This is a genomic window from Rhodovulum adriaticum, assembly GCF_004345735.1.
Classification (GTDB): Bacteria; Pseudomonadota; Alphaproteobacteria; order Rhodobacterales; family Rhodobacteraceae; genus Rhodovulum; species Rhodovulum adriaticum.
In genome coordinates, this window is record NZ_SLXL01000003.1 from 282,323 (window position 1) to 330,600 (window position 48,278).

37 protein-coding genes, 2 tRNA genes, 3 pseudogenes, 1 CRISPR repeat array, 4 riboswitches and 1 other annotated feature (1 of these 48 cut by a window edge) are annotated in these 48,278 nt (G+C 67.1%); of the genes and pseudogenes, 17 read left to right on the forward strand and 25 right to left on the reverse strand.

Translation table 11 applies throughout. The annotated features are described in order from the left end of the window. Window positions 1–2,101 carry the 3' portion of an efflux RND transporter permease subunit gene (locus EV656_RS07470; protein WP_132601699.1) on the forward strand. The gene continues 1,484 nt to the left of window position 1, outside the view, so the window shows 2,101 of its 3,585 coding nt (coding positions 1,485–3,585); the start codon falls outside the window, past its left edge; its stop codon occupies window positions 2,099–2,101. A 10-nt stretch (window positions 2,102–2,111) separates the two neighbouring features. On the opposite strand, the gene EV656_RS07475 is transcribed toward EV656_RS07470, so the two are convergent. Both EV656_RS07475 and EV656_RS07480 read right to left on the reverse strand, forming a co-directional pair. After that, complete coding sequence (locus EV656_RS07475; protein WP_132601702.1) at window positions 2,112–3,941, reverse strand: ABCB family ABC transporter ATP-binding protein/permease; 1,830 nt, start codon at window positions 3,939–3,941, stop codon at window positions 2,112–2,114. Between the two features lie 72 nt (window positions 3,942–4,013). Beyond that, entirely contained in the window at window positions 4,014–5,357 is a 1,344-nt protein-coding gene (locus EV656_RS07480) for a LysM peptidoglycan-binding domain-containing protein (RefSeq protein WP_132601705.1), read from the reverse strand. A 231-nt stretch (window positions 5,358–5,588) separates the two neighbouring features. On the opposite strand from EV656_RS07480, the gene EV656_RS07485 reads away from it, so the two are divergent. Beyond that, complete coding sequence (locus EV656_RS07485) at window positions 5,589–6,146, forward strand: LOG family protein (protein WP_132601708.1); 558 nt, start codon at window positions 5,589–5,591, stop codon at window positions 6,144–6,146. Here EV656_RS07485 and rarD read toward each other — a convergent pair. Together rarD and EV656_RS07495 are read right to left on the reverse strand one after the other, a co-directional pair. Then, the gene (rarD, locus tag EV656_RS07490) at window positions 6,089–7,027 is read right to left on the reverse strand and encodes an EamA family transporter RarD (RefSeq protein WP_132601711.1); all 939 of its coding nucleotides are present in this window, start codon (window positions 7,025–7,027) and stop codon (window positions 6,089–6,091) included. The genes EV656_RS07485 and rarD overlap by 58 nt on opposite strands. Then, complete coding sequence (locus EV656_RS07495; RefSeq protein WP_132601714.1) at window positions 7,024–8,169, reverse strand: pyridoxal phosphate-dependent aminotransferase; 1,146 nt, start codon at window positions 8,167–8,169, stop codon at window positions 7,024–7,026. The genes rarD and EV656_RS07495 overlap by 4 nt, the downstream gene beginning before the upstream one ends. A 24-nt stretch (window positions 8,170–8,193) precedes the next feature. On the opposite strand from EV656_RS07495, the gene EV656_RS07500 reads away from it, so the two are divergent. From EV656_RS07500 to EV656_RS07510, 3 genes are all read left to right on the forward strand, one after another. Further along, on the forward strand, window positions 8,194–9,603 hold the full coding sequence (locus EV656_RS07500) for a M48 family metalloprotease (protein WP_132601717.1): 1,410 nt from the start codon (window positions 8,194–8,196) through the stop codon (window positions 9,601–9,603). Then, window positions 9,600–10,340 (forward strand): DsbA family protein, encoded by a 741-nt coding sequence (locus EV656_RS07505; protein WP_132601720.1) that lies wholly within the window; start codon window positions 9,600–9,602, stop codon window positions 10,338–10,340. Before EV656_RS07500 ends, EV656_RS07505 begins: the two co-directional genes overlap by 4 nt. Before the next feature lie 91 nt (window positions 10,341–10,431). Then, complete coding sequence (locus EV656_RS07510; RefSeq protein ID WP_132601723.1) at window positions 10,432–11,178, forward strand: DsbA family protein; 747 nt, start codon at window positions 10,432–10,434, stop codon at window positions 11,176–11,178. Window positions 11,179–11,252: 74 nt separating this feature from the next. Here EV656_RS07510 and ispG read toward each other — a convergent pair whose 3' ends face one another. The 3 genes from ispG to hemA all read right to left on the reverse strand — a co-directional run bounded on the left by ispG (window position 11,253) and on the right by hemA (window position 15,017). Next, the gene (gene ispG / locus EV656_RS07515) at window positions 11,253–12,386 is read right to left on the reverse strand and encodes a flavodoxin-dependent (E)-4-hydroxy-3-methylbut-2-enyl-diphosphate synthase (RefSeq protein WP_132601725.1); all 1,134 of its coding nucleotides are present in this window, start codon (window positions 12,384–12,386) and stop codon (window positions 11,253–11,255) included. An 86-nt stretch (window positions 12,387–12,472) separates the two neighbouring features. Continuing rightward, window positions 12,473–13,678 (reverse strand): helix-turn-helix domain-containing protein, encoded by a 1,206-nt coding sequence (locus EV656_RS07520; RefSeq protein WP_132601727.1) that lies wholly within the window; start codon window positions 13,676–13,678, stop codon window positions 12,473–12,475. Between the two features lie 115 nt (window positions 13,679–13,793). Next, entirely contained in the window at window positions 13,794–15,017 is a 1,224-nt protein-coding gene (gene hemA / locus EV656_RS07525; RefSeq protein ID WP_132601729.1) for a 5-aminolevulinate synthase, read from the reverse strand. A gap of 488 nt (window positions 15,018–15,505) precedes the next feature. Between hemA and EV656_RS07530 the strand changes: the two genes are divergently transcribed. Next, entirely contained in the window at window positions 15,506–16,879 is a 1,374-nt protein-coding gene (locus EV656_RS07530; protein WP_132601731.1) for a M20/M25/M40 family metallo-hydrolase, read from the forward strand. A gap of 33 nt (window positions 16,880–16,912) precedes the next feature. On the opposite strand, the gene EV656_RS07535 is transcribed toward EV656_RS07530, so the two are convergent. The 13 genes and pseudogenes from EV656_RS07535 to cobO form a co-directional block, all read right to left on the reverse strand. After that, window positions 16,913–17,143 (reverse strand): RND transporter, encoded by a 231-nt coding sequence (locus EV656_RS07535; RefSeq protein WP_132601733.1) that lies wholly within the window; start codon window positions 17,141–17,143, stop codon window positions 16,913–16,915. A gap of 25 nt (window positions 17,144–17,168) precedes the next feature. Beyond that, window positions 17,169–17,245 (reverse strand) — tRNA-Asp (locus EV656_RS07540). 29 nt (window positions 17,246–17,274) lie between these two features. Further along, a tRNA-Asp gene (locus EV656_RS07545) sits at window positions 17,275–17,351 on the reverse strand. A 106-nt stretch (window positions 17,352–17,457) separates the two neighbouring features. Next, window positions 17,458–18,393 (reverse strand): pirin family protein, encoded by a 936-nt coding sequence (locus tag EV656_RS07550; protein ID WP_132601735.1) that lies wholly within the window; start codon window positions 18,391–18,393, stop codon window positions 17,458–17,460. 96 nt (window positions 18,394–18,489) lie between these two features. Then, a complete protein-coding gene (gene ade, locus EV656_RS07555; protein ID WP_132601737.1) occupies window positions 18,490–20,190 on the reverse strand; it encodes an adenine deaminase in 1,701 nt (566 codons plus the stop codon). 111 nt (window positions 20,191–20,301) lie between these two features. Beyond that, a CRISPR array of direct repeats spans window positions 20,302–21,138; the repeat unit is 32 nt; unit sequence GTTTCGATCCACGCCCCCGCGAGGGGGGCGAC. 178 nt (window positions 21,139–21,316) lie between these two features. Further along, window positions 21,317–21,607 (reverse strand): CRISPR-associated endonuclease Cas2, encoded by a 291-nt coding sequence (gene cas2 / locus EV656_RS07560; RefSeq protein ID WP_132601739.1) that lies wholly within the window; start codon window positions 21,605–21,607, stop codon window positions 21,317–21,319. A 1-nt stretch (window position 21,608) separates the two neighbouring features. Further along, window positions 21,609–22,643 (reverse strand): type I-C CRISPR-associated endonuclease Cas1c, encoded by a 1,035-nt coding sequence (gene cas1c, locus EV656_RS07565; protein WP_132601741.1) that lies wholly within the window; start codon window positions 22,641–22,643, stop codon window positions 21,609–21,611. After that, complete coding sequence (cas4, locus tag EV656_RS07570) at window positions 22,640–23,290, reverse strand: CRISPR-associated protein Cas4 (protein ID WP_132601743.1); 651 nt, start codon at window positions 23,288–23,290, stop codon at window positions 22,640–22,642. Before cas4 ends, cas1c begins: the two co-directional genes overlap by 4 nt. Then, a complete protein-coding gene (cas7c, locus tag EV656_RS07575; RefSeq protein WP_132601745.1) occupies window positions 23,290–24,240 on the reverse strand; it encodes a type I-C CRISPR-associated protein Cas7/Csd2 in 951 nt (316 codons plus the stop codon). The genes cas4 and cas7c overlap by 1 nt, the downstream gene beginning before the upstream one ends. Next, window positions 24,237–25,969: pseudogene (gene cas8c, locus EV656_RS16955) on the reverse strand (type I-C CRISPR-associated protein Cas8c/Csd1). The gene cas7c and the pseudogene cas8c overlap by 4 nt, the downstream one beginning before the upstream one ends. Further along, window positions 25,966–26,664: a type I-C CRISPR-associated protein Cas5c gene (cas5c, locus tag EV656_RS07585; RefSeq protein WP_132601747.1), complete on the reverse strand. Its 699-nt coding sequence runs from the start codon at window positions 26,662–26,664 to the stop codon at window positions 25,966–25,968. Before cas5c ends, cas8c begins: the two are co-directional and overlap by 4 nt. Before the next feature lie 121 nt (window positions 26,665–26,785). Beyond that, window positions 26,786–29,026, reverse strand: a complete 2,241-nt coding sequence (locus EV656_RS07590; RefSeq protein WP_132601749.1) for a CRISPR-associated endonuclease Cas3'' — start codon at window positions 29,024–29,026, stop codon at window positions 26,786–26,788. A gap of 214 nt (window positions 29,027–29,240) precedes the next feature. Further along, the gene (gene cobO, locus EV656_RS07595; RefSeq protein WP_132601751.1) at window positions 29,241–29,867 is read right to left on the reverse strand and encodes a cob(I)yrinic acid a,c-diamide adenosyltransferase; all 627 of its coding nucleotides are present in this window, start codon (window positions 29,865–29,867) and stop codon (window positions 29,241–29,243) included. 115 nt (window positions 29,868–29,982) lie between these two features. After that, window positions 29,983–30,193, forward strand: a riboswitch (cobalamin riboswitch). A gap of 155 nt (window positions 30,194–30,348) precedes the next feature. On the opposite strand from cobO, the gene EV656_RS07600 reads away from it, so the two are divergent. The 5 genes and pseudogenes from EV656_RS07600 to EV656_RS07620 form a co-directional block, all read left to right on the forward strand. Continuing rightward, a complete protein-coding gene (locus EV656_RS07600) occupies window positions 30,349–31,116 on the forward strand; it encodes a DUF4198 domain-containing protein (RefSeq protein WP_132601753.1) in 768 nt (255 codons plus the stop codon). Between the two features lie 11 nt (window positions 31,117–31,127). Beyond that, window positions 31,128–31,745, forward strand: a complete 618-nt coding sequence (cbiM, locus tag EV656_RS07605; RefSeq protein WP_132601755.1) for a cobalt transporter CbiM — start codon at window positions 31,128–31,130, stop codon at window positions 31,743–31,745. Further along, on the forward strand, window positions 31,742–32,332 hold the full coding sequence (locus EV656_RS07610) for a cobalt ABC transporter permease (RefSeq protein WP_132601757.1): 591 nt from the start codon (window positions 31,742–31,744) through the stop codon (window positions 32,330–32,332). Before cbiM ends, EV656_RS07610 begins: the two co-directional genes overlap by 4 nt. Before the next feature lie 3 nt (window positions 32,333–32,335). Continuing rightward, a complete protein-coding gene (cbiQ, locus tag EV656_RS07615; protein WP_132601759.1) occupies window positions 32,336–33,130 on the forward strand; it encodes a cobalt ECF transporter T component CbiQ in 795 nt (264 codons plus the stop codon). A 58-nt stretch (window positions 33,131–33,188) separates the two neighbouring features. Next, window positions 33,189–33,773 (forward strand): annotated as a pseudogene (locus EV656_RS07620) (energy-coupling factor ABC transporter ATP-binding protein); the annotation flags it as partial. 19 nt (window positions 33,774–33,792) lie between these two features. On the opposite strand, the gene cobN reads toward EV656_RS07620, so the two are convergent. The 4 genes from cobN to EV656_RS07640 all read right to left on the reverse strand — a co-directional run bounded on the left by cobN (window position 33,793) and on the right by EV656_RS07640 (window position 39,931). Further along, entirely contained in the window at window positions 33,793–37,095 is a 3,303-nt protein-coding gene (cobN, locus tag EV656_RS07625) for a cobaltochelatase subunit CobN (RefSeq protein WP_132601763.1), read from the reverse strand. 6 nt (window positions 37,096–37,101) lie between these two features. Then, the gene (cobW, locus tag EV656_RS07630; RefSeq protein ID WP_132601765.1) at window positions 37,102–38,139 is read right to left on the reverse strand and encodes a cobalamin biosynthesis protein CobW; all 1,038 of its coding nucleotides are present in this window, start codon (window positions 38,137–38,139) and stop codon (window positions 37,102–37,104) included. Then, window positions 38,136–38,516, reverse strand: coding sequence for a DUF1636 family protein (locus EV656_RS07635; protein WP_132601767.1), 381 nt, complete (start codon window positions 38,514–38,516; stop codon window positions 38,136–38,138). The genes cobW and EV656_RS07635 overlap by 4 nt, the downstream gene beginning before the upstream one ends. 122 nt (window positions 38,517–38,638) lie before the next feature. Next, window positions 38,639–38,850: riboswitch (cobalamin riboswitch) on the reverse strand. A 175-nt stretch (window positions 38,851–39,025) separates the two neighbouring features. After that, entirely contained in the window at window positions 39,026–39,931 is a 906-nt protein-coding gene (locus EV656_RS07640) for a homocysteine S-methyltransferase family protein (protein WP_200276695.1), read from the reverse strand. 291 nt (window positions 39,932–40,222) lie between these two features. Then, a riboswitch (cobalamin riboswitch) is annotated at window positions 40,223–40,439 on the reverse strand. 178 nt (window positions 40,440–40,617) lie between these two features. Then, window positions 40,618–40,807, forward strand: a riboswitch (cobalamin riboswitch). Window positions 40,808–41,045: 238 nt separating this feature from the next. Between EV656_RS07640 and EV656_RS07645 the strand changes: the two genes are divergently transcribed. From EV656_RS07645 to EV656_RS07655, 3 genes are read left to right on the forward strand one after another with little or no spacing between them, the layout of a single operon-like run. Beyond that, window positions 41,046–43,058, forward strand: a complete 2,013-nt coding sequence (locus tag EV656_RS07645; protein ID WP_132601769.1) for a ribonucleoside triphosphate reductase — start codon at window positions 41,046–41,048, stop codon at window positions 43,056–43,058. A gap of 12 nt (window positions 43,059–43,070) precedes the next feature. Next, window positions 43,071–43,259 carry an anaerobic ribonucleoside-triphosphate reductase gene (gene nrdD / locus EV656_RS07650; protein ID WP_132601771.1) on the forward strand — a complete coding sequence of 63 codons (189 nt, stop codon included), beginning with the start codon at window positions 43,071–43,073 and terminating at the stop codon, window positions 43,257–43,259. After that, complete coding sequence (locus EV656_RS07655) at window positions 43,252–43,878, forward strand: anaerobic ribonucleoside-triphosphate reductase activating protein (RefSeq protein ID WP_132601773.1); 627 nt, start codon at window positions 43,252–43,254, stop codon at window positions 43,876–43,878. Before nrdD ends, EV656_RS07655 begins: the two co-directional genes overlap by 8 nt. On the opposite strand, the gene EV656_RS07660 is transcribed toward EV656_RS07655, so the two are convergent. Next, complete coding sequence (locus EV656_RS07660) at window positions 43,848–45,260, reverse strand: short-chain fatty acyl-CoA regulator family protein (protein ID WP_132601775.1); 1,413 nt, start codon at window positions 45,258–45,260, stop codon at window positions 43,848–43,850. The genes EV656_RS07655 and EV656_RS07660 overlap by 31 nt on opposite strands. A gap of 130 nt (window positions 45,261–45,390) precedes the next feature. Between EV656_RS07660 and EV656_RS07665 the strand changes: the two genes are divergently transcribed. The 3 genes and pseudogenes from EV656_RS07665 to EV656_RS16775 form a co-directional block, all read left to right on the forward strand. Beyond that, entirely contained in the window at window positions 45,391–45,798 is a 408-nt protein-coding gene (locus tag EV656_RS07665) for an acyl-CoA thioesterase (RefSeq protein ID WP_132601777.1), read from the forward strand. A gap of 201 nt (window positions 45,799–45,999) precedes the next feature. Further along, window positions 46,000–47,709 (forward strand): 5-methyltetrahydropteroyltriglutamate--homocysteine S-methyltransferase, encoded by a 1,710-nt coding sequence (gene metE, locus EV656_RS07670; RefSeq protein WP_132601779.1) that lies wholly within the window; start codon window positions 46,000–46,002, stop codon window positions 47,707–47,709. After that, window positions 47,663–48,278 (forward strand): annotated as a pseudogene (locus tag EV656_RS16775) (IS3 family transposase); the annotation flags it as partial. The gene metE and the pseudogene EV656_RS16775, both read left to right, overlap by 47 nt. Beyond that, window positions 47,950–48,066, forward strand: a sequence feature (AL1L pseudoknot). Its footprint overlaps the pseudogene before it by 117 nt.

Genomic DNA, 48,278 nt, shown 5'->3' on the forward strand with positions numbered 1-48,278 from the left:
GATCCTGTGGAGGATCACTGCCGTTGTGCGCCCGCGCCCGCTGATCCTGCGGCTGGCGCTGACGGGGCTGGCCTTCGGCACGGTCTTTCTGGGCGCCATGCTGATGCTGAACCCGGCCTACCTGGGACCGGCCCCGCCCCTGCCCGGTGCCGCGGGCCTGTTGCCGGGCGTTGCGCTGTTCCTGGCGGGGCTGGTGCTGTCTTCGATCGCGGTCAACGCGCTGCAACGCCCGCGCAAGAAACCTGTCCGGGCCGGATACCGCCGCCGGCCCATCGGCCATTTCATCAAGTTGATCGTCGGCAACCCGGTGATGCCGCTGGTGACCATTGCGGTGGTGCTGGGGTTCGTCGTGATGGTGTTCGGCTATTACGGCAAGAACAACAACGGCACGGAATTCTTCGTCGCGACCGAACCGGAACAGGCCATCGTCTACGTGCGCGCACGCGGCAACCTCTCGCTGGCGGAAAAGGACACGCTCGTCCGCCAGGCAGAGGTTATCGCGCTGGCGCACCCGGCGGTGGACAGCGTCTTTGCCTTTGCGGGCGATGGCGGGCTGGACCAGAACACCGGCGGCGCAAGCCCACCGCTGGATACCGTGGGTCAGATCCAGATCGAGTTGCTGGATTGGGAGGCGCGCAAGGACAACCCCGCCTTTGACGGCGACCGCGTGCTGGACGAGATCGAGGCCCAGCTTGCACAGATCCCGGGGGTGCGCACGGAAATCCTGGCGCAAAGCCGCGGCCCCGCCTCGGCCAAGCCGGTGCACCTGCGCCTGACCGGCGAAGAATGGGGCCCGCTGACCGAGGCCGCCGAACTGGCCATCGCCCGGTTCGAGGCGACCGACGGCCTGACCGATGTCGAGGATACCATGCCCCTGCCCGGGATCGACTGGCAGGTGGACGTGGATGTCGAGGCTGCCGGCCGCTTCGGCGCCGATGCCGCGACAGTGGGCGCGATGGTACAGCTTGTCACCCGCGGGCTGAAGCTGGACACGATGCGCGTCCCCTCCTCGGACGAAGAGATCGAGATCCGCGTGCGCCTGCCCGAACAGGACCGTGTGCTGTCCACCCTGGATACGCTGAAGGTGCGCACCGCCCAGGGGCTGGTGCCGCTGGCCAATTTCATCACCCTCACCCCGGTCGAAAAGCTGGGCCGCATCAACCGCGAGGGCGGCAAGCGCTATTTCGACATCAAGGCCGGGGTCGCGGACGGGCTGACCAATGCCGACGGCGCCCCGATCAACGCGAATGAGCGGATCGCGCTGCTGACCGAATGGCTGCAGACCGATCCGCTGCCCGCGGGCGTGGCCTGGGAATGGACCGGCGACCAAGAGGAACAGGCCGAATCCGGCGCCTTCCTGATGAAGGCCTTTGCCGCGGCCCTGGCGCTGATGTTCATCATCCTGCTGGCGCAGTTCAACAGTTTCTACAATGCCGTGCTGGTGCTGCTGGCGGTGGTGATGTCCACCGCGGGCGCCCTGATCGGGATGCTGGTCATGGGCCAGCCGTTTTCCATCATCATGACCGGCGTCGGCATCGTCGCCCTGGCCGGGATCGTGGTGAACAATAACATCGTCCTGATCGACACCTACCAGGGCTTTGCCCGCTACATGCCGCAGGTCGAGGCCATCGTGCGCACGGTGGAAATGCGTCTGCGCCCGGTGCTGCTGACCACGGTCACCACAATGGCGGGGCTCAGCTCGATGGTGCTGGGGATCAGCTTCGATTTCGCCAATGGCGGCTATACCGTGGACAGCCCCACCGCCCTGTGGTGGAAACAGCTGGCGACGGCGGTGGTCTTTGGCCTGGGCACCGCAACGCTGCTGACGCTGATCTTTACGCCCTCGATGCTGGCGCTGCGGGTCTGGTTCCGCAAGGGCGCCTACGGGTCCATGGTGCGGATCCGGGCCCTGGCCGGCGGTGCCGACAGCCTGGCGGCGCGGCAACTGGCAATTCAGCGCGCCGCGCGCGGCGTCGGTTCGCCGGATCTGCTATGGACCGACCTGCCGCCCGATGGCCCCGACCCCGCCGATGCCGACAGCGCACCGCAGGGGCCGACCGGCGGCAAGGCGCCCGCCACACCGCTGCGCGCGGCCGAATAGCGCGGGCCCCTCAGGCGGCGTCGTTCTCTTCGCCGGCCTGTTGTCGCATCCACATTGCCGCGTAGCGCCCGCCCCGGCTGAGCAAGGCATCGTGGGTGCCCTCTTCGATCACGCGGCCCGCCTCCAGCACGACGATGCGGTCGGCATCGACGATGGTGGACAGGCGGTGCGCGATGGCGATCACCGTGCGGCCCTCGCCCATGGCCTTCAGCTGCGCCTGGATACCCGCCTCGGTCTCTGAATCCAGCGCCGAGGTGGCCTCGTCCAGCAACAGGATCGGCGGGTTCTTCAACAGTGTGCGGGCAATGCCGACGCGCTGTTTTTCACCGCCCGACAGTTTCAGCCCACGCTCGCCCACCTGGGTTTCATAGCCCTGCGACAGCGAGGCGATGAAATCGTGGATCTTGGCCGCCTTCGCCGCGGCTTCGATCTCGGCGAAACTGGCCTCGGGGCGGCCATAGGCGATGTTGTATCGGATGCTGTCGTTGAACAGCACCGTGTCCTGGGGCACGACGCCGATCTGCGCATGCAGGCTGTCCTGGGTCACGTCGCGCACATCCTGCCCGTCGATCAGGACGGCCCCGCCCGTCACGTCGTAGAACCGGAACAACAGCCGCCCGATCGTGGACTTGCCCGCGCCAGAGGGACCGACGATCGCGACCTTGCGGCCCGCCGGCACCGTGACGGACACCCCGTGCAAGATTGGCCGCACGGGATCGTACCCGAAGCGGATATCGCGCAACTCGACCTTGCCGCCGGTGACGCGCAGGGGCGGTGCGCCCGGCTTGTCGGTGACCTCGGCGGGCTGTTCCAGCAACTCGAACATTTCGCCCATGTCCACCAAGCTCTGCCGGATTTCCCGGTAAACCGTCCCGAGGAAGTTCAGAGGCATGGTGATCTGGATCATGTAGGCGTTGACCATCACGAAATCGCCGGTGGTCAGGGTGCCCGCCTGCACCCCCATCGCCGCCATCACCATCACGGCGATCAGGCCGCCGGTGATCAGCAGCGACTGGCCGAAGTTGAGAAAGGCCAGCGACTGCGAGGTCTTGACCGCCGCCTCTTCATACCCGGCCATCGCCTGGTCATAGCGCCCGGCCTCGCGCGCCTCGGCACCGAAATACTTGACCGTCTCGAAATTCAGCAGGCTGTCGATGGCCTTCTGGTTGGCGTCGGTGTCCTGCTGGTTCATCCGGCGCCGGATCTGCACCCGCCATTCCGTCACCTTGAACGTGAACTGAACGTATAGCGCGATGGTGATGACCACCGCCGCCAGGTACCACACATCGAAAACGAAGAAGAAGATCAGCGCCACCATGGACAGCTCGATCACCAACGGGCCGACGCTGAACAGCATGAAACGCAACAGGAATTCCACGCCCTTCACGCCGCGTTCGATGATGCGCGACAGCCCGCCGGTCTTGCGCGTGATGTGATAGCGCAGGCTGAGCCGGTGAATGTGGGTAAAGGTTTGCAGCGCCAGCCGCCGCAGCGCCCGCTGCGCCACGCGGGCAAAGATCGCGTCGCGCAATTGCTGGAACCCGGTGTTCATCAGCCGGGCCATGCCATAGGCCACGGTCAGCCCCACCGCGCCCACCGCCAGCAGCATGGCATCCGGGGCCCCCTCGCCCGTCAGGCTATCCACCGCCGCCTTGTAGAAGAAGGGGGTCAGCACGGACACGACCTTGGCCAGGATCAGTGCCACCATCGCCAGCACCACGCGCCGCTTTACCCAGCCCTGCCCCTCGGGCCAGAGATAGGGCAGAACCTTGCGGATCGTGCGCAGGCCCTGTTCGCGGTCAAGCTTGGACAGGTCGGCAGTGGTTGGACGGGGGGGCATGGCTGCTCTTGTCGGTTGGGATGCTATCGGCCGAACCTAAAGCGCTGCGCCGCAGAAGACCAGCGGCGCCCGTCAGCGGGGGGCCTGACCGTCCTCGGGCAGGTCGAAGATCTGGCCGGGATAGATCAGGTCCGGATCGCAGATCCGGTCGCGATTGGCATTGTAGATCTTCACGTAATCCAGCCCGCTGCCATAGGTCCGGTCGGCGATCCCCCACAGGGTATATCCCGGCTGCACCGTCACCAGCCGGACGGGGGCCACCGGGACCGGGGCGACCGTCGGGTCGGCGTCGTCGCCGGCCGCCTGCAGGCGCGCGGGCGCCTCGCGCAGGAAGGGGGTTTCGAACCGGGCGCTCACCCGGCCCTGGGCATCCAGCTGGTCCGCGCGCATCGTGTAAACCCCCGGCGCGATCCCGTCCAACCCCAGCCGCCAATGACCATCGGCATCGGCACGGGCCAGACCGGCGGGGGCGTTGTCCAGATACAGGCGCACCGCGGCCCCCGCAGCGCCACGGCCCGATACGCGCACATTGCCCGCGGCATCATAGGCAATCGCGTCGATCATCACCGTTTCCGGGCCAGGCGCAGGGTCGCCCAACGGCGGCTGCAGAACCCGCACGCCGCCGGCATCGGCCAGGAACACGGCCGGGGCCTGCCGCGGCGCGGCGGGCGGCTGGCCCGCCTGCGGGGCACCGGGGGCAGCCGGGGCCAGTTCCACCGGCACGCTGGGGGCCTGGTCATCGGGTGTCACACCACGGCCCGGCTGATCCGCCGCGACAGGCGCGGCGCGGTCGGGCACACGGGATGGCAGCGGGACATTCTGCGCGGCCTCGTCCAAGATCCCAGTACCGGGCGGCGGGGCGGGCACGGTCCGGACGGGTTCAGGCGGTTCTGCGGGTTCTGCCGGTCGGGACAGTTCGGCGGTCACCGCCGCAGGCGGCGCCGGGTCGGCGGGCGCCTCGGGCGCGGGCGGGGTGGTCAGCGGGGCGGAGCGGGGCGGCGCCCCGGTGACGGGCGCCAGCAACACCGTCGCGTCCGAGGTCACCTGCTGCCCGGTTCCCGTTTCCATCAACAGTTGCACCGGCCGTGGGCGATCCGAGGGCGGCAGCGCGAAGAAGACCACGAACCCACCATCCCGCCCGACCGCGGCACGGGCACGTTCGGTTCCCGATACCAGAACGGCAACCGCGCTGCCCGGGACCGCCTTGCCCGCGACCAGCGCGTTGCCCTCGTCATCGACGCGCACCACGTCAAAGCTGGGGGATGGCAGGGCGGGCGCCACCGGCGCAGCAGCCGGGCGCGCAGGCGGACGCGGCGCGCCCTCTGCCGCGGGGGCGGGTTGTGCAGCGGGCGCCGCCCCCTGCGCCGGGTCGGGTGCTGGAACAATCGGCTTTTGCGGCACGGTGGTCCCGGTCACAGCCGGGCTCGCCGGCGATCGCGCGGGGGGCGCTGTTCCGGGGGCGCCCTGCCACAGCGTCACGCCGACCAGAGCGACCGCGACAATGGCCCCGGCGGCCAAACCGCCCGCGACCCACCGCCCAGATTTTCGCCCTTGCGCCATGGCCTTGCATCCCCCGTGCCCGCGCGCTTGCGGGACCATAGCAACCCGGCTATCACGGGTCCAGATTTCCGCAACCCCGAGGTTTCCATGACTGCGCGCATGCCTTCCGTCTGTGTCTTCTGCGGCTCACGCGACGGCCTGCGCCCCGCCTATGCCAACGCCGCCGAGGCCGTGGGCCGCGCCATTGCCGAGGCCGGTTGGCAACTGGTCTATGGCGCGGGCGATGTCGGGTTGATGGGCCGGGTCGCGCGTAACGCGCAGGCCGCAGGCGGGCGCACCTTTGGCGTGATCCCGGTGCACCTGTTCGACCGCGAGGTGGGCAAGCGCGACCTGACCACCTTTATCGTGACCGAGAACATGCACGAGCGGAAGAAGGTCATGTTCATGAACTCGGACGCAATCGTGGTGTTGCCCGGCGGCGCGGGGTCGCTGGACGAATTCTTCGAGGTGCTGACCTGGCGCCAGCTGGGCCTGCACGAAAAGCCGATCCTGCTGCTGAATACCGAAGGGTTCTGGGATCCGCTGACCGGGCTGATCGACCATTTCATTGCCGAAGGCTTTGCCGATGCCAGCCTGCGCGGGTTCGTTCAGCGCGTGCCGGACGTGCCCGCGCTGATGGCCGCCCTGCGCGCCGCCCTGTCCTGACGCAGCGACTCGGCCGAATACAGCGCCAGCGCGGTCCAGATCAGGCCAAAGGCCACGGCGTGCCAGCCGGTGAATGCCTCTTTGAAAACCAGCGTTGCAACAAGGAATTGCAGCGTGGGATTGATATATTGCACCAGTCCCACGGTGGCATAGCTGACCCGTTTCGACGCATAGGAAAACAGGATCAGCGGCGTTGCCGTCAGCGGCCCCGAAAAGGCCAACAGCAGGCTGTCGCCCAGGTCGTGACCGAAGATGCCCAGGTTGCGTCCGGTCAGCCCCGGCCAGCCCTGGCTGTGCACGCCCCATAGCCAGATCAGCGCCAAGGGCGCCAGCAGCAACACCTCGCAGGTCACAGAGACCACAGGCCCGGCGGGCACACTCCGTTTCACCAGCCCGTAAGTGCCGAAAGTGAACGCCAGAAACAACGAGGCCCAAGGCGCCACGCCCAGCCCCCAGGTCAACCCCGCCACCGCCGCGCAGGCCAGCGCCACGGCGAGCCATTTCAGCGTCGAATGACGCTCCCCCAGAAAGACGAAGCCCAAGGCCACCGCCACCAGCGGGAAGATGTAATAGCCAAGCGAGGCCTGCACCGCGTGCCCGACCTGCACCGAATAGATGAACACGAACCAGTTGCTGGAGATTGCCAGCGCCGCAACGAACACCACCGCCAGGGCGCGGGGGCGGGCCAGCAGGCGGCCCAACTCGATCAGCCGCCCCTGCGCGGCCAGCACCAGCCCGAAAAAGACCAGCGACCACAACGTGCGGTGGCTAAGCACCTCTAGCGGCGGCACATGGGCCACCAGCTTGTAATACATCGCCGACAGGCCCCAGATCACGCAGGCCGCGGCCATGGCCAGGATGCCCTTTTGCGCGTCGCTCATCGCGCGCGCGCCGCCATGAACCGGGTCAGCCGGTCCAGTCCTTCCTCGATATCCTCGGTGGCGCGGGCATAGGAAAACCGCAGCGTGCCCGCCCCGCGCGCGGGGTCGAAATCCAGCCCGGGCGTGACCGCGACCCCGGCCTTTTCCAGGATTTCGGCGGCGAATGCGCGGCTGTCGTCGGTCAACTCGGACACATCCGCGTAGACGTAGAACGCCCCGTCGGGCGGCGCGATCTTGCTGAACCCGGCCTTGGGCAGCCCCTCCATCATCAGGGCGCGGTTGCGGCGGTAGACGGCCATGTTGGCCTCCAGCTCGTCGGTGGCATCCAGCGCGGCCAGCGCCACGACCTGGCTGGCATGGGGGGCGCAGATAAACAGGTTCTGCACCAGCCGTTCCACCCGGCGGATATGATCCTCTGGCACGACCATCCAGCCCACGCGCCAGCCAGTCATCGAGAAATACTTGGAGAACGAGTTGATGACATAGGTGTCGTCGGTGATCTCCAGCGCGGTGACGGCTTTGCGCTCATACTCCACGCCGTGGTAGATCTCGTCCGAGATGAAGGCCGCCCCCTGCCCCTGCGCCGCCCCGATCAACGCGGCCAGCGCGTCACGGTCCAGCATCGTGCCCGAGGGGTTGGCGGGCGAGGCGACCAACAGCCCGTCTAGGTCGGGGGGCAGATCCGCCGGAACAGGCTGCAACCGGTTCTCTACCGTGGTTTCGATCTTGACCGGCTCTAGGTCCAAAGCGGTTAGAATGGCCTTGTAGGAGGGATAGCCGGGCATGCCGATCCCCACCCGCGCGCCCGCATCGAACAGCGAGGTAAAGGCCAGGGTGAAACCGCCAGACGAACCCGGCGTAATCACGATCCGGTCGGGGTTCAGATCCACCCCGTACCAGTCGGCGTAAAGCTGCGCGATCCGCGCGCGCAGTTCCGGCAGGCCCAGCCCCACGGTATACCCCAGCGGCCCCGTTTCCATGGCACGGGCCAGCGCGGCGCGGGCGGCTGCGGGGGCGGGCGTGCCGGGCTGGCCCACCTCCATGTGGATTATGCGGCGGCCCTCGGCCTCGGCCCGTGCGGCAGCGGCCATCACGTCCATCACAATGAAGGGATCGACCTCACCCCGGCTTGAAACCTTCATGCCCGCCTCCTTACGCTGCGCGTTATGAACGCTTTGTTTCAGCGCTGCGGTGCAAGGTCAATCATCCCCGCCTGCAACCCTGCCCCGCACCGCGGACAGGCAGCGGCCCTGCGGCTGGCGGCGCTGGCGGTGCTGCTGGTTGTCCTGTGGGCGATCCCGGGCCGGGCGCTGACGCTGTCCCTGATCCGCGACGCAGAGATCGAGCATGCCCTGCGCGAATTGACCCGCCCCATCGCCAACGCAGCGGGGGTCAGTTCCGGCGCACTGGATGTCTACATCATCAACGACAGTTCGATGAACGCCTTTGTCCTGGATGGGCAGACGGTGATGATCCATTCCGGGCTGATCCTGCGGCTGGACCGGGCAGAGCACCTGCAGGCGGTCATCGCCCATGAACTGGCCCATATCACGGGCGGGCACCTGACCCGGCGCATGGCCAATCTGCGCGGCGCGCGCGGTGTGGCGGCGATGGGCCTGTTGCTGTCGACGGCGGTGGCCGCAGGGGGCAACGGCCAGGCCGCGGCGGGGTTGGCGATCGGTACGCAATCCTCGGCCCAGCGGGTGTTCTTCGGCCATACCCGCGCCGAGGAAGCCTCGGCCGATCAGGCGGGCATCCGCTACATGGCGCGGGCCGGCATCGACCCGCACGCCATGGTCGAGGTTCTGGACCTGTTTCGCGGGCAAGAGGCGCTGAATGTCGGGCGGCAGGATCCTTACGTGCGCACCCACCCCCTGACCAGCGAACGGCTGCGCGCCATGCGCGGCTATGCTGCCGCCTATGCCGATCGGGCCCGGGACGATCCGCAGGCCGATTACTGGTTCGCCCGTGCGCGCGGCAAGCTGGGCGCCTTCCTGCAGAACCCGCGCTATACCCTGCGCCGGGTTGACGCGCGCGACGATTCCTCCGTCGCGCTGATGCAGCGCGCTGTCGCCTATCACCGGATGCCCGACACAGAACAGGCCCTGGCCCATATGCGCGCGCTGGAGGCCAAGCGCCCCAACGATCCCTATGTGCAAGAGCTGAAGGGGCAGATCCTGCTGGAATCACGCCGCTTCGGGGCGGCGGTGCAGGCCTATGCGCGGGCCGTGTCGCTGGCCCCGAAGGAACCGCTGATCCTGGCCGGGCATGGCCGCGCGCTGCTGGCGGTGAATACCGCATCCTCCAACCGCCAGGCGCTGGCCGCGCTGGAACGGGCGCGCAGCCGCGATCCCTATGACCCGCGTATGCTGCGCGACCTGGCGGTTGCCTATGCACGCGCCGACAACAAGGGCATGGCCTCGGTTGCCACGGCGGAACGCTATGCGATCACCGGCCAGATGGACACGGCCGCCATCCATGCCCAACGGGCGATGGGGCTGGTCCCGCGCGGCGCGCCGGGCTGGTTGCGGGCGCAGGACGTGCTGTCCGCCGCCGAGAAGGCCAAGCGCCGATGAACGCCGCCGCGCGTCCCGCCCTGGCGCTGATCCTGGCTGCCTCCCCTGCCCCCGCACTGGACCTGAGCGAGGCCGAGCGCACGGCCCTTGGGGCCGAGTTGCGGGCCTATCTGCTGGAGCATCCAGAGATCATCACCCAAGCATTGCAGGGGGCCGAGGCCAAACGCCAGGCCGCGCATGCCGCCGACGACATCGCCCTGTTGCAGGCGCATGCCACGGCCCTGTTCCATGCAGGCGGCGACTGGACCGGCGGCGCGGAAAACGGGGATCTGACGCTGGTCAGTTTCGTGGACTACCGCGATCCGGCCAGCGCGCGCGCCTGGGCCGCCGCGCGGGACCTGGTGGCACAGGACCCCGCCCTGCGATGGGTCGTGAAAGAGGCCCCCACCCCCGATGCCCCGGACGCGACGCGCGCCGCCCGCTTTGCCCAGGCGGTGTTGCGGATGGCCGGCCCCCGGGCCCATGCGCAGGCCCAAGCGGCCCTGTTCGCCGCCCCCGACGCGGCGCCGGAAACCCTGGCGGGGATTGCCGCGGAGTTGGGGCTGGACGCCGCCCCCCTTGCCCGCCGCATGTCGGACCCGGCCATTACCGCCAAGCTGGACCAAACGCGCCGCCTGATGCAGGCGCTGGACCTGCAGGCCGCCCCCGCGCAGGTGCTGGACCGCGCCATGGTGCGCGGGGAGGTGCCCGCCGTGGCCCTGGCCCGCATCGTCGCGGCCCTGCGCCGCAAGAAGTGACCGCCCCCGGCGCCGATTGCCCATTGGCCCCGGCGCGCGGATATGCTGGAAAGACCCCGAAAGATCGCGCCACCCAAGACGGAGAGACCCGATGATCCGCCCCCTTGCCGCCGCGCTGACGGCGCTGGCCCTTGCCGCGCCCGCCCAGGCCCTTGACCTGACCGACATGACCGAGGACGAGCGCAGCGCGTTCCGCGCCGAGGTCCGCGCCTATCTGCTGGACAATCCCGAAGTGCTGATGGAGGCCATCGGCGTCCTGGAAGAGCGCCAGGCCGAGGCCCAGGCACAGAACGACGTGGCGCTGGTTCAGGTGAATTCCGACGCCCTGTTCCGGGATCCCGCCTCGTGGGTGGGGGGCAACCCCGAGGGCGACGTGACCCTGGTCGAATTCGTCGATTACCGCTGTTCCTATTGCCGCAAGGCGCATGAGGATGTCGCGCAACTGGTCGAGTCCGACGGCAACATCCGCTTTATCGTCAAGGAGTTTCCCATCCTGGGCGAACAGTCGGTCATCTCTTCGCAATTCGCGGTGGCCACGCTGCAGGTCGCCGGGCCAGAGGCCTACAAGCAGGTGCATGACGCGCTGATCACCTTCCGTGGCACGGTCACGCCCGAGAACCTGCAACGCCTGGCCGAAAGCTTCGATCTGGATGCGGATGCCATCCTGGCGCAGATGGATGCGCCCGAGGTCAAGCAGGTCATCACTGAAAACCGCGCCTTGGCCCAACGGATGCAGATCAGCGGCACCCCGACCTTCGTGCTGGAGGACCAGATGCTGCGCGGCTACGTCCCACTGGAGGGGATGCGCCAGATCGTGGCCCAGGTGCGCGCCGACTGATCCGCGCGCACGCCTGAATTTTCGGTAAAGTCAGTAAAAACCGCGCCCCGCCAGTCCCGGCCGGGGCGCGTTTCTTATTCGGCGGCCTGCGCTTCGGCGGCGCGGGCCGCTTCCAGTTCGGCGGCTCTCTTTTCAACCTGTTCGACGATATGGTCGATCATCTCTTCGTTCGAGATGCGGTGATCCTGCTTGCCCGCCAGGTAGACCATGCCGTTGCCATTGCCCCCGCCGGTAAAGCCGACATCGGTCATCAGCGCCTCGCCGGGGCCGTTGACCACGCAGCCGATGATCGACAGGCTCATCGGGGTGGTGATATGGGCCAGCCGGTTTTCCAGTGCGGCCACCGTCTTGATCACGTCAAAGCCCTGACGCGCGCAGGACGGGCAGGAAATGATGTTCACACCCCGGTGGCGCAGGCCCAGCGATTTCAGGATCTCGAAGCCGACCTTGACCTCCTCGACCGGGTCGGCCGACAGCGACACGCGGATCGTGTCGCCGATCCCCGACCACAGCAGGTTGCCCAGACCGACCGCCGACTTGATCGTGCCGGACACGAAGCCGCCCGCCTCGGTGATGCCCAGATGCAGGGGGGCGTCGGTGATCTCGGCGATGCCGCGATAGGCCGCGTCGGCCAGGAACACGTCGGACGCCTTTACGCTGATCTTGAATTCGTGGAAATCGTTATCTTCCAGGATGCGGATATGTTCCTGGGCGCTTTCCACCATCGCCTCGGGGCAGGGCTCGCCGTATTTGTCCAGCAGATGCTTTTCCAGGCTGCCGGCATTCACCCCGATCCGCATGGAACAGCCATGGTCGCGCGCGGCCTTGATGACCTCGCGCACCCGCTTTTCGTCGCCGATATTGCCCGGGTTGATCCGCAGGCAGGCCGCACCCGCCTCGGCGGCCTCGATCCCGCGTTTGTAGTGGAAATGGATATCGGCGATGATCGGCACCGGGCTTTCGGCGACGATCTCTTTCAGCGCGCGCGAGCTGTCCTCGTCGGGGACAGAGATGCGCACGATATCGGCGCCGGCCTCTGCGGCGCGCTGGACCTGGCCGATCGTGCCCTTGATGTCGGTGGTGACCGTGTTGGTCATGGTCTGCACCGAGATGGGCGCATCGCCCCCCACGGCCACGGGACCGACATGGATCTGGCGGGATTTGCGGCGTTCGATATTGCGCCACGGGCGCACGTGGTTCAGCGACATGGGGGCACCTGTTCGGCGTGGTGAATTCTGCCTACTGGATAAAGGATTGGCAGCCCTTTCGCAATGTGCGCCCTGTCGCGTTCACATCATTGCGCGGGCGTGCCCTCGGCCTGGGCAAGGGCGACGGCCAGATCGGGGTCCGACTGGATGTCTGCCACCTGATAGCGCTGCGCCACCGCATCGGGGGACAGTTCCACGTTCTTTGCCACGCGGCCGCTGGCATCGGCGGGCCCATAGGTCTGCCCGCCGACCGAGAAATAGACCGAGGCCGAGTTGCCCGCGCGCAGCAGCGGCGGTTCCTCGGTTTCGGGCAGGACGTAGCGTTCGCCCGCATCCAGGATCTTTTCGAACAGGACAGAACCGTTCGGCGCGCTGACCCGCACCCAGGCGGGGCGCACCGCAAGGATGGCGATCTCGGGCGTGGTGTCGGCGGCCACGACCTGAACCGGCTGGTCGCTGCTGCCTGCGGGGGCCGAGGCGACGGTTTCGGATCGTTGCAGCGGCGTGGAAACCGGCGCCGGGGCCGCGGCCGTGCGCTGCGGCGGCAGCAAAACGCCGATCTCGCCGGGGTCGAGCGTCGCAATCGGGGCATCGCGCGCAACCAGCACGGGGCGGTCCAGAACCTGCGGACGGTATAGCCGGTCCATCGCATCGGCCGATGGCGACGGCGCCACGGGGTCGGCGCTGTCCTCGCCAGCAAGGGGGCCGATATCGGCCATCAGACCGGGCTGCTGATCCAGCGGCGCAACCTTGACCTGCTGGATTTCCCGCAGCACCGACCAGCCGCCATAGCCCAGGCCCGCCATCAGCGCGATCAGCACCAGACTGGACCCGATGGCCCCCGGCTCGATCCGGGAGATCAACGCCTCGCCCCGCGGCACGAAAATCGCGTTGGGATCGGCCAGCGGATCGCGCCGTTCGGCCGGCACGGCCTTGGGCGCGGGGCGCGGGGCCGCGGCGGCGGCATCCATGCCGTGGACGGTGTCGAAATTCGCCTCTTCGCGGAACCGGCGGTAGGCCCATTCCGGGTCAAGACCCAGATACCGCGCATAGGACCGGACATAGCCCGCGATGAACCCGGGCGTTTCGAACGCGGTGGGGTCGGCGTTTTCGATGGCGGCAATATAGGTGGCGCGGATTTTCAGTTCACGCTGCACATCCAGCAGCGACTTGCCCAAGGTCGCCCGTTCGCCCCGCATCACGTCACCGAGGCGAAGTTCGAACGCGTCGAACCCTTTGGGGTTGTCCTGGGATGCTTCGGCCGCTGTACGCGACCGTCTAAGCCTGATCATCAAACCGCCCCGAGCTTGTGCTATTGCCCCCTGCGGACGGCGACCCGAAGGAATCGCCGCCCCAATTGACGAGACGCTAGCACATGCGGGGGCAGCCGTGCACCCGCTCAGCGCGTCAGGCGGTCAGTTCGGCGCGATTCAGCGCACAGTGCGACCACAGCTCGTCCATGGCGCGGATCAGGTGATCCATCTGCTCGGGCGTGTGCACCGGCGAGGGGGTAAAGCGCAGACGCTCGGTCCCGCGGGGCACGGTGGGGAAGTTGATGGGCTGGACGTAGATGCCGTAGCCCTCCAGCAGCATGTCCGAGATACGCTTGGTGTGCACTGGGTCGCCCACGATCAGCGGCACGATATGGCTGCCATGGTCGATGCAGGGCATGCCCAGCCCCTTGAAGCGCGCCTTCATCACCCGGGCGCGGTCCTGGTGGGTCTCGCGCAGCGCGGTGTCGGTTTTCAGGTGCCGGACCGATGCCGCGGCACCTGCGGCCACCGCCGGCGGCAGCGAGGTCGAGAAGATGAAGCCCGGCGCGTAAGAGCGTACGGCGTCACACATTTTCGCCGAGGAGGCGATGTAGCCACCGAACACGCCATAGGCCTTGGCCAGGGTGCCGTTGATAATGTCGATGCGGTGCATCAGGTTGTCCCGCTCGCACACGCCCGCGCCGCGGGGGCCGTACATGCCGACCGCGTGCACCTCGTCGATATAGGTCAGCGCGCCGAATTCGTCGGCCAGGTCGCAGATTTCCTCGATCGGGCCGAAATCGCCATCCATCGAGTAGACGGATTCAAAGGCGATGACGATCGGGCGGCCCTTCTCGATTTTCTCAAGGATTTCGCGCAGATGCGCGACATCGTTGTGACGGAAGATGTGCTTTTCGCAGCGGCCGCGGCGGATGCCCTGGATCATCGAGGCGTGGTTCAGTTCGTCCGAGACGATCACCAGATTCGGGAACAGAATCGGCAGGGTGGACAGCGTCGCGTCATTGGCGTTGTAGGCCGAGGTAAAGATCAGGCCGGCCTCTTTCTGGTGCAGGTCGGCGATCTCGGCTTCCAGCGCCTTGTGATAGACCGTGGTGCCCGAGATGTTGCGCGTGCCGCCCGAACCGGCGCCGGCGGCCAGCATCGCGTCCTGCATGGCCTCCAGCACGACCGGGTGCTGCCCCATGCCAAGGTAGTCGTTGCCGCACCATACGGTGATGTCCTGCTGCTCGCCGTCCGGACGGCTCCACACGGCCTCGGGGAAGCTGCCCTTGCGGCGCTCGATATCGATGAAGGTGCGGTAGCGGCCTTCCTCGTGAAGCTTGCCGATGGCGGCGTCCAGTGCTGCAGTATAATCCACCAGGTCTCTCCTTCGTTTCGGGCCTGCCGGCCGCTCTTCTCCCGGTCTACGCCCTGATGGTGGGCGGGACACGGCCGGGTCTTCCCTCTGCGCGCCGGGGCTTTATGCCCGGCTTTCGGTCCTTGGCCGCGCCTCAGTTTGGCGGATCGGCCGCATGACTCTCCTCATCTCCCGCCATCTTTCATATTCGAAAAACGCGGTATGTCGAAGCAACTTGTCGCGGCGAATGCCCGTTTTCTTCGCAAATCCGTCATCTGCTTTGGCCCCTGCGTTCCGATCGGAAACACGGGTTCCGATCCGGGCGCGGGGGCATGGCTGGGCCGCAGATTGGCCGAAAACGGGCAGAGTCGCGCACTCCACATTCCGCAGACTAAGCGCCGGACGGCAGGACAGCGCCTTGATTTCGGTCAAGTTCTGCGCCGCCGCCCCTGCTGGACAGGACGGCCATGGCTGATAGGGTCGCCCCCGATCCAAGACCGGAGCCTGCCATGACACTCGATGCCGTCCTGACCCGAATCGACGACGACCTGCCGCTTGCGCTGGACCGTTTGATGACGTTCCTGCGAATCCCCTCGATTTCCACCGATCCGGCCTACGCAGCCGAGTGCGCCCGCGCCGCCGACTGGCTGGCCGAGGATCTGCGCGGCATCGGGTTCGACGCCGCACCGCGCACAACCCCGGGCCACCCGATGGTGATGGGCAAGGGCGGCGAAAGCGGCCCGCGCCTACTGTTTTACGGTCACTATGATGTGCAGCCTGTCGATCCGCTGGACCTGTGGGATCGCGACCCGTTCGATCCGGCGATCGAGGATACCCCAAAGGGCAAGGTCATCCGCGCCCGCGGCGCCTGTGACGACAAGGGCCAGCTAATGACCTTTGTCGAGGCGTGCCGCGCATGGAAGGCAGTGCATGGCACCCTGCCCGCCCGGATCACCATGTTCTTCGAAGGCGAAGAGGAATCCGGCTCGCCCTCGCTTGTCCCCTTCCTGCAAGAGAACCGGACCGAACTGGACGCCGACATCGCGCTGATCTGCGACACGGGCCTTTTCGGCGAGGATCGCCCGGCCATTGTCACCATGCTGCGCGGATTGCTGGGCGAAGAGGTCACCGTCACCGGCCCCTCTAAAGACCTGCATTCGGGCATGTTCGGCGGTCCCGCGATGAACCCGATCCGGGCGCTGGCCCGCGCGATCGCGGCGCTGCACGACGATTCCGGCCAGGTGACTGTGCCCGGTTTCTATGACGGCGTGCCCGAACTGCCCGAAGCCGTTGCGCAGCAATGGCGCGATCTGGGCTTCGATGCCGGACAATTCCTGGGCGAGGTCGGGCTGTCCACCCCGGCCGGAGAGGCCGACCGCTCGCCCCTGGAAATGATCTGGTCGCGCCCCACCTGCGAGGTCAACGGGATCGTCGGCGGCTATACCGGCGCGGGCTTCAAGACCGTGCTGCCCTCGCGGGCCAGCGCCAAGATCAGCTTCCGCCTGGTGGGCGATCAGGATCCGCTGGCAATCCGGGAGTCGTTCCGCGCCATGGTCCGGGGCATGATGCCCCCCGATTGCAGCGTGGAATTTTCCGACCACGGCGCATCCCGCGCCTCGCAAATGTCGATCGACGACCCGGCATTTGAAAAGGCGCGCCTGGCGCTGTCCGACGAATGGCCGAAACAGGCCGCCTTCGTGGGCTGCGGCGGATCGATCCCCGTCGCGGGACATTTCAAGGAAATCCTGGGGCTGGAATCCATGCTGATCGGTTTCGGCAAGGATGACGACGCGATCCATTCCCCGAACGAGAAATACGACCTGGACAGTTTCCACCGCGGGATTCGCAGCTGGGCGCGGATCCTGGCGGCGCTGGCCGACTGACCAAAGCAGGCGGTTGGGGGGCGGCGCCGCCCCTCAGCCCCGGCGCGCCCTCATGCCCATGCGCCCCAGCTTGGCCAACAGCAGCAGCCACGGCGCGCCGTGCAGGCACAGATCGAAAATGTCGATCCCGCGGCGCAAATCACCTGCGGCCAGCATCTTCAGCTTTTCCCAGATATGCGGTTCGGGCGTGAACGGGGCCAGGCCCAGCGTCAGCGCCATGATCAGGGCCAGCGACAAGGGCAATTCGTCCAGGAAACGGGCCATCACATGTCCAGCGGCTTGAGGAAAGTGGCGCGGTTGACGGGGCTCGAACCCGCGACCCCCGGCGTGACAGGCCGGTACTCTAACCAACTGAGCTACAACCGCGCATTTCGCGGGGCGTTTTCGGAAGGCGGTGGCGCGGTTGACGGGGCTCGAACCCGCGACCCCCGGCGTGACAGGCCGGTACTCTAACCAACTGAGCTACAACCGCAGCGCCTTCCGGGCATCGCCCGGCGTGAGGTGCCTTTTAGGCGCGGGCTCCGGCGGCGTCAAGCGCCCTCGGACCGGAAATATCACGCCAAGCGGCCCGAGATTCATCACCCCGGCAACGGAATGAACTCTGCGTCGTCGCCGGGCGGCAGCTGAAAGCGGCCATGCGCCCAGTCACCGGCGCGCCATGCCTCTTTCGCCGCGTCGATCCGCTCTTTTGAGGAGGCCACGAAATTCCACCAGATATACCGCGGCCCCTCCAGCGTCGCGCCGCCCAGCAGCATCACGCGCGCGCCCTGGTCGCCCGCATGCAGGCTGACCCGGTCGCCGGGGCGAAAGACCATCATCTGCCCCGCCTCGAAATCCTGGCCAGCGATGCGCACACTGCCCGAAACGACATAGACGCCGCGGTCCTCGTGGTTGTCGGGCAAGGGCAGGCCCGCCCCCGGCGCCAGCTCGGCATCGGCATAGAACATCTCTGACGGGGTATCGACGGGCGCACGCGCGCCCCAGGCCTCGCCCAGGATCAGCCGCACGCGCTTTCCCTCCGCCTCCAGCAACGGCAACGCGTCTTGTCCGACATGGACAAAGCCTGCCGGGTCGTCCTCTGCCCCGGCGGGCAGCGCCACCCAGGTCTGGATGCCGAACAGGGCGTGTGGTTGCGCGCGAACCGCCCCGTCGGTCCGTTCCGAATGGGTAATGCCGTGGCCCGCCACCATCCAGTTCACCGCGCCGGGCTCGATCCAGCGGTCGGTACCCAGCGAGTCGCGGTGATGCAGCGCCCCGCGGAACAGGTAGGTGACGGTCGCCAGACCGCTATGGGGGTGGGGGCGCACATCTAGCCCCTGCCCGGTCACGAATTCCGCCGGCCCCATCTGGTCGAAAAAGATGAACGGGCCGACCATCTGCCGCCGGGGCGCGGGCAAGGCGCGGCGCACCTCAAAGCCGCCGATATCGCGGGCACGGGGCACGATCAGCGTGTCGATCGCGTCGATCCCATCGCCCGTCGGGCAATGCGGGTCGAGGGCGGGATTCCAGCTCATGGCAACTCCTCCGGCAATTATAGTCTCAGAGGTAGCGTTTGCGGCGGATCACGACAGGCCGGTCACGGCACATCGCATGTGCAATCGCACACCGCGTTAGCCGATGATCTCGAACCTCTCGACATCGACCATGCCCCGATCGGTGATCTTCAGCGCCGGGATCACCGGCAGCGCCAGAAAGGCCAGTTGCAGGAAAGGTTCCTCCAGCGTCACGCCAAGGCTGCGCGCGGCCGCGCGCAGGTGGTCCAGCCGCGCCTCCACCATCTCGAAGGGGTCCAGGCTCATCAGCCCAGCAACCGGCAGGGCCAGTTCGGCCAGCACGGTGCCCTGCCCCACCACGACGAAGCCGCCCTCGATTTCCGTCAGGCGCGTGGCGGCCAGTGCCATATCCGCATCCGCCGCCCCCACCACGACGATATTGTGGTGATCGTGGCAAACGGTAGATGCAATCGCGCCATCGGCCATCCCAAAGCCCCGCACGAACCCCACCGCGATATTGCCATTGATCCCGTGGCGTTCGACCACGGCGATCTTGGCCAGGTCGCGGGCGGGATCGGCCCGTTTCGCCCCATCGACCGGAACGATCTCCTCAATCAGGTGTTCGGTGATGATCTTGCCGGGCAGGATGCCGATCACATGGGTTTCCGCATCGTTGGAGGCAGCGCGGAAACTGTCGGCCGTGATTTCAGGGGCGGTGACGGAGTCGCGCCCCACCGGCGCGATTTCGTCCCGCGCATCAAAGGCGGCCTCGTCCACCACCACGCCGCCCGCGATCACCAGTTCCGCCTCGCACCCGGCCAGGTCGTGCAAGGCCACGATATCGGCCCGCTTGCCCGGCGCGATCAGGCCGCGATCCTTCAACCCGAACGCCTCTGCCGCCGACAGCGACGCCGCGCGATAGGCGGCCAGCGGTTCCGTCCCCTGCCCGATCATCCAGCGGATCATGTAATCCAGATGCCCGTATTCAGCGATATCCAGCGGGTTCCGGTCATCGGTGCACAGGCACATATAGGGCGCGGTGCGTTCGCTCAGCAGCGGGCGCAGCGCGGCCATATCCTTGGAAACCGACCCTTCGCGGATCAGAACGCGCATGCCCTTTTGCAGCTTTTCCCTGGCTTCTTCGGCGCTGGTCGCCTCATGTTCGGTGCGGATACCGGCGGTGATATAGGCGTTCAGGTCGCGGCCCGACAGCAGCGGCGCATGCCCGTCGATATGGCGGCCGCGAAACGCCTCCAGCTTGGCCAGCGCGCCCGGGTCCTGAAAGATCACGCCGGGATAATTCATGAATTCCGCCAGCCCGATCACGCGCGGGTGGTCCATCAGCGCGGCCAGCGCCTCGGCGTCGATCCTGGCACCCGAGGTTTCCATCTCGGTCGAGGGCACGCAGGACGACAGGTTCACCCGGATGTCCATCACCGTGCGGGCCGATGCGTCCAGAAAATACGCGATCCCCGGCACACCGATGACATTGGCGATCTCGTGCGGGTCGCAAATCGCGGTGGTGATCCCGCGCGGGCAGACGCAGCGGTCGAACTCGAACGGGGTGACCAGCGAGCTTTCGATATGCAGATGCGTGTCTATGAAACCGGGCACCAGCGTACAGCCGGTCACGTCGATCACCCGCCGCCCCTCGTAATCGGCACCGATCCCGACGATGGTGTCGCCGCAGATCGCCACATCGCCCGGCACCATCTCGCCGGTGACAAGGTCAAAGACCTGCCCACCCCGCAGCACCAGATCGGCGGGCGCCTCGCCCCGCCCCTGCGAAATCAGATCGGAAAGCGACGGCTGGGACATGGGGCGACTCCCTCTGCGGTTAAAGGCAGCCTCGCAAGCCGGTGCGTCAGGATCAAGACGGGGCGTGGTGAGGGACGGCAGAAACCGGCCTCACCGCGCCGCCCCCCCAAAGTTCCGATCCACGCCCCCGCGAGGGGGGCGACGTCCGCGAGTGGTGCCCGGCTTATCCCCGCCGGGGAGGGTTTCGATCCACGCCCCCGCGAGGGGGGCGACCCAACAGCAAGACCCCCTTCGACATAGCCAACCTGTTTCGATCCACGCCCCCGCGAGGGGGGCGACCCCCGACATGGAGGCCGCGCTGCTGGCTGCGGATGTTTCGATCCACGCCCCCGCGAGGGGGGCGACTCGGCGGGCGTCGCATTCCATTTCAAGCAATGGGGCGTTTCGATCCACGCCCCCGCGAGGGGGGCGACGGGGCGGCCAGGACTTCTTTGCACATTATGCAAAGTTTCGATCCACGCCCCCGCGAGGGGGGCGACGATATGCGCGCCTGCGTCCGGGGCCTTCCACGGCCTGTTTCGATCCACGCCCCCGCGAGGGGGGCGACACCAGGTCCGGGGCGAGATTGGCTTGCGCCCAGGAGTTTCGATCCACGCCCCCGCGAGGGGGGCGACCCATGGATATGCGGGCCGGGCCGCTCGGTCGGCAGTTTCGATCCACGCCCCCGCGAGGGGGGCGACAGCGTGCCCTCATCGCCCGAGCCGCCGGCAAGCTGTTTCGATCCACGCCCCCGCGAGGGGGGCGACGCGTGGGCCCGGCGGGCGCGTCCGGCCCGCCGATGATGTTTCGATCCACGCCCCCGCGAGGGGGGCGACCCTCGCTCTTTTCCGGCGGCACCACGGTCATGGGGTTTCGATCCACGCCCCCGCGAGGGGGGCGACTTGCGCCAGTCCGCGCTGTCGCGTCCAACCCACGGGTTTCGATCCACGCCCCCGCGAGGGGGGCGACTGTCTGACAGGTAAGCATCTAGGGCGGCGGAGTAAATCCAACCCGGTTTGCGAACGTGCCGTATCGGCCCGAACAAGCCGCCCCCGGATGGGGCGTTTTCCGGTTTTCTTCAGGATGTCAAAGAGCTGCGGACCTGCGAACCCGGCCTGTATCGGCTGCACGCTTGGGGTTCGCGGGGTCAGATGATCAGTGGGCCATTCAGGTCCAGCGCCGGTTTGGCGCCGACATGTTCGACCTTTCGTTTCCAGTTCGAGCCGAGGTAGTAATATCGCAGGCTGTCATGCTGGGGGTGGATAATACCTTCGAGCCGCGCCTTCAGCCTGGCCCATTGTGCCGGATCCACCTCTATCTCGAAAACCGAGAACTGGACGCGCTGGCCGAAATCCTCGCAGGCCTTTGCCACCCGGCGCAGGCGTTTCTTGCCGCCCTCCTCAAGCGTGTTCACGTCGTAGGTAACCAGAACCAGCATCTCAACTCCAGAACCATGGGGGATAGGCGTCGATATCGCCCCGCAGGTGCCGCGCCAGAAGCTGCGCCTGCAGATAGGGAACCAGGCCGAACGGCGCCTTTTCCTGAAGGAAGGGATGGCGGCGTTCCTCGCGCTTGCGGTCCTGCCAGGCCGCCAGGACCGTGCGGCGCGCCTCGTCGCTCAAAAGGACCGCGCCGCTTTCCATCTGGCGGAAATCGGCGGCACGCAGTTGACGCCGGTTGACCAGTGACAGCGCCAGCCTGTCGGCCAGCGGCGCGCGGAGCTCCTCCATCATATCCAGGGCAAGGCTGGGGCGGCCTGGGCGGTCCCGGTGCAGAAACCCCACCGCGGGGTCCAGCCCGACCGCCTCGCAGGCGGACCGGCAATCGTGGGTCAGCAACGTATAAAGGAAAGAGAGCAGCGCGTTCATCGCGTCGCGCGGCGGGCGACGAGAGCGGGACGTCCAGCGCAGTTCGGCATCGGGCGCGCGGATCAGGTGGTCGAAGATGGCGAAATACAGCGTCGCGGCCTCGCCCTCTGATCCGCGCATTTCATCGACCGTCGTGTCGGCAAGCTGCACCCGGCGCAGAATCCGTGCCATGCGGTCGCAAGCGGCCCGAAGCGTTTCACCCGCCTCCGGGTCCATTTCCGACCCGTAATCGCGCAACGCCCGCCGGATCAACGCGCGCTGGTTCGACACCTTGCCCAGAACGATCGAGCGGACGATATCCTCGGGCGTGTTGGCACGGCGGTACTGTTCCCGGCGCAGCAGCACATTGCCCGAGACCGGCCCCTCGACGCGCGCCTGAAAACGGCCGTTGCGCCCCATCAGCGCGATGGTGATCCCCCGTTCGGCACACGCGGCGATCAGGGCGGGGGTCAACAGCACCGGGCCGAACGCCACGACAGAGGCCAGCATGTGCAGGGGAACGCGGGTCTTTTCCACCCCTTCGACCTCTGCGACCAGGGTTTCGCCCTGCAGGCGCAGGGTGGCGCCCTCGGTCGTGACATAGACGGTGTTCAGCAGCTTCTTCATTGTGCGTCCAACAGCCGTGCAAGGGTCTGGTCGCGCCAACGTTTCACCGGGCGGGCCACCGTATCGGGACGGCAGAGATCGGCCAGCGAACAGGCCCGGCAGCGGGACCGGTGCGGCATGGGCGCGGGCGTGGCACGCGATGCGAACACCTGGGCAAGCTCGGCAATGACGGCCTCGGTCAGGGCGCGCAGATCTGCATCGAAGGGCACGTTCACGCGCCGCTTGGTCTGGGCATAGAACAGTGCCCCATCGGGCACCGGCTGGCCGGTCATCTCTTCAAGGCAGAGCGCCTGGGCACACAGCTGCGCCTCGTCGGCGCGGTGGAGTTTCGGCTTGCCGCGCTTGTATTCGACGGGAAAGGCCTGCTCGCCGCCGCCGTCCAGGGGGTGGAACTCGACCAGGTCGGCGATCCCGGTCAGGTTCAGCCGTGCCGCCCCCAGCGGCAGCGCATGCACCCGCCGCACGCCGCGCGCCTTGCGGCGGCCACCCTTGTCGGCCACCGCATGCAGAACGTCGCCCTCGGCGGTAAAACGGTTTTCCGCCCAGAGCCGCTCGATATGGATCAGCGCCGCCTGGCGCAGGCAGTAGACCGCGTGTTGCACCGCCGAAATGGGGATCGGCTCCTCTTCGGCGGGCGGCGGGTGCATCAGGCCAGCTCGCGGATCTCGACCCCCGCGGGCAGGCCGTCCCGGTCGATCTCGATCCGGTAGTCGGCGAACCTGCGCGCGGGTGCAAGGTTGCCCAGCCCCTTGTCATCCAGCGCCCGAAGCTCGCCATCGACATTGCGCCCGATGCGGACGCGGTCGAACAGCGTATGGGCGGGCGCATTGCCCAAGGCGCTGTCATGGGCAAACACGATCAGCTTGCGCGTCGTCATCTCGCCCCGCGCGGCGGAGCGGTCATGCTCGAACATGTTGGTCAGCGCTTCGAACAGCAGGTCCAGATCGGCCAGGGAAAATCCGGTGCGTTCGGCGAACTTGGCAGAGACGAAACCATGCGCGACGTACAGGCCATAAGGCACGATATGCTTGCGGCCCATGGTGCGGTTGTCGGTGCGTTCGTTGTCGTCCGCGCCTTCGACGCGCTCCTTCTTTTCCTTTTCGTTGGTCGCGGCCATCCGGGTGATCGAGATTTCCACGGGCAGGATCGGCTCGACCGAGCGGGCGAAGGTCATCTGCACCGGGCCCTTGACCTGCCCGCAATTGATGCCGGTGGACATGACCGCGCCAAAGGTACGCACGTCGAAGAAGTTGGCGCACATCCAGTCGCGCAGGGCCTTGGCCTCGTCATCGCTTTTCGGATTGAGCTTGGCGTCCTTCTTCGATTTTTCGTCGCCGCGGATCGCCGCGTAGGCCTGGCGGTGCTTCTCGTTCAGGATCGAACCTTCCTGAACGTAGATATGGTGCCCCGACTCCCCTGTTCTGGCGAGGTCTACATAATTACGCAGCTTGCGCTTCAGGCTGACATCGGACACCAGCCCGTGGTTCGTTTCGGGGTCGAGCCGCGGCAGGTTGCCCGCATCCGGGTCGCCATTCGGGTTGCCGTTCGTCACGTCGAAAATCAGCACGAAATCGTGGCGGCGGGAAAGCGTGGTCATTGATCGGACTCCGTGATGGGCGTGTCGTCGTGCTTGCGAAAGAAATCGCTGCGCTGGTGGTAATAGCCGATGCCGAACAGCGCCTGTTCCTGGGCCGCTAGCGTTGCGGGGATCGGGTCGTCCCCCGGCTCCATCAACTCGATGATGGAACCCAGCAGCTTTTCGAGGTTGACCGCCCGGCCGGGGCTCAGCTTGCGCAGCTTGGCAAAATGGTTCTGTGCCCCCGCGTCCAGGGTCCGGAACACCTTCTGCGGCGAGGCCGAGGCCGCACCGTAGAACTTGTCCTTGATGGTGGCATTGACATGCCCCCCCAAGGCCGCGCGCTGAACCTCTTCATAGACGGCGAAAAGCCGCCCCAGGATGTAACCCTTGTTGGTGTTCGCAGGATCAAGCGCCACGGGAACCTCCTCGGCGAAATTGCGGATCAGGACGGATTTCAGCATGGCCGCGCGCAGGGCGTTGACCTCGCCGTCGGCGCGGATGCGCATCAGCGCGGTGGACAGCAGCGTCAGCGGATAGGGTGTGCCGGTCAGGATCGCCCGCATCCACTCGCCCGCGACCAGCGGCGGCACGTTCTCGCGTTTGCCCTGAACCGCCAGTTCAATCAGATACCGCCACAGCGGCGGCCAGTCATCGCGCGGCGGCGGGTCAAGGTGCATGTCGCTGAGAAAGCGCTGGTAGTGGCGCGTCAGCGTACCGAAATCGTTTTCCCACCAGAACCGCACCGACAGCCGCGCGGCATTGGGGGCAAGGCCCAGAACGCAGAACCGCACGCCCTTGTCCAGGTTCGGCGCCACCTCGGCCAGCGGCTGCTGCCGCCGGATGCGTTCCAACTGTGTGCCGATGTCCTGCGTGGCCTTCTTCTCGGCAATTGCAGGATCCCAGAAGGCCCCGAAAACGCTTTCTGCCTGCGCGGCGGCAGCGGCATCCGCGGCATCGGCCCAGAACACGGTCGAGGTGTCGCCGATCTGCAGCCGGTGGTCGCTGTCCTTTTCCAGGAACCGGTTCAGCGCCGTCGTGTAGGCAAAGGCCGCCGTTTCCGACACGGGGGCATTGTCGCCCTGTTCGTGCCCATAGGAAGCAAAGGCATCGAGGTTGAAGGAAACCAGGCTGGCACCCGAGGACTGCGCACCCCAACCCCCTTTACCGAGGGGTGCAGGCGCGCCACCGGGGCGGAATGGCCGGTCACAAGGCAGATTTGCGGATCGGCTGCCCCCTCGGCCCCGCTCCGCGCCCAAAGGGCCTGCGCGGCGGGCCGGTCATGCAGGAAACCGCGTTCCCCAGCCAGACGAAACACAAGGTTCTGGTCCAGCATCGCCTCGGGCCACAGCGGCGGCACGAAGGCCTGGGGCGTCCAGTTTTCCAGAAACCGGGCCAGCGCGGACAGGCCGGCGTCGTCTTCGCCCGACAGCAGTTCCAGGTGTCTTTCGCGGAATTTCGCGTGTTCCTCGGCGGTGCGCTTGCCCGCGCCGGCCGTGACGCCCAGAACATAGGCCGTCTTGTCCCACAGGAAATTGGGCGCGATGCCAGCCGTGCGCTTGACGGCCTGGGGAACCAGAATGAACCGGGGCGAGCGCTTCTTGTCGTCCGCGCGCAGGTCGATCACCTCTGCCACCGACCCGTCCGGGGTCAGCCCCACACAAAAGCCGATCTTCTCGGTCGAATACCCAATGGGCGGCTTTTCCGGCAGCCGCTCATACGCCCGCACCAGCGAGGCCAGCATACTCATCGCAGCACCTCTGCGCTGTCCGGCGCGGGCACCTCCAGCACGCCCTCGATCAGCCGGGCGCGGAAAAACAGCGAGGGGCGGCCGGGGGCGGCATGGTCGATGTCCCACAGCATCAAGCCCAGGTCGCGCGGGGCGCCAAAGCCGTGTTCAGGCGTTTCCATCACCGGGTTGCGCGCTGGCAAGGCCGCATCGGGGGCGACCGGCGCGAAATACGCCGCGAACTCGCGCGTGCCAAGGCAGGGCTGGTGAAAACACTGCCCCCGGGCGACGCGGCGGTTGAAGATATCCAGGTGCTTGCCCTCGTTGTCGTCGGGCCCGGCCTTGGCGGTCAGCTCGAAATGCGCCTCGATCACGTAGGCGGGGTTGACCAGAACGGTCGCGGCGCGCTGTTGCCGGTTCTCATCCACCAGGATTTGCAGCCCGCCCACATCGCCCCGTTTCATCGCCTTCTTGATCGTTCCCGTGGGCGCCTTGTGCCCCACCTCGTTGCGGCGGATGGACTGAAAGCGGATCGGCTCCAACACATGAATGCGGTCGATGACCCAGCGGATTGCAGGTTTCCAGTGGATCGCCTCCAGGATGCCCCGGGCGGCCGAGGGCGTCATCACGTCATAGCTGACACGCTCGACCTTCAGCTCGGGCCGCGTGAAGAGGGCATTGCGCCCCCAGACATGCAATCGAATTCCATAAGCCATGGGTCACCTCGAATGACGCTCAGATTATCCCTGAGGTTGAGTGGCACAAGGGAAAAAGCCTGTTGTTTTAGTTGTCCTCGTGGCAAGCATCTGAGCGGAGCAGGTCAAGTCCTGTCACCCCTCACACAATCCCCTGATCGGCGCTCAGATACTCTGCCTCTTCCCACCAGAGGCCAAAATCGTCGTGGTAAAGCGACGGCGCGCCAAGGACGAAGAACTGGTCGCCGCGCAGGTCGCGGGCGTGGAAATCGCCCTTGCCATTCGCGCGCAGGATCTCGCGCGCCCGTTCGGGGATCTGCACCACATAGGGTTGCAAGGCGCGGGCGATGCCCCCTGACGGCACCTTTTCCACCGCAAGCTTGGTAACCTCCTCCTGCGCCTTCGGCTCGACCGCCACGATCACCGGCACCATCGGGCTGTCGATCATGCGATAGTCCGCAGCCACCTTGCGGAACTGAAAACGGGAAGATGTTCCTGTGAATAATAGGTCATCAAACATATTCGAGCCAAGACGGTCCGGCCCAACCCGCCAATAGACCTCTCGGAACCAGCTGCGGATCGCCTCGGAGGCGAGCAAATCGTCGAACTTCGCTGCGGTGGTCCACATGGCCTTGGCCAGGTTTTTCACCTCTGCGGGTGCGCCATGCTCGGCGGGCGAAAACACCGTCAGAACCGATGCCTCCAGCGGTCGTTTCCCCTCGCGGTTCACGCGCCCCGCCGCCTGTATGACCGAGTCCAGCCCCGCCTCGGCCCGCCAGCCGCGGGGGAAGTCCAGGTCCACCCCCGCCTCGATCAGGCTGGTGGCGATCAGGCGGCAGGGCCGATCCGCCGCCAGCCGCGCCTTGATATCGGCGATGACCGCGCGGCGGTGGGCCGGATATTGCCGGGTCGTCAGGTGAACAAGCCCCTCCAGCCCCTGCGCCTTGCCCGCACGATAAAGGTCGAGCGCATGCTTGCGGCTGTTGACGATCACGACGCCCTGCGCCGTGGCCCCCAGTGCACCGAGCAGCGCGGTATCGTCCATCTCGCCGCCCTGCACGATCCGCACCCGACCCAGCTGCTGCGCCAGCGTCTTGGGATCGGGGGCCAGTTCCCGCCCGGCCAACGGCAGGCCGCCCTGCTGCAACTCGTCGCTGTCGAAGGCGGGCTGGGTCGCGGTGCACAGAACCACCGTGCAGCCGTAATGGGTGGCCAGGGTGTCGATCATCGCCAGCGTCGGCAACAGAAGCTTGCGCGGCAGGCATTGCGCCTCGTCCAGGACGATCACCGCGCCCGCGATATTGTGCAGCTTGCGGCAGCGCGAGGGACGGGCGGCAAACAGGCTTTCGAACAGCTGGACATTCGTGGTGACCACGACGGGCGCCGCCCAGTCCTCCATCGCCAGGCGGGCCTTGGCCGGCCCTTCCTCGCCGCCGTTCTCCGTCTCAATGGCGCTGTGGTGTTCCAGGATGTTTTCAGCGCCCAGAACGTCCCGAAAGATTGCGGCGGTCTGGTCGATGATCGAGGTATAGGGAATGGCATAGATGATCCGCCGGTGCCCATGCCGCGCCGCGTGATCCAGTGCAAAACCCAGCGAGGCCAGCGTCTTGCCGCCCCCGGTCGGCACCGACAGCGTGAACAGCCCCGGCGGCAAGGGCGCCTTGGCGCGCACATGGGACAGGATGTCCGCGCGCAGCCTGTTGATGTCCGAGTCGCTGCTGAGACCGGCCATATGTGCCTGAAACCTTTTGCGAAACTCGGGCAACAGGCTTTGCAGGCTTGGCCAGTCGCGATTGCGGCTGCGGTTTTCCAACCGGTCGTAAAACGCCTCTGTGTCGCGGAAATCGGCATCGACGAGGCAGGAAAAGATCATGCGCACCGCCACCGACAAGTCGAACCCCGCCTTTGCGGACATCCTCAGAAGCTTTTGGATCTCCTGTCCGGCGGCCTCGATCTCGACCGGCAGATGCGCCTGCCAGGCGGGATCGAGCGGGGCCGCATCTCTTTCGATCCGCCGGTCGAGACAGGCATTGTCGGCCGTGGACTTGTCCGGCAGCCCCGCATGATGGCCGAGGATCGCGTAGGCCAGAACCTCTGCCACGGGTTTCATGCGTGGGTTTGCCTGATCGCACAGAACCCTGCCGCCCGCGGTCGAATGATCGACGATCGGCCCCCGCTCCCCCCTTAGAACGCGGTCGAAAGCGGGGTCGTATTTGCCCAGATCGTGAAAACGTCCGGCGATAGATGCTGCGGTTGCCAGACCAAGGGGCGCGCCCCGCGCCGCAGCCAGTTGCGCGACCTGCGCCAGATGCTCGGACAGCGGTTGCCAGTCTGACCGATCAGCGGCCGAACCGGAATGGGCATAACGGATTTCACCAACCATAGCCGAAGCCTAACACCGCGCAGGACGTTGACCAGATGAACGTCGGGGAATTCGGGCCGTTATGCCGCCCAACTGCGGATGTCACGCCGTTCCACCAGCCGCCCATAGCACCCCACCTACCGACGCCAAACGCCCCGTTCCACCCGCCCGACCAGGGCGTGGAGCTGTCGGGCCAGGCCGCGATGTTGCACAGCATGGCGCGCTTTCAAACCGCTCAGAACTCCACCCCGGGCTGGCCCTTGATGCCCGCCCGGAAGGGGTGCTTGACCAGCGTCATTTCGGTGACCAGATCGGCGGCCTCGATCAGCGGTTCGGGGGCGTTGCGCCCGGTCAGCACGACGTGGGTCAGGGACGGTTTTTCCGCCGCCAGAAAGGCCAGCACAGCGTCCACGTCCAGATAGCCATAGCGCAAGGCGATGTTGATTTCATCCAGCAGGACCATACGGATCGCGGGGTCGCGGATCAGTTCCTGCGCCTTGCGCCAGCCGTTTTCGGCGGCGGCGATGTCGCGCGCGCGGTCCTGCGTTTCCCAGGTAAAGCCCTCTCCCATGGCATGAAACTGGCACAGATCGCCGAAATGGCCGGTCAGCAGGCGCCGTTCGCCCGTGTCCCACTTGCCCTTGACGAATTGCACCACGGCGCAGGGCATGCCGTGTGCGATGCAGCGCAGGATCATCCCGAACCCGGACGAGGATTTGCCCTTGCCCGCGCCGGTATGGACGATGACCAGCCCCTTTTCGGCGGTCTTGCCCTCCAGCGCGCGATCTTTCGCGGCCTTGCGCTTGGCCATCTTCGCGGCATGGCGGGCGTTTTCGTCGGTGGCGGGGGGCGTTTCGGGCATGTCCTGTCCTTGCTGCGATCACGGGTGCGCGCAACCTTAGGCGCCTCAACCCCGGCGTCAAACGGATCGCCACGGGCGGCGTATTTGGCGATTGACAGGCCGGCTGTCTCTTTGACATGACAGACGCGTGATCGGTTCTTTCGGCTGCATCCGCAGTCGAAGGTGAAAAGGGAACGCGGTGCGCACCGACAGGTGCAATTCCGCGGCTGCCCCCGCAACTGTAAGCGGCGAGCAAGGCTGTGACACGCCACTGGGGACATCCCCCGGGAAGGCCAGCCAAGCAACGACCCGCAAGCCAGGAGACCTGCCGGACACCCGCGCGCAACCCGCGCGGATTCCACCGGACGCCGGGGTGCGCGTCTGGCCCGGATCGGCCTGCGTGGCCTGTTCGTGCCTTCGATCCCCCTTCGTCCTTTCCGACCGCGGCCCTTGCGCCGCCACCGATGAAAGGAAAAGATCCTTGGTTTTCAACCGCAAAACGATGACGGCCGCCCTGTCGCTCGTCCCGGCCCTGGCCGCGGCGCATTTCCAGCTGTCCTACACCGAAGAGGCGCTGATCGAGCGGCCCGGCGATGTGCCGGTCAAGCTGATCTTCTGGCACCCGTTCGAGAACGGGCATGTCATGGACATGGGCGAACCGCTGGAATTCTACGCCATCCATCGCGGCGAGAAGATCGACCTGAAGGACACGCTGGCCAAGACGACCTTCAACGGCGCGGACAACGCGGCCGTGGCCTATGATGCCAGCGTGCCGGTGAAACGCTCGGGCGACTACGTGCTGGTGACGGTTCCCGCCCCCTATTACGAGGGGTCCGAGGACATCTATATCCAGCAGATCACCAAGGCCTATCTCAACCGCAACACCCTGCCCACCGACTGGACCGAACCGCAGGGCCTGAAGACAGAGATCTTGCCGCTGGTCAAACCCTACAACGTAATGGCCGGGTCCACCTTTACCGGCCGGGTTCTGTCCGACGGCCAGCCCGTGGCCGGTGCCGAGATCGAAATCGAATACATGGCCGCCGAACCGGACATGACGACCGGCAGCCCGAAAGAGGCCACCGTCGGCCCGATGCCCGGCGGGGCCGTGGTCGCGATCTCGGACCAGGATGGCGAATTCACCTTCGGCATTCCGCGGGCCGGTTACTGGGGCTTTGCCGCGCTCGGCGTCGGCCCGGACACCGAACACGAGGGCAAGGAACTGTCCCAGGACGCGGTGATCTGGATCCGCGCCTACGACGTGAAATAGGGGGCAGGCAAATGCATATCGTGGACGGGGCGCTGGCGGGTGAGGTCGTCCTGGGCGGCGCGGCGCTGGCAGCGGGCGGCATCGCCCTTGGCCTGCGCCAGTTACCGCTGGAAAAAATCCCCGCCGCCGGGGTGCTGGCGGCCAGCTTCTTCGTGGCCTCGCTGATCCATGTGCCGATCGGCCCGTCCTCGGTGCATCTGATCCTCAACGGTCTGGCCGGGCTGGTGCTCGGCTGGGCCGCCTTCCCGGCGCTCTTCGTCGGGCTGCTGTTACAGGCGGTTTTCTTCGGCTTCGGCGGGTTGACCGTGCTAGGGGTGAACACGCTGAACATCGCGCTGCCCGCGGTGATCGTGCATTACCTCTGTTGGCGCGGCGTGACCCGCAGCGCGCCCCCGCTGGCCGCGCTGTGGGCCGGGTTCGGCGGTGCGCTGGCGATTGCGCTGACCACCGTTCTTGTGGGGCTGTCGCTGATGCTGTCGGGGGACGAATTCATCCCCGCGGCCAAGCTGGTTTTCTTTGCCCATATCCCCGTGATGGCGGTCGAGGGGCTGTTGTCCGCCGCCGCCGTCTACCTGGCCGTTGAGGTCAAACCCGACCTCTTCGACACGCTGAAAGGAGCGGCGACATGATCCGCGCATTGACCCTTATGCTTTGCCTGGCGCTGACCCCCCTGCCCGCTGCCGCCCACAAGGTGATCGCCTCGGCCTTTCCCAGCGGCGACGTGATCGAGGGCGAGGTCGGGTTTTCCAACGGCGACATGGCCACCGACCAGTTGGTCGAAGTGTTCGACGGCGACGGGGCCAAGCTGGGCGAGGCCCGGACCGACGCCGACGGCTATTTCACCTACCGGCCCACCGCGCCGGTGCGCCACATCTTCCGCGCCGATCTGGGCGCCGGCCACGTGGCAGAGTTCGAGATGACCGGCGAAGAGGTCGCCGCGATCCTGGGCAAGGCCGCACCAGCCCCCGCCACGGCCGACCCCGTGGTCGAGGTTGCCCCAAGCGGCGCCCCCGCCCCGGCGCTGGCCGGTCTCAGCACCGCCGACAAGGCCGAAATCGCCCGCATCGTGCGCGACGAAACCCGCCCCCTGCGGCGCGAGATCGCCGCCTACAAGGAACACCACGACCTGCAAACCGTTCTGGGCGGGATCGGCTACATCTTCGGCCTGTTCGGCCTTGGGTTCTACCTTGCCGCGCGCCGCAGGCTGGCGGCCTAGCGAATGGGCCATGTCCTGACGCAGGCGCAAAAGGCCCTGCGCGAAACGGGCGGCGACCGCGCGGGCGGCGTGCTGGGCGGGGTGGACCCGCGCGCGCGCATCCTTGGCGCCTGCGCCTTTGCCCTGGTGACCGTGCTGTGCGACTGGCTGCCGGTGTTGCTGGCGGCCTTGGCACTCGCCAGTATGCTGCTGATCCTGTCGCGCCTGCCGCTGCGGCCGACCCTGCGCCGGATGGCGGCAATGGACGGGTTCATCCTGTTCCTGCTGGTCCTGCTGCCCTTCACCGCGCCGGGTGATCCGGCCTTCGCGATCTGGGCGCTGACGGCCACATGGCAGGGGCTGGAACAGGCCGCGCAGATCGCGGTGACCGCCAATGCGGTGGTTCTGGCGCTGCTGGTCCTGGTCGGCACGATGGAGCCGGTGACCCTGGGCCATGCGCTGTCGCGGCTGCGAACACCTGAAAGGCTGGTGCATCTGCTGATGTTCACCATCCGCTATATCGAGGTGCTGCGCGCCGAATACCTGCGCCTGCGCCAGGCAATGCGCGCGCGCGGGTTCCGTCCCGCCAACAGCCTGCACAGCTATCGCAGCTTGGGCTATCTGGTCGGCATGATGCTGGTGCGCGCGGTCGAGCGGTCGGAACGGGTGCTGGGCGCGATGAAATGCCGGGGGTTTTCGGGCCGAATACCGTTGCTGGAAACGCTGCGCTATGGCCCGCGGGACGCAGCGTTCGCCGGGGGGCTGGCGCTGATGCTGGCAGGTCTGTCAGCCACCGAGATCGCCCATGCCGCTTTTTGAACTGGACCACATCCATTTCGCCTATCCCGGTCACGCGCCGATCCTGCGCGGGGCGGGCCTGACGCTTGAGGCTGGCCAGCGGCTGGCCATCACCGGGGCCAACGGGGCGGGCAAATCAACGCTGCTGCGGATCATGGTGGGGCTGCTGGTGCCCGACCGGGGCACGGTCGCGGCCTTTGGCCAGGTCCGGCGGGCCGAGGCCGATTTCCACGAGGTGCGCCGCCGCGCCGGGCTGGTATTTCAGGATCCCGACGATCAGCTGTTCTGCCCCACGGTGACCGAGGATATCGCCTTTGGCCCCCTGAACCTGGGCAAAAGCCGGGACGAGGCGCTGGCGATCGCCGAGGATGTCCTGACCCGGCTAGACCTGACCCACCTGCGCGAGCGCGTGACCTACAAGCTGTCGGGCGGGGAAAAGCGGCTGGTGACGCTGGCCACGGTCTTGGCGATGGAACCGGAGGTTTTACTGCTGGACGAACCCACCAACGCGCTGGACGAAGATAACGCGGCACGATTGGTCGAGATCCTCACCGCGCTGCCCCAGGCGATGGTGCTGGTCAGCCACGACACCCGCTTTCGCGCGCAGATCGCCCCCGACAGCCTGCGGCTGAACGAGGGGCGCTTGTGCCCCGAGACAGGGTGACCGCGCGCCCGCCGTTTGGTTATTCCCCTTCAGCGAACAGCCCCGCAGCGATGGAGTTGCTGCGGCTTTGCCATAACCCCGCCTGCGCCAATGCCGCGAAACGGGCGCGGAGTGCGGCCAGCGCCTGGGGGTTGGCCTCTGCCATGAAGGCGGTCAGATCGTCATCGCCCAGCGTCGCCTGATAATACAGGTCGAACAGATGCGGCGGCACCACGCCGGCCAGATGCGCAAAGGCCGCCAGGTGGTCCAGCGTCGCTGCGATCTCGGCCGCGCCACGGAACCCGTGGCGGCGCATGCCCGCCAGCCAGGCCGGGTTCGCGGCGCGGGCGCGGACCACGCGGGCGACCTCCTCGCTCAGGGTTCGGGTGCGGGGCCGGGCCGGGTCGGTGTTGTCCAGGTGATAAAGCGCGGCCTTGCCCCCCGTTACCGCTTGCGCAGCGGCAAAGCCCGCCTCATGCGCGGCATAATCGGCGGCCAGCAGGATATCGGTTTCGGGCAGGTCTTGGGCATGCACAAAGGCATCGGCGCCCGCAACGCGGTCCTTCAGGCCGGCGGCATCGCGCGCGACGCCGGTTCCGTCCAGCGCCCAGGCGCTGGCGGCAAGCCACGCCTCGCCCGCCGCGCGGCGGGCCGCATCGGTAAAGTTTTCCGCCGCGGCGCCCATCCCCAACCCATAGCTGCCCGGCGCGGGGCCATAGACCCGCGCGCCGACCTCGCGCCCGGCATAGGGGTTCCAGTCGGGGGTTTCGTCCCGCGCGGCCAGGGCCCGGATCGCCTGTTGAAACAGCGCCGACAGCGTCGGGAACACGTCACGGAACAGCCCCGAGACCCGCAGCGTCACATCCAGCCGGGGCCGGTCCAGCAGGGCGATTGGCAGCACCTCGATGCCCGAAACCCGTTCCGACCCCGCGTCCCAGACAGGTTTCACGCCCAGCAGGTGCAGCGCCATGGCGAAATCCTCGCCCGCCGTGCGCATCGTGGCCGACCCCCACAAATCCACCACCAGCCCGCGCGGCCAGTCGCCCTGATCCTGCAGATGGCGGCGCACCAGATCCTCGGCCAGTTTCACACCCTGCGCATGGGCCGAACGGGTGGGCACTGACCGCGGATCGGTGGTGTAAAGGTTCCGCCCCGTCGGCAGCACGTCCTGCCGCCCGCGATAGGGCGACCCGGACGGCCCCGGCGCGATCTGCCGCCCCGCCAGCGCCGCCTGCAGAGCCGCGCGTTCGGCGGCGACCGAGGGGGCAGTGTCGAAACTGCCCGCATCCGCCAGCGCGCGGCCAAAGACATGTAACCCGTCGCCGAACTGGCTGTCCTTCACGTCGCAGACGAAGCGGTCGATGCGGGTGATCGCCTCTGCCGGGCAGGCGGTGGCGTCCAGGCCCAGATCGTCCTCGACCCCCAGGCACTGGGCCTCGAACCGGATATCCGATTGCAGCCGCGCGCGGCGCTTGGGGTCCAGCCCGTCGGCGTTGGAAAACTCGTCCAGCAACGCCTCAAGACGGGTGAATTTTCCGGGCGTGCCGGTCTGGCGCAGGGGCGGCGGGATATGGCCCAGGGTAACGGCACCTATGCGCCGCTTGGCCTGCGCGGCCTCGCCGGGGTCGTTGACGATGAAAGGGTAGATCACCGGCAGCGCCCCGATCAGCACCTCGGGCCAGCAGGTATCCGACAGCGCCACCGCCTTGCCGGGCAGCCATTCCAGCGTGCCATGCGCCCCCATGTGGATCAGCGCGTCGCAGGCCATTTCCTGTCGCAGCCATAGGTAAAAGGCGACATAGCCATGGCGCGGGGTGCGGTGGACATCGTGATAATCGTCGTCGCGGGTTGCCGGATCGCCGCGTTCGGGTTGCAGCGCGACCAGCACCGCACCGCGCCGTGTTGCCGGGAAATGGAAGGCACCGTCGCGCACGACCGGGTCGTCCTCTGGCGCGCCCCAGCTTTCCGTCAACGCCGCGCGCAGACTGTCCGGCAGGCGGGAAAGTGCGGCCTGGTAGGCTGCAACCGGCCAGGCCAGCATGTCTTGCATCAGGGCCTGGTCCAGCGGCGGGCCGGGCGCGACGAGCACACCGTCCCCGGCCAGATCCTCCAGCACGGCTTCGGCCGAGGCAAGCGCGTCCAGCCCAACCGCATGGGCCATCTGCCAAGGCTTGCCGGGATAGGTGGACAACACAATGGCCGGGCGTTTGTCCGCCGCCGGTGTGCGGGCTAGGGCGATCCAGCCCAGCACCCGCTGGGCAATCGCGTCGATGCGGTCGGAGCGGGCGCGGTGGGCGTGGCGTGAAAACTGCAGATACGGGTCGCGCGGCTGCGCCTGCTTGAACGAGGCGACCCCGGCCAGGATGCGCCCGTCCACCTCTGGCAGGACCACGTGCATTGCCAGATCGGCGGGGGACAGGCCGCGCTCTGCTTCGGCCCAGGCGGCCTCGGTCGAGGTGGCCAGCGCCACCTGAAAGACCGGCACGCCGCCTGCGTCCAGCGGGGTCGTGCCGTCCTCGCCCCGCGCGGAAAAGGCAGTGGCGTTGACGATGGCGTCCGGTTTCAGATGCGCGATCTGGCGGGCCAGCCAGCGTGCAACATCGGGCGCCTTGAGCGAGGGGGCAAAAAGTGCGGTCACATCGCAGCCCCGGTCGCGGAAGGCCCGGAACAGCGCCGCGATGGGATCAAGATCCGCCGCGGTCAGGTAGGCGCGGTAAAAGGTCAGCACGATGCGGGGGCGGTTCGTGGTGGGCCCCAGATCGACCAGCGGGCAGCACACGCCCTGATCCGGCGTCCAGGCACCGACCTGCGGGATCACCTTGGCCCCCTGCACTGGCCCGGCATAAAGGCCGGCGGCCAGCGCCATCTGCGCAAGCGCCGCCTGCGCGGCGACCGTCCCGCCGGTGTCGCACAGATGCGCCAGACGACGCAGGGTCGAAACCGGCAGGGTCGAAACCTCATCAAGTCGCGGATCGGGGCGCCCGTCGGCGGGCAGGACGGCCAGGGCAATGCCGCGCGCCTGGGCCAGGGCCTGTAGATGTTGCAGGCCATAGTCCCAATAGGCCCGCCCGCCGATCAGGCGGATCAGGATGCCCTTGGCCCCCTCCAGCGTCTGCTCGACATAGGTGTCGACCGACAGCGGGTGTTTCAGCGCGGCAAGGTTTGCCAGCCGCAGCGTGGGCATCCGCCCCTCGGGCCCGCCGCCGCGATGCCAGCCCGCCGCGAAAGCCCCCAGATCGCTGTCGGAAAACGAAAGAACCACCAGATCGGCGGGATCCTGCGCCAGATCGGTTGGGGTCTCGGTTTCCTCCAGCCCGTGGCTTTCGCGGAAGACGACATGCATCGGCGCCTAGCCCTCCAGCGCGGCGCGGATGGCGCGGGGGTCGATATCATCATGCTCGGCGATGACCACCAGCCGCGTGGCGCGGGGTTCGTCCGCGCCCCAGGGCCGGTCGTACTGATGGCGCACCCGCGCGCCAACGGCCTGCACAAGCAGGCGCATCGGCTTGCCCTGAACGGCGGCATAGCCCTTGACCCGCAGGATGTTCTGGCTGCGCGCCAGCGCCTCGATCCGGCCGGCCAGGATGGCCGGGTCGGCCTGTTCGGGCAGTTCCACCACGACGCTTTCGAAATCGTCATGGTCGTGATCGTGGGCGTCGTCGTGATGGCTGGGACGGTCGTGCAGGTCGTCCTCGGCCGCGGCCTCCAGCCCCAGGATCACGCGGGGGTCCACCGCGCCCTCGGCCACCTCGATGATGGGCAGCTTGCGCGGCGCCTCGGCCTCGATGGTGGCGCGCGCGGTGGCCACCCCCTCTGGCCCGGCCAGATCGGGCTTGGTCAGCAGCACGATATCGGCGCAGGAAATCTGGTCCTCGAACACCTCGGACAGCGGGGTTTCGTGGTCGATGCTGTCATCGGCGGCCCGCTGGGCATCGACGGCGGCGACATTGGGGGCGAAGCGCCCCGCCGCCACGGCCTCGGCATCGGCGACGGCGATCACGCCGTCCACGGTGATACGCGAGCGGATATCGGGCCAATCGAACGCCTTGAGCAGCGGCTTGGGCAGGGCCAGGCCGCTGGTTTCGATCAGGATGTGTTCGGGGCGCGGCTCCATCGCCATCAGCGCCTCAATGGTGGGGATGAAATCGTCGGCCACGGTGCAGCAGATGCAGCCATTGGCCAGTTCCATGATGTTCTCGGCCGGGCAGTCGGGGATGGCGCAGCCTTTCAGCATTTCGCCGTCCACGCCGACATCGCCGAATTCGTTGACCAGAACGGCCAGGCGCTTGCCGCCCGAATTCTGCATCAGGTGGCTGATCAGCGTGGTCTTGCCAGACCCCAGGAACCCGGTGATTACGGTGACGGGCAGTTTGGTCAGGTCGGTCATTGGGCCCCCTCCAAGGGTGGGATACGGACGATGCAGTTCTTGCGGAAATGTTCGGGGCGTTCGCGCCAGGGCACCAGGCCGTCGGGCGCGTCACGATATTTCAGGGCGCCCTCGGCCAGCACGGGCGCGTGGCTGGCGTCGAGATTGCCGTAGACATAGGTCCAGCGCCCCGGCCCGCGCAGCGCGACGGTGCAGCCGCGGGTGCAGTTCGACAGGCATTCGACCGGGATCAGGCGGATGTTTTCGGGCAGGTTCCGTTCGGCCAGCGCGCCGTGCAGCCGCGCACCGCGCGTCACCTCTTCGGGTTCGGCAGGTTCGCCCTGCCGGCACTTCACACAGACCAGAAGTTCCACCACGCCGTCAGGCGCGCCGCTCATCCGGGTATCCCGTAGATTTGAAAGGTAAAGAAAGGCAAGATGTCTGACCCCATAGCTCAGGGGACAAGGGCAGATGGCGGGCAGAGCCGAAGCCGGACCCGACACCGGAACACCCCGTCCGGTTACGTCGTACTGCGCTGGCAGGTCTCCCGGCTTGCGGATGTCAGACGTGGGCGTCTGGCGGTTGCCCTGCCTTCCCAGCCTTGTCGGCCAGTGGCGTGGGGCAGCCTCTCCGGTCACGGTCGCGGGGGCGGCTGCGCTTCGGACCTGGTGGCCCTTATCGCATTCCCTTTTCACCCACCCGAAGGCGGGCACCAACAGGGGTGTGATGCAACCATTGGCCGGAAGTTGTCAAGCTGCGCGCTGGCGGTCCTTGCCGCTGGGAACCGCGCCCGCCCCGGGCCGGGACAGGCGGTGCGGCCACGCCCCGGTGACCGGCGCAACAGATCGATATTGGGCGCAAACACGCCTGCATCGCCCATGACCCGGCCCCGCCGGGCGAACGGGGGTTATGGACCCGCGGCGGGGATCACCGGACCGGCCGCAGGCTTCAGCCGGCGGGCAAGTTCGGCGATATGGGCCGGCCCGATCTCGCAACAGCCGCCCACGGTGCGCGCGCCCTCCGCGACCCAGCCTTGGGCAAATTCGGCATAGGCGGCGGGGCCGATATCCTGCCGCGTGCTCAGCAGATCGGTCGTCGCGCCGATCCCGTTGAAGCGCGGATCGATCCGGGTGAAGCCGTTGGCATAGGCGCCGACATGGTCGTGCAGCCCGGCGAGGATCGGCACGCCCTGCGACACCGCCTCGGGGCGCGAGCAGTTCAGCAGAACGCGGGCGGGTGCAAAGGTTTCCAGAAGCGGCGCGATCTGGGCCAGCGGCTCGCCCGAGCGCAGGCGCGTGCCGTCGGTGTCATCCACGCTGAGGGCCAGCCAGACGGGTTTTCCCGCGACCTGCGCGCCCATCACCCCGCCGCGTGCCTGATCGACCGAAGACATCGTTTCCAGCAGCAGAACATCGGCGACCCGCGCCTGAATGCGCGCGACGCGGGCGTAAATCTCGGCTGCCTCTTCGGCTGGCGGGGCATTGTCAGGGCGGTAGGAAAAGCCCAGCGGGCCAAGCGCTCCGGCGACCAGCCCGCCGCCTGCATCGTCCCGCGCGCGGGCGGCGATGTCACAGGCGGCCATGGTCAGATCCTCCAGCCGGTCGGCCATCCCGAAGGCCGCCAGCCGGTCGGGCAGCACCGCGTAGGTGTTCGTTGTTGCCACCTCGGCGCCCGCATCGAAGAAATCGCGATGCACGGCGCCGACCAGATCGGGCGTTTCCAACAACGCCTGGATCGCCCAAAGCGGCGTCGCCTTGCCCGTGCGATGTACCAGTTCCTGGCCCATGCCGCCGTCCAGAAGGGTGATGTCCAAGGGTTGTCTCCTTTTCCTTGCCGTCGTGACATAGACGGACAAAACGATGCGTCGAGCATGCCTGCCGATGCTGTGCGCAACGGGCAGACTGGGCGCCGCCGGATCACGGTTGATCGTGCGGCAGGCGGCCATGAATTGGGGATACGTGGATCGGCGAACAGCGCGCCGGTCGGCGTGGTCAGGCCGGGGCGGCCATCGCGCGCGGGTCGCGCCGCCGGGAATGCCTTGCGTGCACCGGGAATTCGGGTTGCATCATCGTGATCTCCTTTCCGGGCCTCCCCGCCCGGGTTGAGGTTGCATCGGCGATGGCAGGTCTCCTGACTTGCGGGTCGTGGCTTGCCCGATCCTTCCCGGCCTGTGCTGGGCCAGTGGAGTCGCTCGGGCGTGCTCTCCGCCTACAGTTGCGGGGGCAGTCACGGACTTGGCGCGCGATCGCGACACCGCACCGTATTCCCTTTTCATCCCAAGAGCCCCAAGGCCCCAGGGAACCATCCAGCGATCGTTAGCAAACGCGGCGGATGCCTCACAAGTGGCAAAACGCAGGGACAACCATCCCGGGCAGGCAATTCCCGAATTGTCCCTGCACGCGGCGAAAACAGCGGCGTCATTGCCAGTCCGCGCCCGTGGTGCGCAAAGGTCGCGGCCTGCAACCCTGCCTATATGTTGACAGGCTCGCCCCAGATACCCCAACATGCCGTAGCTTTGGTGCCCGTGACTCGCGTCATGGGCTAAGAGGGAAACCGGTGAAGCGCCGGTGCTGCCCCCGCAACTGTAAGCGGCAAGCAAGGCTGAGACATGCCACTGGGGCCATTCCCGGGAAGGCCAGCCAAGCAAAGACCCGCGAGCCAGGAAACCTGCCAGGGCGCGATACGATAACCGCAGGCGGAGGGCCTGGGGGTGCGTGTGTTCTGCGAAACCCGGCCAGCGGCCGATGGTTCGCCTGCCCGTGTCCCCGGTTCGTCGAAGACAGGAAAGGGGACACAAGCATGACACCAGCCGACCACCACGCCCCTGCCCGCGCACGCGGTTTGGACCATGGGCCGATGGGCCCCGCCCCGGCCGCAAAGGCAACCGGCGGCAAGGACCGGGATTTCCGACAATGCCAGGAGATACGATGACCGCGCTTTCCCCCAGATCCGTCGTCACCCGCGACGGGCAGACAGTTCCCTTCGACGCGGGCCGGATCGCACGCGCCATCGCCCGCGCGGGCGAGGCCACGGGCGAGTTCGACGCAACCGAGGCCGCGCGCCTGACCGATCAGGTGGTGCGCGTGCTGTCCTATCGCCACGCGGGCGGCGCGCCGGGGATCGAGGATATTCAGGATGCCGTCGAACAGGCGCTGATCGGGGCCAATTGTATGGCCACCGTGCGCGCCTATGCGGTCTACCGCGAACAGCATGCCCGCCTGCGCGAGGACCGGCGCACGCTGGTCGATGTGGAACGCTCGATCAACGAATATCTGGATCGGTCCGACTGGCGGGTGAACGCGAATGCCAACCAAGGCTATTCGCTGGGGGGCATGATCCTGAACACCTCTGGCAAGGTGACCGCGAATTACTGGCTGAGCCACATCTACCCGCCCGAGGTCGGCCAAGCCCACCGCGACGGTGACATCCATATCCACGACCTGGACATGTTCGCGGGCTATTGCGCGGGCTGGTCCCTGCGCACCCTGCTGACCGAGGGGCTGAACGGCGTGCCCGGCACCATCGAATCCGCCCCGCCCGCGCATCTGTCCAGCGCGTTGGGACAGATCGTCAATTTCCTGGGCACTTTGCAGAACGAATGGGCAGGCGCGCAGGCGTTCAGTTCCTTTGACACCTATCTGGCGCCTTACGTACGGCGCGATCACCTGAGCTACGATCAGGTCCGCCAGTTGATGCAGGAATTCATCTATAACCTGAACGTGCCCTCGCGTTGGGGCACGCAGACGCCCTTTACCAACCTCACCTTCGACTGGACCTGCCCAGAGGATCTGCGCGAACAGGTGCCGATCATTGCCGGGCGCGAGGTCGATTTCACCTATGGCGCGTTGCAGTCCGAAATGGACATGATCAACCGCGCCTATATGGAGGTGATGACCGAAGGCGATGCCAAGGGGCGCGTCTTCACCTTTCCGATCCCAACCTACAACATCACCACCGATTTTCCCTGGGACAGCGAAAACGCCGGGTATCTGTTCGAGATGACGGCGAAATACGGGCTGCCCTATTTCCAGAACTTCGTGAACTCGGAACTGGAGCCGCACATGGTCCGTTCCATGTGCTGCCGGTTGCAACTCGACCTGACCGAGCTTCTGAAACGCGGCAACGGGCTTTTCGGATCGGCCGAGCAGACCGGCAGCTTGGGTGTCGTCACCATCAACTGCGCCCGTCTGGGGCATCTGCACAAGGGGGACGAGGCCGCGCTGCTGGCCGCGCTGGACCGGCTGGCCGGGATCGCGCGCACCAGCCTGGAAATCAAGCGCAAGGTGATCCAGCGCCATATCGATCTGGGCCTGTTCCCCTATACCAAGCGCTATCTCGGCACGCTGCGAAACCACTTCTCGACCCTGGGCGTGAACGGCGTGAACGAAATGATCCGCAACTTCACCGGCGATGCCGAGGATATCTCGACCCAGTGGGGGCGCGCCTTTGCCCTGCGGTTCATGGATCATCTGCGCGCACGCATGGTCGCCTATCAGGAAGAGACCGGGCACATGTATAATCTGGAGGCGACACCGGCCGAGGGCACGACCTACCGCTTTGCCCGCGAGGATCGCAAACGCTACCCCGGTATCCTGCAGGCAGGGCCTGCGGATCAGCCCTATTACACCAATTCCACCCAACTGCCGGTGGGCTGGACCGCCGATCCCTTTGCGGCGCTGGAACACCAGGAACCGCTACAGGCGAAATATACCGGCGGCACCGTGCTGCACCTCTACATGGGCGAACGGGTATCTTCGGCCGAGGCCTGCAAGAAGCTGGTCCGCCGGGCGCTGGAAAACTTTCGCCTGCCCTACATCACCGTGACGCCCACATTCTCGATCTGCCCGAAACACGGCTACATCGCGGGCGAACATGAATTCTGCCCGATCTGCGACGCAGAACTGCGGGCGGCAAAACGTGCCCAACTGAAAGCAAGCTGAAGGAGAAAGACGATGAACAAACCCCTGAACATGGACGACCTGAGCGACGATATCGAACTGACCGACGAAGAGCGTACCCGCTGCGAGGTCTGGACCCGCGTGATGGGCTATCACCGCCCGGTTGCGTCCTTCAACACCGGCAAGAAGGGCGAGGCGGCCGATCGCGTCTATTTCGACGAGGCCGAGGCGCGCCTTGGCTGAGATCGCCATTTCCGGGCTGGAACCGCATTCCAGCGTGGACTGGCCCGGCGAACTGGTGGCGGTCCTGTTCTGTCAGGGCTGCCCCTGGGCCTGCCGCTATTGCCACAACACCGCGCTGATCCCCGCCGGGCCGGGCACGATCCCCTGGGACCAGGTGGCGGACCTGCTTACCCGCCGCCGCGGCCTGCTGGACGGGGTCGTGATTTCCGGCGGCGAGCCGACATTGCAAAAGGGGCTGGCCGATGCGCTGCGCGAAATCCGGGCGATGGGGTTCCGCACCGGGCTGCACACCGGCGGCCCCTACCCGGCCCGGCTGGCCGAGGTTCTGCCGCGGCTGGATTGGGTTGGGTTCGACGTAAAGGCGCCGTTCGACGCCTATGACCGGATCACCGGCGCCCCCGGCAGCGGGGCCAAGGCACGCGACAGCCTGATCCTGTTGCGCGACAGCGGCGTGGCCTTCGATCTGCGGACCACGGTGCACCCCGCGCTGCTGGGCCCCGCCGATCTGTCGCGCATGGATGCGAACCTGGCCGCCCTTGCCCTGCCGCCCTCGCGCCGCCAGCCGTTCCGCGCCGCAGGCTGCACCGATCAGGCGCTTTGCGACGTGGCCTGCCCATAGGGCGCGAACTGCGCGCGGCTTGGGTCGACCGTCAGAGGCCGCCCCAGCATCGGAAAGGCACGCTGCGGGCACCCCTCGCGCGGGCAGACCTTGCAGCCCGCGCCGATCGGCGTGACCGCTGCCGGATCGGCCAGATCAAGCCCCTTGGAATAGACCAGCCGCGCGGCATGGGCGATATCGCAGCCGAGCGCCACGGCGAATTCCTTGCCCGGCGAACCATAGCGCCCCCGCCGGCTGAGCACCGTGCGCGTGACCCAGAAATAGCGCCGCCCCTCGGGCATCTCGGCGATCTGGGTCAGGATCTCGCCCGGATGGTCAAAGGCCGAATGCACCCGCCACAGCGGACAAGAGCCGCCGACCTTGGAAAAGTGGAAATCCGTCGCCGATTGCCGTTTCGAGATGTTGCCCGCCCGGTCCACCCGCAGGAAGAAGAACGGCACCCCTTGCGCGCCCGGCCGTTGCAGGCAGGACAGGCGGTGACAGGTGGCCTCGAACCCAGTGCCGAAGCGGTGGCCCAGCCAGTCGATGTCATAGCCCGCGCCCTCGGCCGCGCGCCAGAAGGCGCCGTAGGGCATCAGAACCGCGCCCGCAAAATAGTTGGCCAGTCCGATCCGCGCCAGCCGCCGGGCCTCGTCGCCGGAAAAGGCAGCGCCCGCGACCAGATCGCCAATGTCGTCCTCGGCCTCGATCAGGCCGATCTGGGTGGCGACCTGGAACGCCATCTGTCCGGGGCTGAGCCCCCCCGACAGCACCAGTTCGCGCCGCCCGGCATCCAGACGGCGCAGATCGCCGGTTTCCCCGTCATCCTTGCGCAGCGTCACGCCGTGCCGGTCGCGCAGCCGGGCGGCCAATCCCGGCAGCGGATCGCCCGGGGCAAGGCCCACACCCTCGGCCAGCGCTTCGGCCCTTGCATCCAGCGCATCGAAGAAATTGCGATTGTCGTAGAAGAAATCCCGCACCTCCTCGAACGGCGCGGGCACCCGCATCGCGTCGGTTGCGCCCTGCGTCAGGGCCAGCGCGGCGGCGCGATCCTCTGCCTCTCGCGCGCGGCGGTGCAGCGCGATGAAGCGGCGGGCCAGCGCGGGCGCATTGTCCACCAGATCGCGCAGTTCGGACAAACCGACCGCAGGCTCGCCGCCCTGCACCGCCTCGCGCAGCTCGGCCAACAGCCGCGCGTCGCCTTCTTCCGAAAACAGCTGGATGTCCAGCCCGAAGGCCGCGTTGATCTTCAGCAGCACCTGAACGGTCAGGGGCCGCTGGTTGCGTTCGATCTGGTTGAGATAGCTGGGCGAGATGTCCAGTTGCGCGGCCAGTGCCGCCTGGGTCAGGCCGCGCGCCTCGCGCAACTGACGCAACCGCCCGCCGAGATAGGCCTTCTTCATCGCCCCACCTTCGCAAGCTTTGCAAATCCGACCCAAATCATCGCAAATCTTCGCGTTTTCATTTATTTCAACACGCTAAATGAGTGTTTATGCCCTTTGCAGCCCCCGAGCAATGCAAAGGTTGCAAACAATGTCCCTGTCAGCGATCAGGAACGGCGACGCAAGCCAGATGACGGCGCTGATCTTTCCCGAAACGGTGAACCACCACGGCACGCTGTTTGCCGGAGCCGGGCTTGCCTTGATGAGCAAGGCCGCCTTCCTCGCCGCCAGCCGCCGGGCGCGGCGGCGCGTGGTCATGGCGGCGTCCGACAAGATCCATTTCCGCACGCCCGTCCTGCCCGGTCAGATGCTGGAACTGACCGCCACGATCACCCGCGTCGGCCGGACCTCGATGGGTGTCGACATCACCGGCGAAGTCGAAACCCTGACCACCGGCGCGCGCCACCTCGCGATGAGCGGTCACTTCGACATGGTCGCAGTCGACGAAAGCGGCCGCCCCGCCCCGATCAATCCGGACACGATGGAGGCACAAGCCTGATGGATGCCGATGAGGCGCCGAACCGGCGCATCGTGGCCGGCATCGCCCCCGAACCTGTCTGACCGGCAGGGGTGGCAAACGGCCGGACGCCCGACGCCGCCCTGACATGACCCATCACTCGAACGGTGATCGATGACCATTTTTCGCCAAGCAAAGCCAACCCCGTCAAGGGCCACCCTCGGATGGAGCAAGGAGAGACATATGATCCAGTCCGCAAATCTGGGCTTCCCGCGCATCGGCGCGCGGCGCGAGTTGAAAAAGGCCGTCGAGGCCTATTGGAAAAGCGATCTGAGCGCCGAGGCCCTGGAACAAACCGCCCGCAACCTGCGCGCCCACCATTGGCAGGCGCAGCAGAAGGCCGGGATCGACATCGTCCCCAGCAACGATTTCTCGTTCTACGACCAGATGCTGGACATAACCGCCATGCTGGGCGCCGTGCCTGCACGGTTCGGTCATTCGGGCGGGCCGGTCGGTCTGGATACCTATTTCGCGATGGCGCGCGGCACAGATGATGCCCCGGCGATGGAAATGACCAAGTGGTTCGATACGAACTACCATTTCATCGTGCCCGAGCTGACCGACGGCATGCGGTTTGCGCTGTCCTCCGCCAAGCCGGTGGACGAGTTCATCGAGGCCAAGCGCCTGGGGATCGCGACGCGGCCGGTCCTGATCGGCCCGGTGACGTGGCTGAGCCTGGCCAAGGCCAGGGGCGCCGACCTGGACCCGCTGGATTTCCTGCACGCCATCCTGCCGCTCTATGCGCAGGTTCTTGATGGCCTGGGGGCCGCCGGGGCGGAATGGGTCCAGATCGACGAGCCGGTGCTGGCGCTGGACCTGTCCGCCAAGCAAAAGACAGCCCTGCAAGTGGCCTATGCCGCCCTGGCCGAGGCCGGCCCCAGGATCATGCTGGCCAGCTATTTCGGTGCGCTTGGCGACAATGCCGCGCTGGCAATGGCCCTGCCGGTGGCAGGGGTGCATATCGACCTGGTGCGCGCCCCGGAGCAACTGGACACCCTGCTGCCGCTGGCCCGCGACAAGGTGCTGTCGCTGGGCCTGATCGACGGGCGCAATGTCTGGCGCACCGATCTTTCGCGCAAGCTGGCACAGGCGAAACCGGCGCTTGCGGCCCTGGGGCCGGACCGGATTCAGATCGCGCCGTCCTGTTCGCTGCTGCATGTGCCCGTCGACCTGGCACAGGAAGAGGCGCTGGACGACGAGTTGAAAAGCTGGCTGGCCTTCGCGGTGCAGAAGCTGGGCGAAACCCAGGCCCTTGCCCGCGCGATGGGGGAAGGCCGCGCCGCCGTGGCGACACGGATGGCAGCCTCTGACAAGGCCAGCGCCGCGCGCCGGGCCTCGGCCCGTATCCACGACGCGGCGGTTCTGGCCCGCGCCGATGCCATCACCCCCGCCGACCTGAAACGGCAAAGACCCTACCCCGAGAGGCGCAAGGCGCAGGCGGCGCGGCTAAATCTGCCGCCTTTCCCGACCACGACCATCGGATCCTTCTCGCAGACCGCAGAGGTGCGCAAGGCCCGCGCCGCCCATCGCCGCGGCGCGCTGGACGCCGCCGCCTATGACACCTTCCTGAAGGAGGAAACCCGCGCCTGCATCGCCGAGCAGGAAGCGTTGGGCCTGGACATGTTGGTCCATGGCGAGTTCGAGCGAAATGACATGGTAGAGTATTTCGGCGAACACCTTGCGGGCTTTGCCTTCACGAAATTCGGCTGGGTGCAGAGCTATGGCTCGCGCTGCGTGAAACCGCCGCTGATCTATGGCGACGTTTCGCGCCCCGCACCGATGACGGTGGACTGGTCTGAACCGCCCCGGGTTTACCGGAGAGTAAAACACTCAAAGGATGAGCCCTATGACGAAGCAGAGATTCACCCCCGCCTATCCGTCCGAACTGCGTGAACGCGGTGTTCGGCTTTTTCGAGAGCACCGTGGCGATTACGCCAGCGACACGGCCGCCTACAAGGCGATCGCGCCGAAGCTTGGCTGTTCGCCGGACAGCCTGCGGGTCTGGTGCCAGCAGGCCGAGCGCGACGCCGGACAGCGGGCCGGGCTTACGAGCGCCGAGAAGGATCGGATCAAGGAACTGGAGCGTGAGAACCGTGAACTCCGGACCGCCAACGAGATCTTGAAGAAGGCCAGCGCGTATTTCGCTGCGGCGGAGCTCGACCGCCCGTTCCGCAAATGATCACGTTCATCGACGATCACCGTAGCGTCTTTGGTGTCGGGCCGATCTGCCGGGTTCTGGGGATCGCACCATCGACATTCTACAGCTTCAAGGCTGTGGAACGGGACCCCGCCCTGGCATCGGATCGAGCCAGGCAGGATCGGCTGGACATGGCCGCCATCAAGGAGGCTTTTGATGGCAGTCGAGGCCGATATGGGGCCCGCAAGGTCTGGCATCAGTTGCGCCGCGAGGGACATGACATCGCCCGCTGCACCGTGGAAAGGCTGATGAAGGTCATGGGATT

What these genes read in the sequence shown, in the direction of transcription:
- EV656_RS07475 (WP_132601702.1), bottom strand. Translation starts at nt 3,941, where the DNA reads ATGCCCCCCCGTCCAACCACTGCCGACCTGTCCAAGCTTGACCGCGAA.
- EV656_RS07485 (WP_132601708.1), top strand. Translation starts at nt 5,589, where the DNA reads ATGACTGCGCGCATGCCTTCCGTCTGTGTCTTCTGCGGCTCACGCGAC.
- rarD (WP_132601711.1), bottom strand. Translation starts at nt 7,027, where the DNA reads ATGAGCGACGCGCAAAAGGGCATCCTGGCCATGGCCGCGGCCTGCGTG.
- EV656_RS07495 (WP_132601714.1), bottom strand. Translation starts at nt 8,169, where the DNA reads ATGAAGGTTTCAAGCCGGGGTGAGGTCGATCCCTTCATTGTGATGGAC.
- EV656_RS07500 (WP_132601717.1), top strand. Translation starts at nt 8,194, where the DNA reads ATGAACGCTTTGTTTCAGCGCTGCGGTGCAAGGTCAATCATCCCCGCC.
- EV656_RS07505 (WP_132601720.1), top strand. Translation starts at nt 9,600, where the DNA reads ATGAACGCCGCCGCGCGTCCCGCCCTGGCGCTGATCCTGGCTGCCTCC.
- EV656_RS07510 (WP_132601723.1), top strand. Translation starts at nt 10,432, where the DNA reads ATGATCCGCCCCCTTGCCGCCGCGCTGACGGCGCTGGCCCTTGCCGCG.
- ispG (WP_132601725.1), bottom strand. Translation starts at nt 12,386, where the DNA reads ATGTCGCTGAACCACGTGCGCCCGTGGCGCAATATCGAACGCCGCAAA.
- EV656_RS07520 (WP_132601727.1), bottom strand. Translation starts at nt 13,678, where the DNA reads ATGATCAGGCTTAGACGGTCGCGTACAGCGGCCGAAGCATCCCAGGAC.
- EV656_RS07530 (WP_132601731.1), top strand. Translation starts at nt 15,506, where the DNA reads ATGACACTCGATGCCGTCCTGACCCGAATCGACGACGACCTGCCGCTT.
- EV656_RS07535 (WP_132601733.1), bottom strand. Translation starts at nt 17,143, where the DNA reads ATGGCCCGTTTCCTGGACGAATTGCCCTTGTCGCTGGCCCTGATCATG.
- EV656_RS07550 (WP_132601735.1), bottom strand. Translation starts at nt 18,393, where the DNA reads ATGAGCTGGAATCCCGCCCTCGACCCGCATTGCCCGACGGGCGATGGG.
- ade (WP_132601737.1), bottom strand. Translation starts at nt 20,190, where the DNA reads ATGTCCCAGCCGTCGCTTTCCGATCTGATTTCGCAGGGGCGGGGCGAG.
- cas2 (WP_132601739.1), bottom strand. Translation starts at nt 21,607, where the DNA reads ATGCTGGTTCTGGTTACCTACGACGTGAACACGCTTGAGGAGGGCGGC.
- cas1c (WP_132601741.1), bottom strand. Translation starts at nt 22,643, where the DNA reads ATGAAGAAGCTGCTGAACACCGTCTATGTCACGACCGAGGGCGCCACC.
- cas4 (WP_132601743.1), bottom strand. Translation starts at nt 23,290, where the DNA reads ATGCACCCGCCGCCCGCCGAAGAGGAGCCGATCCCCATTTCGGCGGTG.
- cas7c (WP_132601745.1), bottom strand. Translation starts at nt 24,240, where the DNA reads ATGACCACGCTTTCCCGCCGCCACGATTTCGTGCTGATTTTCGACGTG.
- cas5c (WP_132601747.1), bottom strand. Translation starts at nt 26,664, where the DNA reads ATGGCTTATGGAATTCGATTGCATGTCTGGGGGCGCAATGCCCTCTTC.
- EV656_RS07590 (WP_132601749.1), bottom strand. Translation starts at nt 29,026, where the DNA reads ATGGTTGGTGAAATCCGTTATGCCCATTCCGGTTCGGCCGCTGATCGG.
- cobO (WP_132601751.1), bottom strand. Translation starts at nt 29,867, where the DNA reads ATGCCCGAAACGCCCCCCGCCACCGACGAAAACGCCCGCCATGCCGCG.
- EV656_RS07600 (WP_132601753.1), top strand. Translation starts at nt 30,349, where the DNA reads ATGACGGCCGCCCTGTCGCTCGTCCCGGCCCTGGCCGCGGCGCATTTC.
- cbiM (WP_132601755.1), top strand. Translation starts at nt 31,128, where the DNA reads ATGCATATCGTGGACGGGGCGCTGGCGGGTGAGGTCGTCCTGGGCGGC.
- EV656_RS07610 (WP_132601757.1), top strand. Translation starts at nt 31,742, where the DNA reads ATGATCCGCGCATTGACCCTTATGCTTTGCCTGGCGCTGACCCCCCTG.
- cbiQ (WP_132601759.1), top strand. Translation starts at nt 32,336, where the DNA reads ATGGGCCATGTCCTGACGCAGGCGCAAAAGGCCCTGCGCGAAACGGGC.
- cobN (WP_132601763.1), bottom strand. Translation starts at nt 37,095, where the DNA reads ATGCATGTCGTCTTCCGCGAAAGCCACGGGCTGGAGGAAACCGAGACC.
- cobW (WP_132601765.1), bottom strand. Translation starts at nt 38,139, where the DNA reads ATGACCGACCTGACCAAACTGCCCGTCACCGTAATCACCGGGTTCCTG.
- EV656_RS07635 (WP_132601767.1), bottom strand. Translation starts at nt 38,516, where the DNA reads ATGAGCGGCGCGCCTGACGGCGTGGTGGAACTTCTGGTCTGTGTGAAG.
- EV656_RS07645 (WP_132601769.1), top strand. Translation starts at nt 41,046, where the DNA reads ATGACCGCGCTTTCCCCCAGATCCGTCGTCACCCGCGACGGGCAGACA.
- nrdD (WP_132601771.1), top strand. Translation starts at nt 43,071, where the DNA reads ATGAACAAACCCCTGAACATGGACGACCTGAGCGACGATATCGAACTG.
- EV656_RS07660 (WP_132601775.1), bottom strand. Translation starts at nt 45,260, where the DNA reads ATGAAGAAGGCCTATCTCGGCGGGCGGTTGCGTCAGTTGCGCGAGGCG.
- EV656_RS07665 (WP_132601777.1), top strand. Translation starts at nt 45,391, where the DNA reads ATGTCCCTGTCAGCGATCAGGAACGGCGACGCAAGCCAGATGACGGCG.
- metE (WP_132601779.1), top strand. Translation starts at nt 46,000, where the DNA reads ATGATCCAGTCCGCAAATCTGGGCTTCCCGCGCATCGGCGCGCGGCGC.